This window comes from Paenibacillus allorhizoplanae, from assembly GCF_927798215.1.
In the GTDB taxonomy this organism is placed as follows: domain Bacteria; phylum Bacillota; class Bacilli; order Paenibacillales; family NBRC-103111; genus Paenibacillus_E; species Paenibacillus_E allorhizoplanae.
Window position 1 is genome coordinate 1 of sequence record NZ_CAKMMW010000027.1, and the last position, 57,671, is coordinate 57,671.

General features: G+C 44.6%; 40 protein-coding genes and 4 pseudogenes. 13 read left to right on the forward strand and 31 right to left on the reverse strand.

Translation table 11 applies throughout. The features are described from left to right. Positions 1-146: 146 nt before the first annotated feature. Genes L6I86_RS29790 through L6I86_RS35990 form a run of 3 tightly spaced genes read right to left on the reverse strand, consistent with a single transcriptional unit; the run spans position 147 to position 1,364 of the window. Complete coding sequence (locus tag L6I86_RS29790) at positions 147-968, reverse strand: purine-nucleoside phosphorylase (RefSeq protein WP_236292113.1); 822 nt, start codon at positions 966-968, stop codon at positions 147-149. 25 nt (positions 969-993) lie between these two features. Next, the gene (locus L6I86_RS29795) at positions 994-1,143 is read right to left on the reverse strand and encodes a hypothetical protein (RefSeq protein WP_420851949.1); all 150 of its coding nucleotides are present in this window, start codon (positions 1,141-1,143) and stop codon (positions 994-996) included. Then, positions 1,131-1,364: a hypothetical protein gene (locus L6I86_RS35990; protein WP_420851950.1), complete on the reverse strand. Its 234-nt coding sequence runs from the start codon at positions 1,362-1,364 to the stop codon at positions 1,131-1,133. The genes L6I86_RS29795 and L6I86_RS35990 overlap by 13 nt, the downstream gene beginning before the upstream one ends. 88 nt (positions 1,365-1,452) lie before the next feature. Here L6I86_RS35990 and L6I86_RS29800 point away from each other — a divergent pair, with 88 nt between their 5' ends. The 5 genes from L6I86_RS29800 to L6I86_RS29820 all read left to right on the forward strand — a co-directional run bounded on the left by L6I86_RS29800 (position 1,453) and on the right by L6I86_RS29820 (position 7,532). Further along, positions 1,453-2,169, forward strand: coding sequence for a Crp/Fnr family transcriptional regulator (locus L6I86_RS29800; RefSeq protein ID WP_236292114.1), 717 nt, complete (start codon positions 1,453-1,455; stop codon positions 2,167-2,169). Positions 2,170-2,464: 295 nt separating this feature from the next. Further along, positions 2,465-3,850 carry an MFS transporter gene (locus L6I86_RS29805; protein WP_236292231.1) on the forward strand — a complete coding sequence of 462 codons (1,386 nt, stop codon included), beginning with the start codon at positions 2,465-2,467 and terminating at the stop codon, positions 3,848-3,850. 141 nt (positions 3,851-3,991) lie between these two features. Beyond that, positions 3,992-5,323: a spore germination protein gene (locus L6I86_RS29810; protein WP_236292116.1), complete on the forward strand. Its 1,332-nt coding sequence runs from the start codon at positions 3,992-3,994 to the stop codon at positions 5,321-5,323. After that, the gene (locus L6I86_RS29815) at positions 5,320-6,429 is read left to right on the forward strand and encodes a GerAB/ArcD/ProY family transporter (RefSeq protein ID WP_236292117.1); all 1,110 of its coding nucleotides are present in this window, start codon (positions 5,320-5,322) and stop codon (positions 6,427-6,429) included. The genes L6I86_RS29810 and L6I86_RS29815 overlap by 4 nt, the downstream gene beginning before the upstream one ends. Then, on the forward strand, positions 6,426-7,532 hold the full coding sequence (locus L6I86_RS29820; RefSeq protein WP_236292118.1) for a Ger(x)C family spore germination protein: 1,107 nt from the start codon (positions 6,426-6,428) through the stop codon (positions 7,530-7,532). The genes L6I86_RS29815 and L6I86_RS29820 overlap by 4 nt, the downstream gene beginning before the upstream one ends. 159 nt (positions 7,533-7,691) lie before the next feature. On the opposite strand, the gene L6I86_RS29825 is transcribed toward L6I86_RS29820, so the two are convergent. Continuing rightward, on the reverse strand, positions 7,692-8,960 hold the full coding sequence (locus L6I86_RS29825) for an amidohydrolase family protein (RefSeq protein WP_236292119.1): 1,269 nt from the start codon (positions 8,958-8,960) through the stop codon (positions 7,692-7,694). A 177-nt stretch (positions 8,961-9,137) separates the two neighbouring features. Between L6I86_RS29825 and L6I86_RS29830 the strand changes: the two genes are divergently transcribed. Next, complete coding sequence (locus tag L6I86_RS29830; RefSeq protein WP_338113457.1) at positions 9,138-9,569, forward strand: MarR family winged helix-turn-helix transcriptional regulator; 432 nt, start codon at positions 9,138-9,140, stop codon at positions 9,567-9,569. 343 nt (positions 9,570-9,912) lie between these two features. On the opposite strand, the gene L6I86_RS35995 is transcribed toward L6I86_RS29830, so the two are convergent. Further along, positions 9,913-10,095 carry a metalloprotease family protein gene (locus L6I86_RS35995; RefSeq protein WP_420851952.1) on the reverse strand — a complete coding sequence of 61 codons (183 nt, stop codon included), beginning with the start codon at positions 10,093-10,095 and terminating at the stop codon, positions 9,913-9,915. A gap of 803 nt (positions 10,096-10,898) precedes the next feature. Further along, the gene (locus L6I86_RS29840) at positions 10,899-11,378 is read right to left on the reverse strand and encodes a hypothetical protein (RefSeq protein ID WP_236292120.1); all 480 of its coding nucleotides are present in this window, start codon (positions 11,376-11,378) and stop codon (positions 10,899-10,901) included. A 287-nt stretch (positions 11,379-11,665) separates the two neighbouring features. On the opposite strand from L6I86_RS29840, the gene L6I86_RS35740 reads away from it, so the two are divergent. Together L6I86_RS35740 and L6I86_RS29845 are read left to right on the forward strand one after the other, a co-directional pair. Further along, a complete protein-coding gene (locus L6I86_RS35740) occupies positions 11,666-11,788 on the forward strand; it encodes a hypothetical protein (protein WP_276574910.1) in 123 nt (40 codons plus the stop codon). A gap of 9 nt (positions 11,789-11,797) precedes the next feature. Beyond that, positions 11,798-12,367 (forward strand): hypothetical protein, encoded by a 570-nt coding sequence (locus L6I86_RS29845; protein WP_236292121.1) that lies wholly within the window; start codon positions 11,798-11,800, stop codon positions 12,365-12,367. A 607-nt stretch (positions 12,368-12,974) separates the two neighbouring features. Here L6I86_RS29845 and L6I86_RS29855 read toward each other — a convergent pair. Next, positions 12,975-14,117, reverse strand: coding sequence for an aldose epimerase family protein (locus tag L6I86_RS29855; protein ID WP_276574915.1), 1,143 nt, complete (start codon positions 14,115-14,117; stop codon positions 12,975-12,977). Continuing rightward, positions 14,091-14,813: pseudogene (locus L6I86_RS29860) on the reverse strand (ThuA domain-containing protein); the annotation flags it as partial. The pseudogene L6I86_RS29860 and the gene L6I86_RS29855, both read right to left, overlap by 27 nt. A 120-nt stretch (positions 14,814-14,933) precedes the next feature. Between L6I86_RS29860 and L6I86_RS29865 the strand changes: the two are divergent. The 5 genes from L6I86_RS29865 to L6I86_RS29885 all read left to right on the forward strand — a co-directional run bounded on the left by L6I86_RS29865 (position 14,934) and on the right by L6I86_RS29885 (position 21,122). Then, positions 14,934-16,601, forward strand: coding sequence for a GMC oxidoreductase (locus L6I86_RS29865; RefSeq protein ID WP_338113458.1), 1,668 nt, complete (start codon positions 14,934-14,936; stop codon positions 16,599-16,601). A gap of 338 nt (positions 16,602-16,939) precedes the next feature. Further along, the gene (locus tag L6I86_RS29870; RefSeq protein ID WP_338113459.1) at positions 16,940-18,520 is read left to right on the forward strand and encodes a spore germination protein; all 1,581 of its coding nucleotides are present in this window, start codon (positions 16,940-16,942) and stop codon (positions 18,518-18,520) included. A gap of 49 nt (positions 18,521-18,569) precedes the next feature. After that, positions 18,570-19,739, forward strand: coding sequence for a Ger(x)C family spore germination protein (locus tag L6I86_RS29875; protein WP_236292122.1), 1,170 nt, complete (start codon positions 18,570-18,572; stop codon positions 19,737-19,739). Between the two features lie 14 nt (positions 19,740-19,753). Further along, the gene (locus L6I86_RS29880) at positions 19,754-19,996 is read left to right on the forward strand and encodes a hypothetical protein (protein ID WP_236292124.1); all 243 of its coding nucleotides are present in this window, start codon (positions 19,754-19,756) and stop codon (positions 19,994-19,996) included. Positions 19,997-20,027: 31 nt separating this feature from the next. Continuing rightward, positions 20,028-21,122, forward strand: a complete 1,095-nt coding sequence (locus tag L6I86_RS29885; RefSeq protein ID WP_236292126.1) for a GerAB/ArcD/ProY family transporter — start codon at positions 20,028-20,030, stop codon at positions 21,120-21,122. A 202-nt stretch (positions 21,123-21,324) separates the two neighbouring features. Here the strand turns inward: L6I86_RS29885 and L6I86_RS29890 are convergent, their stop codons facing one another. The 23 genes and pseudogenes from L6I86_RS29890 to L6I86_RS30000 form a co-directional block, all read right to left on the reverse strand. Then, the gene (locus L6I86_RS29890; RefSeq protein ID WP_236292128.1) at positions 21,325-21,489 is read right to left on the reverse strand and encodes a hypothetical protein; all 165 of its coding nucleotides are present in this window, start codon (positions 21,487-21,489) and stop codon (positions 21,325-21,327) included. Positions 21,490-21,680: 191 nt separating this feature from the next. Continuing rightward, entirely contained in the window at positions 21,681-23,369 is a 1,689-nt protein-coding gene (locus L6I86_RS29895; RefSeq protein ID WP_420851951.1) for a GMC oxidoreductase, read from the reverse strand. Positions 23,370-23,558: 189 nt separating this feature from the next. Further along, a pseudogene (locus L6I86_RS29900) lies at positions 23,559-23,825 on the reverse strand (DDE-type integrase/transposase/recombinase); the annotation flags it as partial. Beyond that, a pseudogene (locus L6I86_RS29905) lies at positions 23,825-23,947 on the reverse strand (sigma factor); the annotation flags it as partial. The pseudogenes L6I86_RS29905 and L6I86_RS29900, both read right to left, overlap by 1 nt. A gap of 122 nt (positions 23,948-24,069) precedes the next feature. Further along, positions 24,070-27,597, reverse strand: coding sequence for a carbohydrate-binding domain-containing protein (locus L6I86_RS29910; protein WP_236292132.1), 3,528 nt, complete (start codon positions 27,595-27,597; stop codon positions 24,070-24,072). A 195-nt stretch (positions 27,598-27,792) separates the two neighbouring features. Next, entirely contained in the window at positions 27,793-29,478 is a 1,686-nt protein-coding gene (locus L6I86_RS29915) for an extracellular solute-binding protein (RefSeq protein ID WP_236292134.1), read from the reverse strand. Positions 29,479-29,603: 125 nt separating this feature from the next. Next, positions 29,604-30,479 (reverse strand): carbohydrate ABC transporter permease, encoded by an 876-nt coding sequence (locus tag L6I86_RS29920; protein ID WP_236292136.1) that lies wholly within the window; start codon positions 30,477-30,479, stop codon positions 29,604-29,606. 15 nt (positions 30,480-30,494) lie between these two features. After that, a complete protein-coding gene (locus tag L6I86_RS29925; RefSeq protein WP_082595219.1) occupies positions 30,495-31,385 on the reverse strand; it encodes an ABC transporter permease in 891 nt (296 codons plus the stop codon). 235 nt (positions 31,386-31,620) lie between these two features. After that, positions 31,621-33,876, reverse strand: coding sequence for a helix-turn-helix domain-containing protein (locus tag L6I86_RS29930; protein WP_236292139.1), 2,256 nt, complete (start codon positions 33,874-33,876; stop codon positions 31,621-31,623). A gap of 34 nt (positions 33,877-33,910) precedes the next feature. Beyond that, positions 33,911-35,086, reverse strand: a complete 1,176-nt coding sequence (locus tag L6I86_RS29935) for an alpha-L-rhamnosidase-related protein (protein WP_236292141.1) — start codon at positions 35,084-35,086, stop codon at positions 33,911-33,913. Continuing rightward, positions 34,989-35,726 carry a family 78 glycoside hydrolase catalytic domain gene (locus L6I86_RS29940; RefSeq protein WP_236292142.1) on the reverse strand — a complete coding sequence of 246 codons (738 nt, stop codon included), beginning with the start codon at positions 35,724-35,726 and terminating at the stop codon, positions 34,989-34,991. Before L6I86_RS29940 ends, L6I86_RS29935 begins: the two co-directional genes overlap by 98 nt. Positions 35,727-36,006: 280 nt before the next feature. Next, entirely contained in the window at positions 36,007-36,174 is a 168-nt protein-coding gene (locus tag L6I86_RS29945) for a hypothetical protein (protein ID WP_236292150.1), read from the reverse strand. Positions 36,175-36,205: 31 nt separating this feature from the next. Continuing rightward, positions 36,206-37,149: pseudogene (locus L6I86_RS29950) on the reverse strand (aldo/keto reductase). A 481-nt stretch (positions 37,150-37,630) separates the two neighbouring features. Then, a complete protein-coding gene (locus L6I86_RS29955; RefSeq protein ID WP_276574911.1) occupies positions 37,631-38,302 on the reverse strand; it encodes an ABC transporter ATP-binding protein in 672 nt (223 codons plus the stop codon). A 56-nt stretch (positions 38,303-38,358) separates the two neighbouring features. After that, positions 38,359-38,901, reverse strand: coding sequence for an RNA polymerase sporulation sigma factor SigK (gene sigK, locus L6I86_RS29960; protein WP_338113460.1), 543 nt, complete (start codon positions 38,899-38,901; stop codon positions 38,359-38,361). A 255-nt stretch (positions 38,902-39,156) separates the two neighbouring features. After that, positions 39,157-45,417, reverse strand: a complete 6,261-nt coding sequence (locus tag L6I86_RS29965; protein ID WP_236292152.1) for an alpha-amylase family glycosyl hydrolase — start codon at positions 45,415-45,417, stop codon at positions 39,157-39,159. Positions 45,418-45,768: 351 nt separating this feature from the next. Then, entirely contained in the window at positions 45,769-49,704 is a 3,936-nt protein-coding gene (locus tag L6I86_RS29970) for a discoidin domain-containing protein (protein ID WP_236292154.1), read from the reverse strand. 237 nt (positions 49,705-49,941) lie between these two features. Continuing rightward, positions 49,942-51,165, reverse strand: coding sequence for a glycoside hydrolase family 130 protein (locus tag L6I86_RS29975; protein ID WP_236292155.1), 1,224 nt, complete (start codon positions 51,163-51,165; stop codon positions 49,942-49,944). A 62-nt stretch (positions 51,166-51,227) separates the two neighbouring features. Then, on the reverse strand, positions 51,228-52,103 hold the full coding sequence (locus L6I86_RS29980; RefSeq protein ID WP_236292157.1) for a carbohydrate ABC transporter permease: 876 nt from the start codon (positions 52,101-52,103) through the stop codon (positions 51,228-51,230). 20 nt (positions 52,104-52,123) lie between these two features. Beyond that, a complete protein-coding gene (locus tag L6I86_RS29985) occupies positions 52,124-53,080 on the reverse strand; it encodes an ABC transporter permease (RefSeq protein ID WP_236292159.1) in 957 nt (318 codons plus the stop codon). 151 nt (positions 53,081-53,231) lie between these two features. Next, positions 53,232-54,749: an extracellular solute-binding protein gene (locus L6I86_RS29990; protein WP_236292161.1), complete on the reverse strand. Its 1,518-nt coding sequence runs from the start codon at positions 54,747-54,749 to the stop codon at positions 53,232-53,234. Positions 54,750-54,962: 213 nt separating this feature from the next. After that, on the reverse strand, positions 54,963-57,179 hold the full coding sequence (locus tag L6I86_RS29995; protein WP_236292162.1) for an AraC family transcriptional regulator: 2,217 nt from the start codon (positions 57,177-57,179) through the stop codon (positions 54,963-54,965). Positions 57,180-57,358: 179 nt separating this feature from the next. Next, positions 57,359-57,658, reverse strand: a complete 300-nt coding sequence (locus tag L6I86_RS30000) for a hypothetical protein (protein ID WP_236292163.1) — start codon at positions 57,656-57,658, stop codon at positions 57,359-57,361. Positions 57,659-57,671: the final 13 nt, after the last annotated feature.

Genomic DNA, 57,671 nt, shown 5'->3' on the forward strand with positions numbered 1-57,671 from the left:
CCGCAGCGTCCCAATTTGATGGCGATATTCCGGCATAACTTTACTTCGTCGTCTACTACCAGAATTCGATGTGTCATTCAGATTCCTCCCATCCCCGTAATCAAGGGATAAACTCCCCCTCCTCCTCGTAGTCCGGTTCTCCTTTTCTATAACGCTTCGATAATACCGAGAACCAATTTCAAAAATTTCGGTTTCACTTTCTCAGCAGCTTCCATCACTTCATTATGGGATAACGCCTGCTCTATTAAGCCTGCCGCTTTGTTCGTAATGCATGAAATGCCAAGCACTTCAATACCAGCATGTTTGGCAACAATGACTTCCGGAACCGTCGACATGCCAACTGCATCGGCTCCTAACGCCCTCGCCATACGAACTTCAGCAGGCGTTTCGTAAGTAGGACCTAAATTGCCCATGTATACACCCTCGCGGAAGGTGAAGCTGATCTCGTTTGCAACCTTGTGAGCCAGTGCAATCAAGCGCTTGCTATAGGGCTGGCTCATGTCCGGGAAACGAGGACCTAGCTCTTTATCGTTAGGGCCGATAAGCGGGTTCGTTCCCATGTTATTAATATGGTCGGACATGAGCATCAGATCACCGACCTCGAAATCCTTATTCACTCCGCCTGCTGCGTTAGTGACGATAAGTTGATTTACGCCAATCGCTTTCAAGACGCGTACCGGAAACGTCACAAAATTGGCATCATATCCTTCATATAAATGAAATCGCCCTTTCATCATAACAACGGGTTTCCCCTTTATTTTCCCTGCAACCAATTCTCCCGCATGCCCCTCCACCGTAGAGACCGGAAAGTGCGGAATGGTATGGTACGGGATGACTGTTGCTTCTTCGACCAGATCGGCAATAATACCCAACCCGGAACCGAGGATCAACCCAATTTGCGGCTGAAATCCAATCATATTCTCAATATGCGAAGCGGCCTCCTGAATTTTCTGCTTAACATTATTCATGTGTTTTTAACCTCTCTCTTCAACGTTAATTATTGATCATTAAAAGACTCAAAAAGCTTTCCCCAATGTCTGTCTTGGGGACATCGAAATTTTCAGCAATGGTTGCAGCAAGATCGGCATAAGTGTTTCTTATACCAATTGACGAGAGCTTAGGGTTGTAGATCAAAATGGGCACATATTCGCGAGTATGATCCGTTCAGGTAAATATTGATCAAACTCTTCTAGACAAGCCGCATACCCCTGTGGATCGCGGCGATTTGGCAATTTGATCTCAGGAACTTGCTGACATATGTGATCAAGCGTATGACTTCCTTGGTCATCGAAGTTGGCTGCATCTGGCAATTCGCCAATGCCTACACTATCGAGGACAATCACACTAATACGTTCGAAAATCATATCGTTTCTGCCTCCAGTCTTGAATGCTGGTATAAATTTACCTCTGAACTAAAATACTAAAGAAATAGAATGAAAGGATCTAAAACCGATGATCACTAACCTCTCTGATATTACGATTTTCTCAGGTCTTCCTAAGGATTCCTTATCGCATATCGAATCTTTATTGAAGGAGCGTCAATTTAAAAAGAACCATGTACTCATGTTTGAAAATGATCTTAGTCAAGAAGTTTACTTAATTCGATCAGGGAAGCTGAAAGTGTATCGCATAAGCGAGGATAGAGAAATTATTCTTAAAGTTGCTACCCCTGGTGAAATCTTAGGTGAGTCCGAAGCATTATCCAATCATAATTATCGACTTAGTACTGTTGAAGCTTTGGAGAATGTTTCAGCTTGGCAAATAGAAAAGCAAGATTTTCTTCGAATTGTGGAGCAATATCCTTCTGTTCTAAAAAATGCTTATACGATCCTGATTGAGCGAATTCGAATACTCAATCGATTAATTCGCTATTTGTCGTTTTATGATGTTCGAACAAGAACAGCAAATTTAATCACGGATCTGTACTATAACTTTGGGAAGCAGGAAGATAGCATTTTTAAAATAGATCTAAAGATAAATCAGTCTTTCCTGGCTAATATGATCGGAGTTACTAGAGAATCCATATCCAAGACCCTGTCAGATTTTCAAGATGAGGAAATTCTCGATATTCGGAATAAATATTTTTATATCTTAAATAAGAGTAAACTTGAATCGATCTGCAAGAACACTGAAGAGATTCCAGAGCTTAGAATATGGGACAACCAGTAGACATGTCTTGAATCAATATAACCTTGCAGGTTTAATATTTCAGTTACCGCTTTAACGATTTATCTGTTAACTAGTTCACAAATATGTTGTGAAAGCGATAACTGAATGTGAAATTACATTGTGCTATGCTGTGTTTGTATCGTTATCTTAAGAAATAGTTACAACCATAGAAAGCAATTGACATGAATTTTCATATCGAAGCTAAGACAGAGAAATTGCAGAATCTGTTTTGGGCCTTGTGAAAGCGCTTTCTAAAATCTCAAAAAAGAAACAACAAAAAGGAGAAAATACAGTTATGTCTACTATAACTACAGAAGTGCGCATGAAAAAAGTCCAGGAATTTAATATTAAGAAAGCTGTACCTGTTACCTTACTTTTATTTCTACTATGCTTAATTATTGATAATTCGTTTAAAATCGTTTCTGTTGATATGGCAAAGGATTTCCATATTTCAGCGACAGCAGTCAGCTGGCAATCAACCCTAACTGGCCTTGTGATTGGAATCGGGGCAGTGGTTTACGCTGCACTGGCGGATTCCATTAGTATCCGAAAACTTTTTATCGCTGGGATCATTTTGATATGTACCGGTTCAGTCTTGGGGTATTTGTTTCAACATTCGTATTTGCTCGTTGTGATCTCACGAATTATCCAAACGACAGGTCTAGCATCAGCTGAAACATTGTATGTTATCTTTATATCCAAACATATGCCTGCCAATGAACAAAAGAAATTTCTAGGATTAAGTACTAGCGGATTTGCTCTATCTCAGCTTATTGGTACATTGACTGGCGGTTACGTTTCTACGTATTTCCATTGGACATCTCTATTTTTAATTTCTTTAGTAACTCTTTTCACCATACCTTTTATTTTAAAGTATCTTCCTAAGGAAGAAGGGAAAAACAGTCATGTCGATGTACTAGGATTCTTCCTTGTAGGAACCTTTTCAGCAGCCCTACTCCTGTATATTACCGATTTCAATTGGATCTATCTGATTTTATTTCTTGTTGCAGTTACATTATTCCTTGTTTTTATCAGTAAAAACTCAAAAGCGTTTATTGGTATATCATTCTTCAAAAATGTTCAGTTTATCTCCTTGCTTGGGGTTGCCTTTGTCATTTATTCTGTACAGTTAGCCTATATCTTCTTATTTCCATTCTTGCTTGAAAAGGTATTTGGCTTGAAGCTAGATACTATTTCACTATTAATGATTCCTGGCTTTATCGGAGCTACGATCGTCGGGGCTCTTTCCGGAAAAATTGCGAAACATCTGGGAAGCAAGCAATGCATTACAATGTCGATGTCTTGTATTGTGGTAAGCTTATTATTAGGCGCACTCTTTATACAAACTTCGGTTTTTATATTCGTGATCTCCATGGTGTTATTCTCTAGCTCATTTGCATTCATGTACGCACCATTAATTGATTCTTGTATTCGTACGATTGAAAAAGAAAAAACAGGAACAGCTGTCGGATTTTATAATTTGACACTTAGTATCGGAATGTCAATCGGAATTGCCTATACTGCAGCAATGATGGACCATTCCTCACTGGGAACAAGCTTCCTAGGAATTACAAACAATTTGAATGCGTCCATGTATAGTAATATCCTATTCATTCTCGTACTCATTTCCCTTCTGAGTTTATCTTTGTACTGGGTATTGGTAGGACGAAAAGCGAAGTAATATCACCTTGTTTTGCAAGCATAATAAAAACCCTCCCAAGTTTTTTGATTCTAGTCTCGCTAGAAATTGGAGGGTTTACCTCCTCCCAATGAATGAATTCCTAAATTCTGGTCATTATAAGCCAAGAAGGAGGGGGAAATATTGCCAACCGTTGATATCGCTTTAATTCAAGAAGCCCTATGTCATACCGACGATTTTATCATTCGAGAACTGAATATGGGCGAAGATAAAGCCGTGCTTCTGTATTTGGAAACGATGTGCGACAAGGCAAAAATTGAACTTAGCCTTCTGAAGCAGTTACAGCGTGAGTCCAATGATGGGCAAGTGGCGATGCGCATGGAAGAACTGCTGACCGCCACCAAAGTAAAGCCCTGCCTCTCGGTGCAAGATGCTGTTGACGCTCTGCTCGAAGGCAGCGCCATAATCTGCAGCGAAGCAGCGGGGCACTGCTACAGCTTCGATGTCAGTCAGCAAAACAGCCGCTCTCCAGAGGAGCCAGTGAATGAGCGCTCCTTAGCGGGCAATCGAGACGGTTTCGTTGAGCATTTGCAGACAAATCTGAATCTGGTTCGTAAACATCTGTCCACTGGTGAACTCAGAGTGCGTTATTTCAAGCTGGGCACGAACGCCAAGCGTCTAGTCGCCATGGTATGGTTGGATGGAACAGCCGATACGGGGATTGTAAATATTGCAACTAACCGTATATCATCCATGTCATCATCACACGACTTGCACCCCGGCCTAATTCGGAAGCAGCTGCGGGAAAGCAAGTATTCCATCTTTCCGCAAACCCTCAGCACAGAACGCGTCGATTTCGCGGCAGCTCTGCTGGCCCGCGGAAGAATCTGCGTGCTTTGCGACCGAAGTAGTGCATGCCTTATCCTGCCCGTTTCTTATTATACGTTCATGTTGGCTGCAGACGACCTCATACAAGGTACTTTTCCCTCGTTATTAATGAGGATGGTCAGAGTACTTGGATTGCTGTTCGGCCTAATTCTGCCAAGTCTTTATATCACGATTGTCGGCTTCAATTATGAAGTCCTTCCGTTCTCGATGGTTAACACCATCAAGAGCTCCCTGGAAAACGTGCCCTACCCCCCGATATTTGAAGTTTTTCTCATGATTATGATTTTCCAGCTCATTGCTGAGGCCACTCTCCGTCTTCCCTCGACGCTTGCTCAGATGACGGGTATCGTCGGCGGTATCACCATCAGTGAGTCACTCGTCCAAATTGGTTTCGTGTCCAACATCCTTATTGTTATCATCGCGCTTACGACGATCGGGAAGTTTGCGATTCCATCGACGGAGTTACGCTCCTCAACGACGATGATACAGTTCGCACTTATTATCGGGGCAACAATCTTGGGCTTTTACGGTATGATGTTCGTATTTGTCATCATCCTCATCCACTTCCTTGCCCTGGAACCCTACGGCGTCCCGTACTGTTTAACGGTCAGGAGCGTCAAACGATGAAGACCGTGAATATGCCCATCGGTCCCGTTCAGTTGTTCTGCCTGTTGTTCCAATCGCAATTCGGTCTTGGGGTCTTATCTCTCCCGCATGCGGTTAACGCCAATGCCGGGCCAGACGGCTGGATTGCCTGCTTGTTCGGCGGCCTTTTGAATACCATTCTATTGATCCTGGTCTGGATGCTTAGCCAGCACGACAGGAGCAAAACCGTGTTCCAGATGCTATTACAGCGGCTCGGCCCGTACTTAGGACGCTTATTCATTCTGGCATTTGCCGTCTATTCGTTTACCATATGCTATGAAGCCCTTGCAAGTTGGATTTTTATAACGCATTTATGGGCTTATGAGAAAATTCCAGCTTGGATGCTAGCACTGCTGCTCATAGGCGGATGTACCTATCTCGTTTCCAAACCGCCACGTGTTTTCGCCCGCTTCGCCGTGTTCGCCACGGCGTTCGTTCCATTGTTCATCGCGCTGATCTGCTATACGCTCAAGGATGCTGATTTGCACAATGTGATGCCTCTATTTTCTTCTGGCTTAGTAAAAATCGGCTATAGCACTTGGCAAAGTATGATGTCGTTTATAGGCTTAGAAATTCTTCTGGTTCTTTCGCCTTGTATTCAGATGCCATCTAAATCCATCTTGCGCATTGCGATTTTCTGCAATATCACGATCACAGCCATCTATATGCTCTGCGTGTTCGCTTCGATGGCTATCTTCAATTCTGAAGTGATTAGTTTCATTCGACATCCGCTGCTTTTTCAGTTCAAAACGATATCGTTTAAGCTCATCGAGCGAACGGATATCATCGTGCTGGCTGTTTGGATCCTGTTTATTATCACTACATTATCTACTTATCTGTTACTGTTTGTCTCCTCGGTGACTGCCATCGCAAGTCCCAAAAAGGGAATCAAACTTCCGACGCTGCTCGTTTGTGCGCTTGTCTTGATCTTGCTTGGCCAACGAGAGCTCGATGTTTCGCAATTATCCCGCTTCCAAAACTTCGTCTCCCTTTATGTACCGGCAGCGGCAATCGGGATCCCAGCAATGATGTTGATGATGATTTACCTTAAAAGATGGCTATCAGGGGGGAAAGGAGTTCGAACATGAAGCCGCACATAGGGAGCTTGCTCCTGGTTCTCCTCCTTCCAGGGTTGACCGGGTGCTGGGACCAACGCGAATTGAAGGAAATACGGATCGAGGATGCAGAAGCCTTCGACTTGCTCGAAAACGGCAAGATTCTGTTTTCTATATCCGTTCCGACCATTAAGTTAAAGAAACAAGCCCAATCCGAAGTCGCTGTGCCAATCCTTGGCGCTGAAGGAAGGACGATCAACGAAGCTTACGCGGAAATTAAGAAAACGGCTTCCCAAAATTTGGATTTTGGGAAAACACGCCTCATACTCATCAACAAACGATTGGCACAAAAAAGTTTGTATCCCGCGCTAGAGTCGTATTACCGAGAAGCACATAGTCCGATCAATGTCAAAATGGCGATCGTGGATGATTCCGCAAGCAAGTTACTTCACTTGAAAGCGAAGGATCGCTTGATGGTAAGTGAGTATGTTTACGAATTGCTACAGAGTGGCGAAGACAACGGTCTGATTCCGAAAGCCTCTCCTTTTTTAATTTATTCGATGTTTACAAACCACGGTACAGACGCTACGATTCCGATCGTCAATCCAATTGGCGTAGATCGGGCTAAAATATCGGGGCTCGCGCTATTCCACAACAAGCAGATGACCGGCGAGCTTGACAGCAATGCCTCCATGAGCCTCATTATGCTATCGAAATCCAAACCTGATTACTTTACCATCACTGAGAAGGACAATTCTTCCAACATGATTGTTTCGCTGTTCATGAACCGAGACGGCAACCGTAAAATTGCCGTCTCAAACGACAAAGACTCCTTAAGGGCGGTTATAAGTGCCGACTTTACTTGTGACCTAGTAGAAGTGCCCGATAATATTCACTTCGATGATGAAATGCTGAAGAAACTCGGCTCGCAATTGGAGCAAAAGTTGAGCGAAAGGGCGAAGGAAGTCATTAAGGAGCTACAACATGCCAATTGCGATGCCTTAGGTATTGGGTTGGAAGTAAAAGCGCATCATTATCACTATTGGAAAGCAATTCAATGGGACAAGGTCTATCCCGGAATGTCCATCGAACCCAAAATCACCATAAACATCGTCAAAAGAGGCCTTTTGGAGTAAGGCAAAACCGCATAATGATAACGGCTTGCTACGCAATGCATGTTGAGACCTGCGATATCACTAAACTCCCTCGGAGAGCAATTCGTTAGCTGACTCCGCAAAAACGGGTGTTACGATGGGCGTATAACAACACAAACATCAAGAAATATTCCATTATTTCTATGTTTGCCTACCATTGTGCCATACTTCACGGATCGATAGCGTATCTGCAATACTCGTCGTTGGATCTCCATCGACTAATATCAGGTCCGCCTTTGCCCCCAGTACGATACGACCGCGATCATCCAGACCGAAACGGCGAGCAGTTACGGAAGTAGCGGAACGAAGGGCCTCTGTAGGCGTAAAACCCGCTTCTACTAAGAGCTGCATCTCATGGTGTACGCTGGCACCATGGGCAAGCCCACCTAACGTTGGCACCGGAACGGATACATCCGTACCCACAAGGATATCTACACCTGCGCGATGAAGATCCATTACATTCCGAAAGTTATCTTCCATACTGCCTTGCGGATAGGTATTGAAGCTGGCACTGAGAGTATCGATCCAATCTGGACTTAACTTGGAGCTTACGCGCGGGTCCCTCGCCAATTCCACAGCGGCCTTACCTATAATCGAACTATTTAAGACGAGACATGGCGTAACGAAAACACCAGACTCTGCAATTCTTCTCACCAAGTCCGGGGTGGTTTCAGGGCGATCAATGAATAAGTGAGCGAGTCCATCAACCCCGACTTCAATCGCTTTCTGAGAAGCTTCGGCGGTTAACACATGGGCAATTACTAGCTTGTTATGTCGGTGAGCTTCCTCTACGGCTGTTCTCAGAATATCTTGACTTAAGACAGGCAATCCAGGTGCCGCTAACACAGCCCCTTCCTCAATCATAATTTTGATATAATCGGCACCCTGCCTGACTTGTTCACTCACGAAAGCTAGTGCTTCATCCGGATTCGTTACCGTAGGTGCTTCCCCATGATCATGTGCATGAGCAGCCAACATGGCGTTTCGATCTTCCTCGCTCATTTTTTCTAGCTCTTTACGTACGAACTCCGGAATTTCCCCGTCTCCTGGCATGAGTTCATCAGGATGTCCCCCAGGAGCTGTGACCCCCATTCCAGCAGAACGCACATCAGCGATATCCTCTATTCCTTTCAATTGGGTCTCGCGGCCTTGTTTCGTAAACCCGCCCATCATTTCCAATTCGGTCGTAATGCCGAATTTCAGAGCATCCCGCAAGCCTTCTACGGAAGTGTGAACGTGTGCGTCGATCAGCCCCGGTAACAATGTCCCGCCTTCTGCATCGATAATAACTGCATGTTCCGGTATTTCACCGCCAACCGAAATGATCTTATCACCTTCAATCAGGATTGTAGATGCCCCGATAACTTCCTCCCCATCAAAAATACGTGCGTTAGTGATCGCTGTAATCATTGCGTTTCCTCCCATTTATTAGATATATGTTTATTGGTTGAAATATAACAGTTAGAACTCTAATTGTCAATGATCAAACAAAAAGAATTCTAATATTAAGAAGTTGACAATTTGTATTACGAAAACTAAGATGTTCTTATTATTAGAATCCTAACTGTAGGAAGGAAGCCACACAGAATGTCGAAGCAATCTCTGTTTACCCCCTACTCGGATTTGATCCGAGATATCGGAATGAAAATCAGGAGCATGGCGAATACCCGACTATCAGAGTTGGGACTGAACTCTCAGCAAGGGCAGATGATGGGATATATTTTTGAAAAACAGGACAACGGCGTAATCCAGAAGGATTTGGCCGATCACTTTAACCGTAAAGGTGCTACCATTACCAGCATGCTTCAAGGGTTGGAGAAAAAGGGTTACATCAAACGGGTAATTCCAGAAGATAATGAACGACAGAAAAAAATATATTTATTAAAGAAGGGAACCGATCTCGTTGAAGAATTCAATGAAATATTCACGGAAGTTGAAAGAAGCATTACCCAGGGTCTCACCAAAGAAGAAACCGATACTTTCATGAAGTTATTAATTAAAGTTAAAGCGACTCTATAACAGCCATTCAAGCGAGTGGATTACGAGTTCTTTCACCTGCCATCAAATAAGCGACGGAAACTAAGTGAGGATAATAAGTTTATTTCAAAACTCGTAATTGGGCAGCCGGTGTCCTGTTTCAACATGACCAGCGTAAATAATAACTCATTCCAAATCCTAGTATTGTATTAAATGCTTCAAAAGGTTTCATTGAATTAGACAATGTTGGATTAATAAATGAATCCAAGTTAATGCTGAAAACTTAAATGAAAACAGGGAGCAGCTGCCAAGGCAGTCTGCTCCCTGTTTATTGTCCTATCGTTCTCCCGTTAGGGTAATGAATAGACTTATTCATGCCTCAATACTATTGCAAGCGGTAATAGCCTCTGCAAAATACTGAGTTCTTCGGTTTAATAGCAATTAAAAACGAATTAATGATATCTGAGACAGAAATCAAAGAGTTTATCCAACTCATAAATAAAAGGATTGACTTGATATCTTCCGATACAAAAAAAGATACAATGACAGGCACTACCGATAATGCAATGAAAGGCAAGCTCATAAAGTACCAAAATCTCGGTTTGGATAGAATTGCATTAGTATGTAGCTAGAAAAATATACCGCTAAACGTTAAACTAATGTCACCTTTTTTGTTAATTACAATAATGTGAAGGGTTTCGTGAATGATGAAGACAAAGATGCCTATTAAGATAAGAGCGAATGTATTGATATGCGGGAGCCATCCTCCAAAACAATATGCAATCATAAATGTAATGACTTGGAGTAGATAAACAAACTTCATATAGTGCTGCCGCCGTGGATGATTAGGGTATCCTGTTACCACGCATACTGCCCGTTAGCGGAGTGTAGGGCTACCACGGCGGCAGCCTTTCAGATGTTTAACTATCGTTGCCAGGAATAATCAACCTTTTGACGATTCTTCCACTTTTGCGGAGCTCAAGTGGGACGGCATTCGTTTGATTGTTTCTAACATGGATGAAATGCATTTATATACGAAGAACACGAATGCAACGGCTAAATATCCAGAGCTGAACAATCCGCCGTATCTTGTACCACCGCGGCAATGAATGTGACTGGGCTGCCTTTAGAAAAACGTAAGCAGTTGCCAACATGGCCCTGAAGGAATATTTATTAAAAAGAAGAACTCGAAATATGCGTACAAAAGCGGAGAGAGCAAGGATCATGTTTATGTTCAACCTGTCGTGCGTTGCAAAGTGAAATATCGAGATGGGTATAAGTCGGGAGCGATGCAGCTGCCGGTGTTCGAAGAGTTTTTAGATATTAAATGAAAAGAAGTCCCCCTCGGTTTAAGAAGAGAACTTCTACTTTTTATTGAAGATTTTGTATTGTTGTTGCAGATATAGACTGTTCTTGTTGTAAAATTCTTTGTGCTTGTTGAAGCTCTTGCTCTGCTTGTTGTAGTTGTTGTGCACTTGTAGCAGCAAGTTGATGAGCTTGCTGCGCTAATTGATCCGCTTGAATCGCAGTTTCAAGGGCTTGGGTTGCTTGTTGTGTTACTTGCTGAGTTTGTTGTTGAACCTGCTGATTTAATTGTTGAGATTGTTGAATGGTTTGCTGAGCTTCTTGCTCAACTTGTTGAGCTGTTTGATGAGGGTAAATTGTTTTTTGAGTTTGATCTTGAGTTGTTACATTTGAAGTTAAAGCTAGTGCATGAGTAGAAGTCGATGCTTGGTTTGCTGCTTGTGTTACAGCATTTGCTGCTGCTTGTGTTACACTATTAGCTGCGGCTTGAGCTGCTGAGTCAATTACTTGTTTAGTTTTGTCTTGGTTACTATTTTGGTTATACAAATTTATTCGCCTCCTTTGATTGGGTGATGTGCCCTACAATATAATTTATAAAAGAAGCTAAAGTTATACTAAATAACTCAAATAGTTTTTTGAAGAGTTCATTGATTGATGTCAAAGACATGGTGTATAGCGATGATGTGCAGGCAATAGTATTTGATACAGCGATGGAAGCATATTTGTTAATTGATGGGATTTAGTTTTTTGGCACAAAGTGGCTGCTTAAATTTCTCCGTAGATGAGTACAATATTTATGTTTTCAAATTACTCTGATGGGGTGGGAAATATCCATGACTATACGACCAGAAACAAACCAGCAAAAAAAGCAACAAGAAAATCACGCTAAAGACCAAGATGACAATAAACCGAATCAAAATAGCAGCAGAGAAAAAAAGAAACACAAAAATCAGTAATAGGTAAAAATGATAAAAGCCCTCGGGGATACTTTCCCTCAGGGCTTTTCGTTGTCCGATGCTTTCGGTACATTTCATACTAAAGATAAAATAAATGGCCTTCCTGTTCCTGAATACGGAGTTTTTCTATTGCCAAAGCCGCCTCATGTTAAAAGCGGTTTAATTGAACTATCGTTCTGCTTTAGTTTATTTGAATATCCACCTTTTACTGTACTATTAGTATGGGCTTTAACCTCTAATGAAAGTCGTAACTTTATCTCATTCCCGCGCGCAGTATTTTTGAAGTCTAAGAGTATCCTACCAGTAAAGGCCACCTTCGTTGCGGCAGTCCTTAAATCTAAAGAAAAAAGCACCGTGACGGTGCTTAGGGTTGTTAATTCTTTTAAAAGTTATCCAATTGATAAAACTTATGTTAAAGACCTGCCTCAACTCAAATACTGTTTATCGCGGTTCCTATGTTCTCCATTACCTCTTTTGTTCGTTCCATTAGACTTGGCTCAATTGGAACCTTTTCAGTTGCCTTTCCGTCCAGAATTATCGTTGGTTCATCATCATTCATTTCTTTTGGATCCTCAGTAGGGCTAATCGTTTTGTGTCCGCTTTTTTCCATTATTGACTCCTTTGTACTTTCTAGTGTTTAAAAACACGCTTCTATTATTCCGATATCTCAATCCTTTATGCAGTACGGTGACCCTTATCATAGGGAAGCAATAATCAGTGAATGATTTAGCAATTACTGGACAGTTACCTGAAACTGCATGTCTATCTCAGAAGCTATCGTAACATTTCCCTCATCGGTCTGGATGAAGATCTATAGAAATGTAGTCTTCATTTCCATCATGGCCAATGATGTACCAATGTGAAGATATATCCTCGTCTACTGGTTCCCCAACTATGACTGGATTAGAAAAGACAAACTCTTCAGCCCGGACTATTTCACAACTATAATCCTTGTTTTCTATGCCACAATACCAAATATTTTATTGAGCCATTCAACATCAGAGAGGACAGACGAATTATTTTCGGCCTGCCCTTTCCTTATCATATGTAAAGCCTCAATTCCATTTAACGTTTGAACCGCTGTAAGAAACGATTTGAAACCAAGCCGAAGTAAGTTGCTCCATCCCATGACTTCATTATCGATTTCGTTATCATAAATTAGAGTTTTGCACCACAACCATAGCTTCTACTTGCTTGCTCTTGCTGAAAACTTATAGACGGACGTTTGCTTGTAAATCTGACCTGGGAGCAATTCCGTGCTAGGGAAATTGGGATGATTCGGGGAGTCCGGATAATGCTGGGTCTCAAGACAAAACCCGTCATACCGGTTATACGCTATGCCTCCCTTTCCGATTTCACTTCCATCTAGACCGTTCCCTGAATAAAACTGTAAAGCTGGCTGTGTCGTATAGACCTCCATCATCCGGCCCGAATTCGGTTCATAGACACTTGCTGCCTTATCCATAGCCGCACCGCTTGGATTCAGGACATAATTAAAATCATAACCGCCTCTTGCATACCTCATCTGTGGATCTTGGGCGTGGATCCTTGCACCAATTGTTGTCGGGATCCGGAAATCAAGCGGTGTACCGGCAACACTTTGAATGTGCCCAGTCGGGATAAGATCTGGCATAATCGGCGTAAATCGGTCGGCGTGAATCGTAAGCACATGATCAAGAATATTCCCATTCCCCGCGCCTGCTAAGTTGTAATAGTTATGTTGGGACAAATTCACAACGGTCTTCTTATCTGTCATAGCTGAATAATTAATGATTAGCTCATTGTTGTCTGTCAGCGTGTAGGTAAGTTTTACTCCAAGATTACCTGGGAAACCCTCTTCACCATCTTTACTCGTATAGTATAACGCGACTCCAACTGCGTCTTCGTGATAGACTTCCTCTGATGCCCATACCCTTTTATTAAATCCCCTTTTTCCGCCATGAAGCGTATTGGGTGGTTCATTAACGGATAGCCGATAGGTCACGCCATCAAGACTGAATTGGCCATTTGCAATGCGATTTGCATAACGTCCAATAGCCGACCCAAAGTATGGCTTATTCCCGGTTCGCAAGAAATCTTCCAACGTCCCATAACCAATAAGAACATCTTCTAAAACTCCGTGGCGATCAGGTACTTTAAGAGTCAGCATAATACCGCCGTAAGTCATTATTGAGGCTTGCATGCCATGTTTATTAGTTAATGTATAGAGATATATCGGTTCTTCATCAGCGGTTTTCCCGAAATATTGCTTGGATATGGTGCCGAAAGCTGCGTTCGCCTGAATGGGTAAAGGAGGCCCGACTTTATTTATTTTCTCAAGCGGTCGCATGAATCCGTATACAGGCTCTGCTCCATGAGGTGACGCGGCCCAGTTTACTGCATTTGCAATAACCCGCAAAACATATTTGTTATGATAGGTAGGGTACTCTTCGTGTCCTGGTCGGAAGTAAAAGATTTTCCCGAGTCCACGCCTATAGGTACAACCGCTGCGAAATACTTCTCCGCCCTGAAACCAACTGACAAATACAAGCTCCTCAGGGGCTGGGATATCAAAAAACTCTCCATACATCTCTTCCGTTTGCAATTCGATAAATTCGCCAATTCCTGCTGTAATCGGGTGTGAAGGATCGACAACCCATAACCTTTCCCGCTCCGCCATTGTTCTCCACTTCAAATCACATGAAGTCCCCATTAATCTCCGGAAAATTTTCGAACGATGGCCAGAATGAAGTACGATGAGTCCCATGCCTTGCAATACCCTTGCTTGAATTCTATCGACAATCTCATCTGATACCCTATCATGAGCCAGATGCCCCCACCAGATCAATACATCCGTACGGTTAAGCACCTCCGTCGTTAATCCGTGCTCGGGCTGATCCAAGGTTGCCGTTTGAGTTCGAAATCCGTACGGTTCAATACCAGCAGAAATCGCTTGATGTATGCCTTTTGGATAGATGCGAGCTACCCCAGGGTCTGTTCTCTCATGAATAAATTCATTCCATATGGTCACGCGGATCGGTTTCATTTCAAACATCTGCTCACTGCCAATCCTTACTTTCATTGAATAATCCCTCCATATATCATCCGCCATGTCATTAACATAGGTACCCAGAGCATATACGTTATTAAAAAGGAAGTGATTACATTGAGGATCTATATTGCTGATCACAATGATACCCTGGTTACAATTTCTCAAAAACTTCAGGTAGAATTACTGCAAATGATGTCGGTTAATCCACATATCGCAAGTCCCGATATCATTATCACAGGTGAGCGGGTTAACCTTCCTGCCACGAACATGCCTGAATCCGATAACCGCATCTTTGGCGAATTTTGCCCGCCTGTACCCGAGTCGGAATTTCTTCGCGAGTGGATTCCAATCACTTCCGCAGAACAAATGGCTCAAACCGAATACGATGTACTTATTGTGGGAACAGGAGCCGGAGGAGGCGCTGCTCTTTGGCGGTTAGCCGAACAGTGGGGAAACAACGGAAAGAAGATTGGCGTCGTTGAAAGAGGGGACATTTCCCTGCCTACCCATTGCATGAACATCGCGACTATAAACGGTGATAACTTTCGAATATTAAGACCCTATAATATAACTTATCCAATTGGCAAGCGGCTCCCGCAGCTTCCCGGCGCAAAGCTTATTTATACGTTAGGCGGACGAACTTTGCTCTGGGGGGCAATCAGCCCGCGCATGCCAGATCATGTGTTAGCCCGATGGCCGGTTTCCATTCAGGAAATGAATATTTATTACAATATCGCCGAAGAATTGATGAGCGTCACTCGCGCTTATACTAAGGATTCGTCGATTACCCAAAACCTGCTGAATCGTCTTTGGGAAAACGGCTTTGAGAATGCAGATAACATCCCAGTCGCTGCCGATCTGGATCAAACCAGATTTGGTAAAATTCATTCAAATGTTTTTTACAGTACCATCGTTTCTTTGGCAAGAGCATTAGCGCATCGTCCATTTGATTTAGCCGTTAATACCTATGTTACAGAAGTGGTTACGGATCTTGGCAAAGCAGTGGGAGTTCGGGTGATGACCCCGGATAAGAAATCCCATTTCATTAAGGCAAAAACAATCGTATTATCGGCAAGCGCATTACAAACTCCGCGAATATTGCTTAACTCCAAGATTCCGGGAAGGGCAATCGGCCGTTATCTCATTAACCATTCGTACTTGATTGCCACAGCAAGTGTAAATACCCGAGGATTTTCTGAGCCGCTAGGCGTATTGGGAATTATCATTCCGCAGCATATAGGGCGTCCCTATCAGCTTCAACTCCAAGGACCGGAACAATATTTTAACTATCAATATGAACAAAAGCCGATCAAGGATCTGTGGAAAATCAGTTTTTACGGCGCTTCCGGCGAGGTGGAATCACGTTACGAAAACAGAGTTTATGTGGATCCGTTAAGTCGAGATGCATACGGGGTACCGGAAATACAAGTCAATTTCACCTACAGTGAGAAGGATGAAGCGGTTATCCGGCAGATGTCGATCGCCTTACAACAAGCTTCCAGAGCTATGCAGTTGGAGCTGGCAACGACCCAGAACGGTACTCCAGAGATTTGTTTAATGCCGATCGGAACCGATAACCACGAGTCTGGAACATGCCGAATGGGGGATGACCCTCAGACCTCCGCCACGAACAGGTACGGACAAATTCATGGTATATCCGGTCTTTACATAGCAGACGGCAGCGTGCTGCCCTCCATAGGCGCAACGAATACTACTTTGTCCATCGTCGCATTGGCGATTCGTACGGCGGATTACATCATCAAGTCACTTCAAGAGTCATGATCAAAGTCCTTTATACTCAGAGATGCTGGAATAAGAGGAGTCCACGTCCTACAATACGATCCCGCGTTAAGATGGATTCCTCTTTTGATAAGCGATAACGCAATTGCACGTCCAATACCGCTGTCCCCCTCGTAATAATCGCCACTTTATTTAGTCATTTCCCGAATCCGATAGGATTGGGATTTTGATTGCCTCCACTGGCATTAGTTCCCTACAGATTATTCTTCATTGCACGATTGGGTGATAGCCTAAAAATATTTAACAGCAATGTCTTTCCAGCGAATTACTTTCCAGCATTATGGGAAAAATAATACAATCCTTAGGGAAGGATTGGACTTATGAACCTATTCAAAAAGCTTACTCAAATTCGTCATCGCAACAATACGCCTTTGCCTAACTTTATTAATGAACCACTTTCTACAACTAACACTGTGAATCCGTCTCTACTTTCAGATGCAAACCCTGCTGCCATATCTGACCATTTGATGGACAATCTGTTGAAAGTGAAGACGATATTCAATCGCTGCAGCGACATTGTCATTCTGGAGTGGCACTACGGTCCAGAAATGAAGTACGCCGCATTCTCCGTCTATTCGGATTCACTGATTCAAAAAAAAGAGCATAATTTCTTTAAAGAATCGCTCCAGGACTTGGTTACACAAGAAGTTGGCCCAGGAACGATGGTTACTCCGGATGATATTGAGTTCTTTTTCAGCCGTCATGTCGCCTCGGCACAGAGCGCCTCATTAATTGAAGATTTAAATGAGGCAATTAACGAAGTACTACTCGGCAAGCTGATCATCTTCGTTGACCATTGGAACAAAGCCCTATGCTATAATGCGATAGGTCTTGAAACCAGACAAGTCACCGAATCGGTTACCGAACCGGTCGTACAAGGACCTCGCGAAAGCACAGTTGAAAATTTATCTAAAAATTTAGGCATGCTGCGCATTCGGTTAAAGACCCCGAATTTTAAAGTTGAAATGCCGCCAGTCACGGGTCAAACGAAAACAAGAGTTGCTTATGGTTATTTGGAGGGAACCGTTGATCCTGATATGTTAGCCGAATTCCAAAGGAGACTGACCCGTCTTCAGGGCAAGGAGATCTTAGAAACCTCGTATATTGAGGAAGCTATTGAGGATTCGTCATACTCTCCATTTCCTCAATTTCGTTACACTGAAAGACCGGATGTAGCAGTTGCATCCTTACTGGAAGGGAAAATTGTTGTGTTGGTTGAAGGGACGGGTTCCATGCTGATCTGTCCGGGTCTGTTAGTTGAACTGCTGCAATCAAGCGAAGATTATTATCAAAGAACCATCGTTGCAAGTCTTATTCGTTTATTGAGAATTGCAGCCTTATTTATTGCCGTTGGTTTGCCCAGCGTATATATTGCTTTATCCACTTTTCATCCAGAATTAATTCCGACCGTTCTCCTGCTTGCCATAATCAATTCTCGTGAAGGAATTCCATTCCCAGCTGTCTTCGAAGCATTCATTATGGAATTTTTCTTTGAACTGCTGCGGGAGGCTGGAATTCGGCTGCCGCGTCCGGTCGGTTCAGCCGTGAGTATTGTAGGAGCGCTTGTAATTGGAGAAGGGGCCATCAATGCCGGCATCGCATCACCAATTATGGTGATCACCGTTGCCCTAAGCGGAATTGCGTCCTTTGCCGTACCCCAATATAATTTGGCCATAGCACTGCGTATTTTACGGTTTCCTATCATGATATTCGCAGCTACAATGGGCATATTCGGCATATTAATGGCCTTCATGATTATTTGGCTTCACTTGGCAAATTTACGTTCATTAGGCCAGCCTTATCTAAGCTCACTCGCTCCTTTTATACCGAAACATATGAAAGATATATTCATTCGTGCGCCACTCCGTATATTAATGCGCTCACCGCGAAACCCTCATTAAGGCAGCTTTGGAAACAATCCGGCTCGCGAATCAGGAGAGAACAACCATCATGAAAAGGCAGATATGGATATTGTGCATAAGCTTATCGGCACTTTTCGTCTTGACAGGTTGCTGGGATCGAGCCGAGCTTCCTGAGAAAGGGTTTGTTATGGGGATTGCCGTGGATAAAACCGAGAATGGAAAAATTTTATTGACTACACAGGTTTTCAAGCCAACCCAAGGCATTAGTATGGTTGGCGGTAAATCAACCGAATCAGCATATACCAATGTGACCACAGTCGATGCAACGCTTCCAAGAGCCATTCGGGATATCCCTATTAATCTCGGCCGCAAAACACAGTGGAGTCATACCCGTCTGATTATTATCGGAGAAGAACTGGCTCGTGAACAGGAAATATTTAGTTTGCTCGAATTTTTTTATCGGGATCATGAGCCCCGACTGACGGTTTCCATCATGATCGCACAAGGAAGAGCGGACAAATATTTGAACATGAAACCCCTCATTGAAAATACGATTAGCCAACAATTAGTTCAAAGTGAAAAATCATCTGCATCCTCTAGCAGCAAAACAGTAAAAACCAATTTGCTGAAATTAGGTCTGCAAATGAAAAGCGAGGTCGGCAACGCAATAGTTCCCTATCTGTATCTATCCCAAGATGGAAAGACAATCACGAACATTGCTGGAGCTGCCATGCTTAGAAAGGGGAAATTTACAGGTAAAATAGCACCTTCTGACGTAGAAATGTTGCAAATGTTTCTGAACAAATATGAAAGTGGAATGATCGATATCCCCTGCCAGAATCCGTCTAAGCCCCAACAGAATTTAGAAAATATTGAAGTCCTCTCCCTCAAAAGTAAATGGCAGCCTACTGTGATGAACGAGGATTCGCTGAAAGTTCACGTAAAGGTTAACGCAGAAATCGCGATCATGGAATTGAACTGCTCCAAGGTAGAAAAGGTTGATGAAGAAAAGGAGTTTGCAAGAAGAGTGGAGGAGACGATCAAACAACGATTAGAGGGAACCATTGAGTGGTTAAAAAAAAATAAATTCGATGCCATCGGCTTGGGTAATAAAATTTACCGAAAAAATCCTTATTTATGGAAGGAATGGAAACCGACATGGGATGACCGCTTTGCAAACACGGAGTTCGACATCGCGGTTGACGTTACGATCCTAAACAGCGGAACATCCATTGGCAAGCCAGTTTTCAAAAAATAGAAGGGACAAGTAAAATGTCGGTAAAGATATTACTGCTGCTTGTGATTTACGTTGCCATTTGGATAGCGGATAGACAGAAACTTAAAAACCTGGCCAGGCGAGAGTTCTTTGCTTATTCAGCTATGCTGCTGCTTTCACTTTATCTCGGCATTAGTTATGCATTCAGCTTAAAATGGATGTTTTTGGAAGAGGCTGCTGAAGCACTCATTGGCACTCCTGCCCGCCGCATTATTGAATTGCTAACGGTTCCCTCTTAACTAATCGAAATCTGCTGCGGGGGTGCAAGTGTTGAAAGCCAAGGAACAAATTAGTTCATCACAAATGAGTGTCTTGTTTTTTTCATTCATGACAGGTTCTTCCATTGTAAATATCCCGGGACCACTCATCGGCTACGCCAAAAACGGAGCATGGATTTCCCTGTTGCTCTCTATAGCATGCGGCGCATTCTTCCTATCCTGTATACTTTATTTGTACCATAAGTTCCCAGAACTTACATTCATCGAAGCCAGCAGGTCTTTAGTCGGTAAATGGATTACGATTCTTCTAGCAATTCCCTTCATTACGTTTCAATTCCACATGACATCCGGAATTGTCCTGGATATTGGGTTATTTATGAACAGTTCCATGATGCGCCAAACCCCGTTGTCTCTATTTGTATTAATCATATTTGTTATTGTCACTCTGACCGTACGTTCAGGGATAGAATCGATCGTACGAATGCTCTTTCTTCCTATGGCGATGGTTCTCAGTTTCATCATACTCATTATAATATTGTCAAGCAGCAATTACGAGATCGATCATCTGCTCCCTATCCTACCAGAGGGTATCAAGCCAGTCATACTCGGTGCATATTTCTCATACGGCTTCCCCTATGTCGAACTTGTGCTTATGGCCATGCTTCTTCCTTATGTACGTACGGAAGATCGGCCAAATGTAAAGAAAGGCATGTATATTGCCTTGTTTATAAATGGCTTTCTATTAATCGCCGTAACACTCAGCACCATACTCGTGTTCGGTCCAATGGCAGGAGAACGAAAATATTCGATGTTTGAGGTTGCTCGCATCATAGACCTGCTTGATGTCATACAGAGAATTGAGTCCGTTATCGGCATCTCCTTAATCCTGACTTCTTTTATAAAAGCAACTATTACGCTCTTCATACTGAATTTGACGCTTTCAAAATTATTTAAGCTTCGGGACGATCGTATCTTGGTCTTTCCAATTACGTTTGTCTGCTATCTCTATTCTCTGCATCAAATTGATAATGGATCAGCCCATTGGATTTATGCGGTCTCAGTCATACATGCATTTTGGGCCACTTTTGCGTATTTGCTCCCATTGCTAGTCGTTACCGCAGCAGCACTACTAAGGAAAAAAGGTTAAATCACCATTAGTCTGTTACCGTACAATATGCCTGCCTTCATCACAGACCCGGAGAAGGCTATGAGAATCCTTAAAGCGCTTCTTTCAAATCTGTCCAGCTGGATATAAATCTTCCACTAAGCTTACACAAACCTCCAATGGAGGACATCGTTCGATTAAGATGAGGTAAAAGAAGTGCGAAGATAAGGGGCCTTCCCAAAAGTCAAAATGACTTCTGGTACAGCCCCACCTTTTTAACAAATTCGATGACGCCAAGATCCCCGATGTCATAACCTAATGCATTATTCAAAATACCTGGATCCAGCTGGACTGTTTTGCCGGAGACTCCTGTTTCCGTGACGACGCCTTCACCGTCAGGTGTTTTCATTCACGTCAAGCCGTATGCGAACGATTCTGAATAAAAATCAAACATCCTCGCCCGATTCAGATAATCGACTATAAATACAACGAGTCCACCATCGAAGTTGTCCGGATGAGATGTGCTCACTTACAATCGCGCCGTTTGCATGTATGGAATACATCATCCTTTCTTCTTCACCCTGAATGTTCAGCGGCTCTTCATTTCGTTTTCGGCTGTTTGCCCCCCTGTTTGATAATATGATCAGCCGCACGAATGGCGAACGCAACTGTGGTCAGCGTTAGATTTTCGGCCCCAATGTAAGGCAGAACACTGTTGTCGGCCACATAGAGGCCGGAGATTCCGTGGATCTGTCCATATTGATTAGCGACGGAAGTATTGGGATCGTCTCCGATTCGGCATGTGCCTGAATCATGATGCAAATCGCCGAGCGGGGTCAAGCAAATAGGCGGATTGCCGTTCTTACTAATCAGACGTACGCCCGAATCCTTGGCAATGCGCTTTATCCCTTCCGTCATTTGGTCAACGACGTTCTTATCCGTCTCACTCAAGGAGAAGTGAACCTTTATTTCAGGGACGCCGTATTCGTCTATTTTATCCGGATTCAGAGTAACACGATTTTCGTATCTCGGTTCGACTTTACCATAACCAAAGAAGTTGACCGTAGTTTCACCTGTTAATGGTCTTTCAACGCTAACTGGATACCAGTAGAAAGCTTCCGGCCCGGTCATTAGTACAGAGTATGGCTTTTCCGGTTTTTGCGGTATCATAATATTCAAAGGACCCCAAGGGATAGGGAAATCAGTCGTAGATATCACTCCCGTTGCTTGCACAAAAGTTTGATTCGTCAAGTAATGCCCCAACGCTCGGTTCTGAAATCCCGAATTCAGTAGCAAACGAGGTGTCTCAAACGTACTCGCACTCACAACAACTGTTTTGGCTTTTAGGGTATACGCTGTTTTATCTGGGGAAACGACCGTAACTCCTGTGACTCTTCCGTTATCATGAAGTATTTTCGTGGCACGTGCGTTGATCGCCAAATCGAAAGGCCTCTGATTCAGAGCTCTGGCAAGCAGGGAAATAGAACTCGTAAACATGTCCGTATGAGTCTGACCGAAAGATTGGGGTACGATATCAGCCGCAACCGGTAGAGGTGTCGCTTTAGAATAACCGCGGAGCCACAACCGCTCCAATAATATTTCGGTGAAGGACGCCCCTTCTGCAAAGGCTCCCGTGACATTCATAACCTGTTCGGCAATACCGTAGTAGCTCTCCATCTCCTGGACAGGTATAGGCCATTTCGCCAGATCCCATTCATGCAACCGAGGTGTAAACGCATACCAGAATAACGTTCTGCCTCCCAGCGCAAAAAGCTGTCTGGCTCCCGGATATTCGGGTAGAGAACCTGGGAGCGGCTTGGATAAGTAACTAAAATAGGCTACGAGGCGCTCTTGGTTCAACGTCGACAGATTTCTGGCATGCGTCGGGATCACTTGATCTCCCCGTTCAATGATACCAATCCGTTTCTTCTCCTTCTTCCATTGTTCGCACAATCGCCATAGGACAGATCCGCCGCCGGCTCCGGTACCGATGATCAGAACATCATATTCCTGTTCTGCCATCTGAGAGAGAGGCGTGAGGGGAATCCAGTTATTCAGCATTTCTGGCGGTGCGACCGCGCAAGTCGGAATGGAGCCTTTCGAGTCGGCTCTTGAAAGAATTTCATTGTTCATCTCAGTTTCGGAAGGCAGATAGACGGATTTGCCGGTGATGTCCAGATCCGGGTGCACAATGTGCGGATTGAGCAAAACTAGCTCTTCAACGGGTAACCGGTTTTTAATCGCGATAGCACTAAGTGTTTCACGGTTGTTAGAAACCCATATTCTCAACGGCATTCACTCTCCATCCGACCTGTTACTGTACTTCATGTGTTAAAGTGATAAGTACCCTACTTATACTATAATGTGAGATTGGAGCCTTTATGTATGCTTATTACTATTAACAGCTTGAATTTGGGTTGCGGTGCAAGAATTAAAAAAGATAGCAAGTACCTAATAAATTGTAATTCACTATGCCACAATCTCTTGTATGGCTGGTGAATATCCCGGGTTTTTATCCAAAGTGATCACACGAGGTATTTGATTATGTGGCGAGGATAAAGCCTTTGTAAAGAAAAGCTTGGCTGCCGTCATATCACGATTTTCAGATAACATGAAATCAATCGTGTTTCCTTTTGAATCTACTGCTCTGTAAAGATATTTCCACTGTCCTTTAACTTTAATATAGGTTTCGTCCTCATGGACCCATCTCATGATCGTTGTATGGGATATCTTTAAACCCCGCTCGTGCCCTTATTCGGCGAGAACGATTCGATAGCCTTGATCAGTCCAATCGTCCCGATGGAGATCAAGTCTTCCAAATCTTCCCCCGTATTGTCGAATTTTTTGAGGTTGTGGACTCGAAGCAACGTAAATTTGCGTTAAATCACTGATATGGCAAAAAGAGAGCTGCTGCCATATGGCAAGTTGCTCCCTAATTATTTTAACTAACGTGGTTTTTGAAGCCAGGGCAACTCTACCGCACAGTCGTTTAATTCGAATATGGCTCTCTTTCAATATCCACATAGGTCGTGCCAGCGTTAAAATCCGCTGCATAGAACTCTATTTTGCCAATGTCCGAAACAGCGTTTCGAAGTGTCCCTTGAGTCACCTTCTGGACACCATTAATATATAAATCAAATTTATCTGTGCCCGTATATATGACTAATTTCAGATCATACCAAGTGCCAGCTGTAAATGTCTGTATGGTCTGCCAGCCCCCGTTATTGTAAGCCTTGATATTGCCATTATCAAATTGTATGGTTTCGGCCAACGTGGTTCCATCACTACTATACACATAAGGCAAACACCACAGATTCGAGGTGCTATCTCTTCTGACTTTCGCTTCAACCACCACTTCGCCAGCCAGCGGGGCAAACACCTTGGACAAGGACGTCTTAGAGCCTGTCGCGGTACCTGCTTTATTTAGCAAAACACTCTTGTCAGCTGAGCTTGGAACGTCCTGTACGGTTACCGTACCTACGCTTGTGTTTACGTTCCATCCTACAGGCGCTCCTCCTGTGGACATGGAATTAAAGTTACTGGAAGTAGAATATGGCTCTCTTTCAACATCCACATAGGTCGTTCCAGCGTTAAAATCCGCTACATAGAAATCTATTTTGGCAATGTCCGAAACAGCGTTTCTAAGCGTCCCCTGCGTCACCTTCTGGACACCGTTAATATAAAGATCAAATTTATCTGTGTCCGTATTTAGGACTAATTTCAGCGTATACCAAGTGCCTGCCGTAAATGACTGTACGGTCTGCCAGCTTCCGTTGTAGTACGCCTTGATATTGCCATTATCAAATTGTATCGATTCGGCAATCGTGCCATTACTGCTATACACATAAGGCAAACACCACAGATTTGAGGTACTTTCTCTTCTGACTTTTGATTCAACCACCACTGTGCCGCTTAACGGAGCAAACGCCTTGGACAAGGACGTCATGGAGCCCGTCGCGGTACCTGTTTTATTCATCAATACACTCTTATCTGATGAGCTTGGAACGTTCTGTACAGTTACCGTACCTACACTGGTGTTTGCGTTCCAACCTAAAGGCGCTCCTCCTGTGGGCATGTTATTAAAGTTAACAGGACCGCTATTGATTGGCGTCAACAAGATATAGTCTATCGCTCCACCATAATCCGTAGAAGATGCATTTTTGCCTGTCGCGGTAAATCGGACAGGGTGCTTGCCGGCACTTAAGGTCACCGTACCCATATCTAAATCTGCAAAGTTTCCTCCGGTCCCATACTGATCAAATGATGAGCCCTGATTTATTCCGTCAATTGCCATTTGTAAGATTCCACGATTGGTGCCGGTTTTGTAGCCAATCTTCATGTTATAGGTACCTGCTTCGGCAACAGTAAAGTTATTATATTGGACATATTCGCCTACTGCCTTTAAATCAGCTTTGCTCCAATTGCTATTGCTTGCATTCATGCCCGTCAGATATTGATATTCGGCCGTGAGCGCCCGACTATTGCTTATCGTTGCGCCACCATTCAGGTTTTCAACCTCATATATCGTTGAAGCATCGCTAGTAGAAATATCGCCGTGAACTCTAACGACTGAGAAGGAATAAGGCACCAGGGAATAATTGAGTTGATTACCGGTTATACTTGCCGTCGTTGTCCCGAAGTCCACTTCATTCAGATCCGTGCTCTGGCCTAGTCCATCATTCCTGTAATTATCGTCCTTGGCATCCTTGTTACCCGACACTTTGGGCTTCAAGTAGGTAACATCAGCGGATGATGAGATGTTCGTCATTCCGTTCAACGTTATGTTCGGATTAATCGTATTCGCGCTGTTATTGATAAGCTTCAGGATCACATCACCGGTTTCATTGTCCTTGCCTGCAACGACCATAAGGTTGGTGTCACCTGATTGCCTGAAGTTCACATTATAATCCGCCAAGTTTTCCGCCCACATCTTATCTACGTGATGATAATTGCTTTTGAATACATTGGCATTATCAAAATCGATTACTCTTCTCAAATGCGTAAACGCGGACATATCCAGAATATCGCCATTTTTCTCGAATACCGTTTTGTCTTCGGCCATATCCAGCGCATCGTTGATAGTTGCATCTCTTGAATTAGAGCCATATTCGCCAATCATGACCTTTGGATATTCACGATTATAGCTATAAATAAAATCAATCCAACCAAGGCTGCCACGGGTAAAATAATAATGAGCGTCGGTTTCGTAGGCGCCTAATTGAGCGCTGAAATCATACAAGGAATGAGAGTCTCCAGACGTTACAATGAGCTTCAGTGACGGATAGGCTTGATGAACCGCATTATATACTTTTGTAATATCCGCTCTTGCATTCGCGGTGTCATACTCCTCATTTCCCAATCCCAAGTACTCGATATTAAACGGTTCGGGATGGCCCATGGCCGCACGTTTCGCTCCCCAAGTTGACGTAGAACTGCCGTTGGCGAACTCTACAAAGTCCAGCGTATCCTGTACAATCTGGTTCATTGCGGCCGAGTTGGGGTCAAGTGCACTGCTGATATGCGTGACTCCCACCGGTAGTACCGGAACGGCAACCGTGCCTAGATCTTCAATAAACTGAAGCCACTCGAACATGCCAAAACCGTTTGTTATATGTTCCCTGGGGTCCTGAGTAACCCACATGTTGGGATATTCCTTTCGTGTTTCGACAGGTCCCAATTGATCCTTCCAGTTGTATTGATAGGCAGAACTATGAATAATACAGCCGCCCGGGAAACGTATGAATTTAAGATGTAAATCCTCATAAGCTTCGCCCATATCGGTCCTCGCGCCATTCGGACGATTCTTGTAGGTTTGATCTGGGAAAAGAGATATAAAATCTAGATACACATTTCCTGTGCCATTGGCCGTTAATACCAACTTAGCATTGACATCGTTTGTGGTGGACGTAATGCTGCCTGTGTATTTCACCCAATCCCCGGTCAATGAGCTGATCGTATTACTGCCATAACTTGTGCCGGTTGCACCTTCAATAGCCAGCGTTAATGAAGAATTGAAATCGGATCCTTTCTTGGCGAAGAAAGAGTAGTTATAAGTGGTGCTTGCTTTAACGCTCATTCCAAACCAGCCTGCATTGGAGATTCCTACTCCACTTCCAGCTGCAGAAACATTTAAATGCAAATAATGGGTATTTACAGTGTTAAGCGGACTCGTGTTTTCCACTGTGATGGTTCCTGCTCCGCTGCCTCGGTTAACCTGAGTCCATCCGGTTAAAGGCGTATTATAGGGAGCCTTGTCCAGAGAGCCAAACTCGAAGGAGCGGTTAAAGACCTTTTCTGCATAAAGCCCCCCATCCACTGACAGATTTAGATCCTCGGTAAACCCGCCTACCAGAAGCTGCGAAACTTTATTTCCGGTAATGTTAGCGTTTACAGTAACATCTGCAGTAGTTGTAGCCGCATAGGCCGGTTGCACGGTCGCAAACATGCCGATTAATATGGAGGCACTCAGAAACAAGGAGGCACATCTTTTAGCTTGTTTTCTTAAAACAGTAGACATGTCATATTCAACCCCTTCGATTTGTTTATTCCGTTATCCTCGTTCTAGATTGTTCAGAGACATTCGCAAGTCAAGAACAATCGTGCTGCAATCACCACGCCCTAATTCACCTCCACTTATTCATATAAGGATACAATAAAGGCTGAGGACCGCAGATCGAATGGCGGCCCCCATCCTGAATGAAATGAACCTTGCTTATTTCTTCATTTGGTCTTGTTTGGCAATGGTCTCCCATAAATCTTTCATCATGAAACTACTGTCTTTACTGGTTTTATACCAATCGATGATGAAATCATCCATTTGTTTGCCGCCTGCTTTATCCCAAGAAGCCTGAACGTCCTTGTAGGCTTGTTCAACAGAGTATTTATCCCCGCTCAAGACGGATTTCAACCACGTATCGGTAATTTGCTTTTTGACAGTATTAAATGACGTTTGCATATCTTTTGGGAAAGACGGTATTAGCTCTTGCATAGTGATGAAACGATATTTTTTAGTCGAATCGAGATATAAGGACTCGGCTTTGTTGAACATATCCAGTCCTGCTTTTTGTTCTGGAATGTCCGGATTGAATTGATTTTGGATGAACGAACACTTGCCTAGCAGCAAACGGGAATAGGATTGTGCATAGTCGCCCGCCCAACTAATTTCTGCTTTCGTTTTATTCGGATCGATGATTTGCGGACATCCGTTTGCATCCTTCTTATAATGCGTACCTTCCAATCCGAATAGGATACTGGTACCCGTCGAGACACGATTCATAAAGTCGAGATATTTGATCGCTGCAACTGGATCTTTCGTCTTTGCATTAATCGCAGTTGTCATTTGCACTGGACTTTGTACATCCGGAATAAATTCGCCAACTGGACTTTTTGGCAGTGCGATAGGGATGACACTGGCATCTGGGACAGCCTTCTTCAAGGTTTGTATATCCGTTACTGTCGAATCAAACCAACTTCCTACAAACGTTGGATAAATGCCCAGCTTGCCATTCAGAAAGTCTTGTTTGGCTTTTGCCCCATTTTTGTCATTCACAAAGTCTTTATCGATTAGTCCCTCATCAAACAAGCGCTTTTTGAACTCTGTCGCCAATTTCGCATTTTCAAATGCACGGGTCGGTTGATCGTTCACAAGACCGTATTGCTCCACAGGATTTCCGAACATCATATCGATTGCATACTCCGAACGATAACTCAATGCCATTCCGTATGTGTCATTCTTTCCGTTACCGTCAGGGTCTTGCTCCGCAAACGCTTTGGCTACTTTATACAGATCCTCGGTCGTTTTCGGTACGTCGAGTTTTAATTTTTTCAACCAATCTTCACGGACGAAGACCGCATAACTTGGAAATGACTCCAGCACCCGTCCAACCTTGTACATTTTCCCGTCAGGACTGGTCCCGACTTTCTTCAATGCGGGATAATCCTGAAGAATCTTCTTATATTCAACGCTGTTCTTCTCGATCAGGTCGTTTAGCGGCAAAAGCTGCTTCTGATCGATGAGCGGGTTCAGTATATTCGGATCAAACTCGTTAATAATGTCAGGCGCCGAGCCCGATGCAAACAGTACATTGAATTTTTGTGCCGAATCGTTGCGCGGAATTGGCACATATTTGACATTCGCAGGGCCATTCTCGTTTATGAATTTTGTCCAACGATTATCTTCTAATGTGCCTTCTGCAGCAGGAATATTTCCACGGTCATAAACCGATACGGATATATCCCCTTTCTTAGCTGGCGCTGTTGATGCAGTTGGAGTTGATGCAGATGGCGTTGTTGAATTAGCAGAGGAACTCGGCTCTACATTAGATTTCGTACTGCATGCCGTTAGAACAATTGAAGTCGTTAATGCCATCATTAGTGATGTTGCTAACCATTTTTTCATGTTTAATAAACCCCTTTGAATGAAATTTCTTATTCGTTATTTGTTTACTTAAGCTTACCTCATCGGACCTTTGCTTGCCAGATTCTCCTTTGCAGCATCACCTCCTTTATCGCGCTCTGCTTCCCTTAACCTTTCACGGAACCAAGCATGACACCTTTGACAAAGTATTTTTGCAAAAATGGATAAACCACCAGCATCGGGGTAATCATGACGATCACGCCTGCAGCTTTAATACCTTCTTCTACCACATGAACCTGGTCGTCAGGCTGCACCATCATGGTTTGCTGAAGCACGCTTTGGCTTTGAATCATTTGTTGTACGAGAACGGTTAAGTTGTGCTTATCAGTATCGTTGATGTAAATCAGCATACTCATAAAAATATTCCAGTACGCAACACCATAGAAAAGCGTTAATGTCGCGAGAACAGGCATAGAAATGGGCAATACAACTTGAAGTAGAAGCCGTACTTCGCTGCAACCATCCATTCGTGCCGCATCGTCAATTTCAGTCGGGATGTTCTCGAAGTATGTGCGTAGAAGCAACATGTTATAGGTACTTACTAAACCCGGTAACCAAAGCGCCCAATAGGAGTTAACCAACCCTAAATTTTGGATTACCAGGAAAGTAGGGATAATTCCTCCCGTAAAGATCATCGTGAAGATCATCGAAAGCGTAAAGAAGCGTCGTGCATAAAAGTTGGGACGTGATAAGGGATATGCGGCCATAATCGTGGTGACCAAACTTAACGTAACACCTACGAACGTGATCAAAGCACTGTTGCTGAAAGATCGGATGAGCGGTGTTCCCTTGATCAAAACGTTAAACGTTTCCCAGGAGAAGCCGATAGGCCACAGATTTACTTTCCCAGTTTCGATGGCTGATGAACTACTAATGGAAAGCGCAATCAAATGAAGAAGTGGAAACAAGCTAGAGCAGGCAATTAAGGCTAATACGATATAATTTATGATGTAAAAGATTTTATCTCCATTGGATGCACGCATCTCGATTCCTCCTTTCTAAAATAGACCCTGCTGAAAGCGGCGTGCAATCCAATTGACAGAGAGCAGTAGAATTAAAGCAACGACTGATTCAAACATGCCCATTGCTGTAGTTAAGCTAAATTGCGCGCCTTGCAGTCCAACGCGATAAATATACGTGCTGATGACATCCGAAACATCGTTCACCGCAGCATTTTTCAAGACGTAAATGGGGTCAAATCCGACTTCCATCACCCGCCCCATAGAAAGAATAAAGACCAAAATGATAGTCGGCGCAATTCCGGGAATCGTAATATGAATAATCTGTTTCCCTTTATTAGCACCATCCATACTTGCTGATTCGTACAACGACGGGTCGATTGTCGTCATTGCCGCCAAATAGATGATGGCGTTAAACCCCATATCTTTCCATATCCCTGCACTAACAAAGATGGTGATCCATGATTTGATATTGTATAAGAATGGAAATGGTTCAAGTTTAAAAAGGGTCATCAAATGACTTAACCAGCTTCCTTCGATTCCAAAAATACTAAAGACGATTCCACCGACAATAATCCATGAATAAAAGTAAGGTAAATATACAAGTGTTTGAACGATCTTCTTGAACCACATTTTTCTCGCTTCGTTCAAAAGAATAGCTAATAGGATCGGAAATGGAAATCCCACGAATATATTTAGAGAGCTAAGTAGAAGTGTGTTTCGGATAATTTTTAACGAATTTGGGTCACTGAACAGCTTTTGGAACTGTTCAAATCCAACCCAAGGACTGTGAAACACCCCATCAAAAAAGTTATAATCTTTAAAAGCAATGATCAGTCCAGCCATTGGCGCGTATTTGAAAATTAAGTAAAATAAAATGACGGGTATGAACATCAGGAGCAATGGTATATTCTCCCTTAACCTCTTCATGTCGATTCCCCTTCGGTCTATTGCTTTCATATTGTTCCCTCTTTCTTTGTAGTTGCCTGCGATCCAACTGTACAACTGAAAGTAAGGTCGAACAATCGTTCATTTTCCCTCGATCAACAATATTCGCAAATAAAAAAAGAACCGTCATCCCTGGCTTTTTCACCAGTGAATCCGATCCTATTGCCATCCAAATCCTATTCATCAACAAAAATATATCAATCAACAAAATTCATCTTTATGATTTCACTTGAGCAGTCTTTCTAAAGTCTCCTGGTGTTTGACCAACCAGCTTTTTGAATGATCGAATGAACGTGTTCGGATGCAAATATCCGATTCTGACCGTAATCTCTTGTATGGAGTGTTCGGTTTGAACCAGAAGTTCTTTCGCATGTTCTGTACGAATTCGCGTCAAATAATCAATAAAATTCTCACCAATTTCTTCTTTAAACGTACGACTAATACTTTTCAGATGTACATGAAACACTTCGCTTAAATGAAGCAATGATAAATCTGGATTCTGATAATGTTCCTCCATATACAATTTAATTTTGCGAATAAGTATATGGTTGCTGCTCATCTCACGCAACGTCGCCATCGCTTCTGTTGTTTTCGTAAGAACATTTCTTAACATATCCTGTAATTCGTCCACCGTGTCCCAGTCGTCTACTACCTTTTGCAGTTTATCCTTCAAACCGTCTGCTCCCAGTTTTTGCACACCCGCTGGCAGGTCTGTAAACTCCTTATCAAGGAAAAATATCATGTAGCTCATTAGGTTGTCTAATTCCTTACGCACATATAGACCGGCTCGAATACCATCGAAAAGTTGTGCGAAACTAACCTGCCAATCTCCTTCCCCCGTTCGTAATGAAAATGCAATCGCGCGGATATATTCGAGAAGATCGAGTGACTGTTGCTTACTTTCAGGTTTAATCTGCCAATAACAGATCACACGATCCTCACCTAGTGTTGGTTTATATTGAAGTGCTTCCAACGCTTCAACGTAGGCATAATGTACAAGTTCAATACGATCGACTGCTGAACCTATGCCCATTGTAATATTAAAATCAAGGTAGGTCTTCACCCATTGCATCATGTCATTGGCTATATCACTCGCGATCTGCTCGGGCGTACTTTCAGGCGGTACTTTCTGGACCAAGTGCAGCAAAGTCAATTGATCTTTGGACGTCCACTCGGTCCATATGGTTACATTTCGGCCAAATGCGATCTCCTTTACTACGCTACACAAAACGAATTTAAGCAAATTTTGATCATGATCTGAATAAAGATTTGCGAATTTACTATATTTATTAATTTCCAGCACACTAACACATAGCGAGTCAAAATTACTTGGCATTCCGAGGCTCTCCATCTCTTGTTGCCACTCTTCGACCTTCAAGGGACGATTCCCATCCAGCCATTCGAAAAAGAAGTGTTTTCGCTTAAAAACTAAATCTTCCTCGTGCTGCTTCTGATAGGCATTTGACCTTTCCATCAAATTTACCAAGGCCGTATCGATGAACTTAAATTCGTCTTGATTGCCTTTACGGAACAGCTCGGCGCTTTTTTGCTGGGAGAATAATTGGATACGCTGTATGATCGTTTCTACTGGCTTATAGTTCCGCCTGGTAACCACAACAATCCATATCACACCAATACTAAAGAAAATCGCACAAACAAATATCCAATATTTCGATATTGCGGAGACAAGACGAAACAAATTACCATTCGCCACACTGCTGAAAATATCCCATTCGGAATAATCAGAGTGCATCTTCGTCATTAGGGAATCGTTCCCATGAATACCACCATAAATAGGCGTCCCTTCGCGGTCATAAAGGCTGAGATGATTGGAATTTTCCGTCGTCAGTGTTTGAACGAAACGGGCAACCGCTTGAATCTGCACATTAACAACGATAAGTCCGTCATTACCAGAGTTCAATGGGACATATCGCACTAAAGATACAAATTCGGTGGGTTCTCCTTGCTCCGTGTAACCTTTCCGCACATCTGTCCATTGCTGATTTAGTCCGGATTGCTTCAAAGCTTCTACAATCAATTGTTTATCATTAAATGCAGCTAGCTTGGAAACGGAGTAAGGTGTCTGCACCGTATCGTCTGACAGCCTATATAAATAGATCGAGTCGATGAGAGGCATCGTTGCCATAAGACTTTTCACTTTGACAGACGACAAATAGCCTGAATAAAATCGGTCCTCACGTAAAGCAGGATTAAAAAAAGCAGATAGCATATCATCATCGCTTGCGATCTCATTCGTAATCGTGTTATCGATCAACTTCATTTGATTGTCAATGGACTGGAGCACTTGCTTGGTGAAAATTTTATTGGATTCGACCGCGGTTTTTCGAGATAGCTCACTGAAGGCCATCAACAGGATAAACATGAGTAGAGGCACAATAAAAAGAAAAATCGTTACATAGGAAAACAGGAGACGACGAAACCAAGTCTTGTTCAGCGAGATATTTTTCATCATCGTTTACTCTCCTTTTTACAAATATTTATTATGATCAGTGTCTAATCACCCGAACCTGTTGCGGGAAATCCTCTGTCCACTGTCCATGGTTGTTTGCAAGCCGAATCATACCAGATGGGACGCGGACTTCTAGCGTAAAATGCTCCCAGTGTGCCGGAATTTTGGGCGAAAATGAAATCTCTTTCCACCCCGGTTTGGACGGTTTCAGTCCGATGATTTCCTCTATCAGCAAGGGTACCGGAGCGCTTGCCCAAGGGTGACAAAGACTCGTATTCCACTTTTGTTCTTTCCCCCACGCCTCAAAACAAGTCGTAGCGCCTTCTTTCAGCATATTTCCCCAAGAATGTCCTTCTTCGGAGCTCATTAGCTCGTAAATCAACGTATGCTCTCCAACTCTCGCCAAAGCTTTTAGAACAAAATAGGAAAAGTACACGCCGCACGAAAATCTTTTCTCGCGAATTTGATCTACAATCGATGGAACGGATTCCTTCGGAGCCAGATCAAACAGCAAGGGCAGTACATTGGCATGGAGCGAGTGATGTCTGCTTCCCTCCGCATCTGTAAATAAAAGGCAAGTCGGATCATAAAAAACTTCGAGGAAGCGTTTTCTTAACCGCGGAAGATCCTCCTCATAAGAAATACCTAGCAAATCACGTATCTCATTCACTGCTTGGATGCAGCCAAGATAAAACGCATTAACCACGGTATGGCAACCAGGACCTATCGGCTTCGATAGCTCAAAATCGTATTCATCGCGCAGCTCCATCGGCCAATCAACCAAATTCCATTTATCGGTGATTTCGTGTAATAATCCGTCACCTCGATCGTAGGCTTGAAAATGACGGAGCAGTTGCTCCGCATAAGGATACATATCCCGCAAAAAGGTCAGATCTCCGCTGAAACAATAATATTCCAGCAGCTGTAGGGGCCATTGAAGTGAAAAGTCAGCAATCTCCTGCATAAAATTCCCTGGAACTACTGACATGAGACCTGGGCACGTAGAGGAACTAAGTGCAAATTGCTCAATTGCTTTCTTGTACAATCGCAGATCACCGCTGAGGAGCATGTGAGCATGCCCGATCACTGTATTATCGCCTAAGTATTGTCCTTTCTCACGGGTTGGACAGGAGTCTATCGCAATCCCCGGATAGCGTCCAGCGCTCTTGATACGTACAGTTGCAGCGCATGTTAAATCTGACCGTTTGTCCATCCGCTTCCAGTTCTTCCCCGCAGCGGATTTCGATCACCTCACCAGCTACCCCTTCTGCATCCATCGTAAACTGGCCAGTGATTTCCTCTCCAAAATCAATCCAGTAATGGCCGGGAGCCATTCTTACTACGCTATGCGGCTTCTTCTCATAAACCGATAAAACCGGTGTCGGCTGCTCCACGAGCGTATAGTCCGCTTGATCATTCGTGTGGACGGGAAGCCAAGCGGAATCATCAAAGGAAAGCTCATTCCAGCCTTGCTCCGACTTTCTGGCATCGATATGTTCAGCAAATTGAGTCAAATAGCCCAAAGTCTCCCCTTTCATGTATTCTTCTGCGCGTTTAGCTCGCCAAGTCTCATCGGTTTTCACGAGAACACGGTCGCCCGTTGTCAGCTCAGCGATAAGCCCCTGCCTATAATCGCCGCTGTTATATGCCCGATTAACTAGCCCTTGGTAATACACGTGGACAGCGATGACATTGTTCCCCGCTTGGAGAAAGGAACCGACCTCGATCCGATTGTAATAGTAGTGGCTGGCATCGTTTTGAGCTGGTCCCTGAGCAACAAAACGGCCGTTCAGGTACAGCTTGTAGTAGTCGTCTGCTGTGATGTCTATATAAGGATAAGGCTTCCATATCAATAGACGCCAGATTAAAAGTGGTCCTTGTAAGCCAATGATGATGCTGCAAATCCTCGTGATGCATCTCCGATTCAGCTACATTCATCTCTTTGTGAAATAAATCTAATGGTTCCATAGATCTAAATGGGGTATCCGTTATCCAACGTGCTTGCCAATGCTTAGACAAATCTTATCGCTCCCCTAAAGTGAATTTGTATATTTCGTTTAACAGAAGAAAAAAATCATACTTTCCAACTGTACAACTAAAAAGTGGGTAGAACAATAATTCATTTTCCCTCAATCAACAATATTCTCGCATAAATAAAGAAAGAGCGCCTCTGTACGATGGAAGTACGCTACATATGCCAATTCGCTGGATGCGAAGAAGGGCTTCACCCACACCTACTGTCGGTTCCTCTACCTCAACATATATGAATTGCTCGATTTGTTCACATACGATTGCTTTCATATTTTTAAACATCCTGTAATTAAAAGCATTCCTAAATATATGTTTTTTCGTTATATTCTGCTCTCCCGCTAATCCATGAACGATTTTGAATGGGTTCCAAAATTGCAAGTACCTCTTGTAGAAGCTCAGGGTCAAATGGTTCGTCTGTCCATTGAATGTTTTTGCGAATGTTATCCGGATTCGCAGTGCTGACCAACGTTGTAGGTATACGCTCATTTGCCGTCGCAAACTGTATTGCAAGCTTCGCAATGTCAGTCCCTTTCGTCGCACAATGTTCAGCAGTATGCTTACATAATCGCTGAATTTCGGCAGAAGCCGGATGCCAGTCCGCTGCCGGTCTCGTGCTTAGTAGCCCCATAGCTAAAGGTGAAGCATTCACTAAACCCACACCGTGTTGCTCAAGCAGTGGTACCACTTCCAACAAGGATGTATCATTCAGCGCATAATGGCAGTAGGACAAAACGGAATCTATTTCCTTGTGAGCCAGTGCCTTCTCAAAACGGACATCGGTAACCCTGATACCCCAAAATAACGGATTTTTCCAGATTCTTTTAATTCATCTAACGCTGGGAATGCCCCTTCGAGAACTTCATGGAACGGTGCAAACTCTATATCATGTAGGTATAAAATATCGATATAATCCGTTTGAAGCCGCTTCAAACTTTCCTCCACGCTTCGAAGGATCCTCGCTTTTGAAAAATCGAATTCTTCTGCTCCATTTCTTCCTGCCTTCGTTGACAGAATAATGCGATCTCGATCGATTTACCCAATTGCTTTACCTAACACTGTCTCCGCTTTCGTTAGTCCATTATACGGGGACACGTCAATTAAATTAATACCCAAATCAATAGCCTCATGAACCGTTCGTATACAATCTGACTCGTTTGTCTCTCGAAATACTGAGCCAAGCGAGGACGCTCCATAACTTAGAATGGAAACATCCAGTTCGGTTTTGCCTAATCTACGATATTTCATAATTTATAGAACTCCCTTCATCACCTATTTGATATCGCTTCCTTCATTTTAGCATCATTTAAATGTTATAAAATATCGATATCAAGAAAAAACATACGTTTTTTTGATATTAATGATATATTGAAAATGAAGAAATGTTATAACACTTTTTTGAGTATCGCAGAAGTGACATTTACTTTATCGATCACACTAAACTAAAGCAGAGCGACTTGTTTTTCGCTCCTGAAAACATATTCATTAGCAAACGCCTGATGATAAATTTAACATTGACGTACACTGTGATTTACTTCTCTCCATTTATTACAAGTGCCCCCACTATGAATTCCCTTATTTGAATAGCTTAGAGCAAGCTTCAAAATAAGGAGTCTTATGTTTTTTAAAATTCGTACTTATTTCTAAATAATTGGAGTGCTCCTTTAGCAGAGTAAGTAAGATAAATAGCCCTACGTTTTATCGTAGGGCTAGAATCAATATTTTTACACTAATGTACTAACCGCCCATCTCGGAACCGCATTACCCGCTTCGCCTGCTCCGCAACCTGCCGATCATGCGTAATCACAATAATCGTCCGCCCCTGCTCATTTAACCGCCTGAAAATATCCATGATCTCCACACCAGTCTTTGAATCCAGCGCTCCCGTAGGCTCATCCGCCAATATGATTGGTGGATCCCCTGCCAACGTCCGAGCAATCGCAACACGTTGCTGCTGCCCACCAGAAAGCTCCGAAGGAAAGTGCTTCCGGCGATCCAGCAAATCAACCGCTTCCAGCGCTTGCAAGACAAGCGGCTCCCGCTGTTTCCTCGTCAGTCCGCGATAAATCAACGGTAATTCCACATTTTCATAAGCGTTCAATCTCGGTAGCAGGTTGAGATTTTGGAATACAAACCCGATCTTCCGATTTCGAATCTCGGCCAGTTGTGAATCCTTCAGAGAGTGAATCTGTTTCCCGTCTAGCACATACAGACCTTCGTCCGAAACGTCCAAACAGCCGATGATGTTCATCAGCGTGGACTTCCCAGAGCCCGAAGGCCCCATAATGGCGACAAACTCGCCTTGCCTGATGTCCAGCGAAATGTCATCCAATGCTCGGATCGTTTCGCCGCCCATATGATAAAATTTGCTAACATGCTCGATCTGAATCAAGGCTGTCATTGTCTTCGCCCCCCATTATTTGAAGCCAAATAAATGAAGAATACGATCCAATACTCTTACCGCTTCGCCTTATAAAATTCATGATACAGCTTCATCAATGCCCGCTTCTCAATCCGCGACACATACGAGCGCGAAATCCCCAGCTCCTTTGCAATCTCCCGCTGCGTCCTCTCTTCTCCTCCAAGCTCCAATCCAAACCGACCGACAACAACTTCCTTCTCGCGGTCGTCCAAAATCTCCAAATTCCTGTAAATTTTCGACTTTTCGATCTTCAACTGCACCGCATCCACCACATCGTCTGCTTCGCTGCCGAGGATGTCAATCAACGTAATCTCATTCCCCTCTTTGTCCGTTCCAATGGGATCATGCAAGGATACATCTTTCCGCGTTTTCTTCAATGAGCGTAGATGCATCAGGATCTCGTTCTCAATACACCGTGCCGCAAAAGTCGCCAGCTTTGTCCCTTTGTTTGGGGAGAACGACTCGATCGCTTTAATTAATCCGATCGTCCCGATGGAGATCAAATCTTCCAAATCTTCGCCCGTATTGTCGAATTTTTTGAGGTTGTGAACACGAAGCAACGTAAAATAGGCGCTCACCCATAGAGTGAACGCCATTGGATCAATTCAGTTTCAGTTGCACGCGTTTACTATTGATTTCACTTATGATGCTCTCTCTGTTCATGGCCGGTCCAGTCCCCATCGATTAAGAACGATCAAAAAGCGACCGATTAAGGTCGCTTTCCTGAACAATGAGTATGATTCAGGGATGTCCCTTTATTCAAACTGTCCACAACTACGGTTACAGTTCGCATTTCGCTGAAAGGTCTTTTTTTCTCTGAAGATTTTTACATTTTACTTCCCTGAATGCAACAGGTTAAGCAAAACCTGAGCGCATTCGGTGCGGGTGGTGATGCCGACTGGAGCGAACTCACGCTCGCCTCGTCCTTGCATCAGTTTCAGCCCGACCGCTGATTGCACGAAGTTTACAGCCCAAGGCGCAATGCCGGCCGCATCGTCGAAGCCGACAGGGAAGTCTGCTGCTGGGGCGTTTGTGCCCGTATGGACGCCATAGGCACGTACGACCATCGCCGCCATTTCCTGGCGGGTAATCGGAGCGTCAGGTGCGAATGTCGAACTGCCACGACCGCTGACGATGCCATTGCTGTAAGCGGTTGCTACCACCGCCGAGTACCAAGCGCTGCCTGGCACATCAGAAAACGGAAGCGACGCTTCTCCTTTGGCGGACAGGTTCAATGCACGTACGAGCATAGCTGAGAATTCAGCTCGTGTCACTTCACGCTCGGGTGCAAACGCTGCATCGGTGATGCCCTCCACGACATGCTTTGCGGCAAGTTCCCTCACAGCGTTGGCTGCCCAGTGTGCTGCAGGCAGATCATTGAATGATTTGTTGTATTCCAGTACGGCATATTTGCTGAAGTGAAATACTTTTGCCGTCAAACCGCCATTTTCCCAAGTACCGCCAATATACGTGAGCTCTCCTGCATCGCTCACATAATACACGCCGCTCAGTGGAATGTTTGCTCCATCCTGGACGTGGAATGTCAGCGTGACAGGTTGGTCAAATGTCGGCAGTTTTAGCGTTTTTCCGTCTTTCGTTAGAGCTGATAGGGTGAAATCGTACACGGTGCTAACAGGTTTGATGATTGCTCCTGTGCTTGCAGCTCCCTGATTAATCAGCTTTTGAGCGGCTTCGGCTTCTACGTTGTTAACCGCCAGTGAAAGTTGGGCGCCCTCTGAGCTTCCGCCCGGAATCAGTATAGCCAGCGCTTTGAGCAAGCTTGACGGTACTTCGATCGAGATGCCGCCTTGTTTAATCTCCAGTGTCTTGGAGCCCAACAGTTCAGCCGCATTGACCGGAAGCTTCACCTCGCGCTCGCCTGAGCTCAGCTCGATGCCTACTTTTCCGTCCTTGCCGTTCGTTAAAGCAACTTCGTCGATCTGTTTCGTCGTTGAGGGCTTATCAGCCGGAGTTGTTGCCATAGTATCGCCACCGCTTCCTTCATTAGATGGAGCAGAAGAAATGTTCAGCGTGACTTCAGCAGTTTTTCCTCCGAAAGAAGCTGTGATTTTCACTTCCCCTTGCGATTTCGCTGTAACTAGTCCCTCTGGCGTTACGTCCGCGATATTCGTATTGCTGGAAGTGAATTCAACACCTGTCAGACTCTTTTTTGAATCGTCCGAATATTCGCCTAACACCTGAAGTTGGCGTGTATCGCCAACAGTGAGAGCCGTGTTCACTTCACTCCACTGCAGTTGATTCAATACCGGCTCCTGAGCGCTTCCACCCGATGTCCGCGTAATGTCCAGCGTAATTGTCTTCGTAGCCTGACCTGCGCGTCCCTTATCTTCATACCAAGGAAGGAGCAGCGTTTCCGGTGTCGGTTCTATATGCAGTTCGAAATGATTCGATCCCGGTGCCAACGGAATGGCATCCAGTTCCACATTACCTGCGGCATCCATGCTGTTCTGAGGAATCGGCTGCCCGTTAATGGAGAAGTTGACGCCGTAAGGCACGACTCCTTTCAGCTTGAAGCTGCTTTCTTCCGTCGAATACGCAACGTTGCTGCCGTAAGTGATACGCGGCATGGTCAGAATCATCGGCATGTCGACCCAGCGCAGCACGTAATCGTTCACGACCATCTGATTGCCGCCATCATTTTTAATCGTCAGCTTCATATTGGTAACGGTCGAACTGTAAGCCCAGTTGCCGTAATCGGCCGTATCGCCCGTAGTCCGCGTGTGCGACGTGAAAGCTTCCGTCTCCCAAGTCCCGCGGGTATATTTGTATTCGATGGATTTGCCGGCCATCATTTTGAAGCTGTATTCCACCACGCCCCGATCGGTTGCACCGCTAGGTACATGAAGTTTCGTCGAGCTGGCATTCCAGCCGTTAAAGCTACCGGCAATGTTGATATCGTCGCTCGTCGGTGTGTAATCCGGCAAATGCAAGCGCATCAGCACATCCACCATCACAAGCTTCGGCGTTACGGACTGCTTTTCCGAAAATGCGCGGTTATAGGATTGGTCGAATGCCGCCACCTGATACGTGTAAAGCACGTCGTTGCTCACGGCATAATCCGTGTAATCGGTGGCCGTAGCGGCAAGCGTAGCGATTTTCTGATAAGTCACATCAGTAACCGATTGACGGTACACGTCGAAGCCCGCGATGCTGCTGTCCGATGCCGTCCATTTCAAATACGAACGGTTCGATTCGACCGCGATAGAATTAAGGGCCGGTGCGGCAGGTGCCGTTGTATCGTTCGGGTCCCCATATACTTCAAGAGTGACAGTATCGGATTGGGTATAATGCTCCCCGTTGTCCGTCGAAACTTTGGCAAAATAGTTGTAAACGCCAGCTTCCGTCGGCTCAAAAGATCCCCAGTACATCTTGCTGCCTGACTGGTCACTGTCATAGCGAAATTTCGTATCCTGAGCGGCAGCCGGGTCGGTACCCTCTTTATAGAAGCCAAGTCTCGCCAACAGATTCGGCGCTTCCTTGCCGGCTAAAGCGGCATCGTCCGTTAGTCCCGGAATATTCACGTTCACCGTGATTCGTCCTGTCGCTTTACCTACACCTGCATAAACGTTATCCGTTACTGTGCTTGGAGTTCCCAGAGATGCAATCTGGAATGCCGGCGTTGCAGCGACCATGTCGCTGAAGAAACTTTCGCCTGAGCCGATGCGTGCCGTAACGGCATAGTAATATTTCGTTCCGTTTACCACATTGACATCAAGATGGTTGAGGTCGGCGGTGGATCCGACAACCTGTACGGCTCCACCTTCAATGGCAGCACGGTAAATCTGATAGGATTCCGCTCCGCTCACACTGTTCCAGGAAAGCATTACTTTCCCCTTGTCACCTTGCGCCTGCACGCCAGTTACCTGCGGTACCGCCTGCAGTTCATCATCCGAAACCATCATAAAACCGGTTAATGCCGGGACAGTCAGAGAGATTTTACCCGAAGCGACAACAGCCTTGGTACTTCCGTAGAGTTGATCGGTCAAAGCGAGCCCATCCGGCAGGAACCCGGCCACATCCACTTCGATCGACTGAGGGTTCGCTCCCCGGTTCACGACGAGCAGGGCTCCGCGGGAATCGTTTTTACGCGCATAAGCGATAACGTTTCCTTGTGAATAGACGGCTTTGAGGTCGCCGGTCCGGAACACGGCATTGTCTCCGCGGACTTTAGCCGCTTTTTGGTAGACACTCAAAAGATTCTGGTAATCGCCTGTACCGCTAAACGTACCGTCCCCATTCGCTACAACCCGTTCCCACGGGAAAAACCGCCGGGAATCTGGATCTTTCGTACCTGTCAAGCCTACTTCATCCCCATAGTAAATCGTAGGAGCACCAGGGTAGCCCATTTGGAAAATGGCCGTCAGTTCCTGGAGCTTTTTCGCATTCGTGCTTGCCTCAGGTGCGATGACGAGATGCTCTTCCTCCCACTCCGGATGGTCGTATTTCGTAATGGAACGTGTCGTATCATGGGAATCCACGAGATTCATCAGTGCTTCCCAAGCTTCTTTCGGGTAATCTTCGCGGATTGATTCCAGCGACTGATTGAACGTATCGGCATTGCCGCCCGAAAGGAAGCTTTGCAGAGCCCCGCGGAACCGGTAGTTCATGACCGAGTCAAACTGGTCTCCTAGCAGAAATTTCGTGGCAACGCCCCACTCTTCGCCGATAATAACAGGCTCATCGATCACCGTGCCGTTCACATTCGTGCGGCCTGCGGCCGATTTAACTGCTTCGCGGAACTTGCCCCATGTGCCTGCAGACACATCCGGCGCCACGTCCAACCGCCATCCGCTTGTTCCCATCCACAACCAGCGTTGGGAGTTCGCAAACTGCATGGCTTTTTGCGCATCCGTCTCGGTTAATCCGGTCAGGCTATGCCCAATAACATTGTCCCGGTAATGGATATTGTTCCACTCGTGCTGCCCGGGAAGGAACAAGGTATCAGTCGGCAAATACACCGTGGGTGCTGTTTGCGGGTCTTTAGCATCCATCACCGGCAGCGAATCATATCCCCACCAGGCATCATATTTGTAATGCAGATTATCGTCGTCGCGGTCTTTCACCTTATCATTCGTCACTGTAAACCAGGAGACATACCTGAAATCGTCTGGCCACTTGTAATTCTGGCCCGTCATCGGGTTGATCTGGCTCGTGAACAAGGCGCGAACATCGGCTTCGGCCTGCTCTTGCGTAATGGAAGCCGCGTTCATCTTATCGTAAACGGCTGCCCAATACTCGTAAGCACCTATCTCCGGATATTTGTCATACCGGTCAAAATAAATCGAATCGTCACCTACGTGGTTAAACACACCATCGTTAATCACTTTGATTCCAGCAGTACGGGCTGCTTTCGTGAAGTTCTCGAATACTTGATCTGAGGCTTCCCGAGTTTTAACGTAATCCAAACCGGAAGCAGGATCCCCCGACGTATTATAAACTGGCTGTCCGAACATCGGATCCAGATGCTTGTAATCCGTTGCATCATATTTGTGATTGGACGCCGCCCATGAAACAGGATTCAAGTAAACCGCCGTAATGCCCAGCGATTTCAAATAGCCAAGCTTCTGTTCAATCCCTTGAACGTCGCCGCCGTAAAATTCATTCGTCCAAGCCCCATCCGTTTTCGCATTCGGGTAATACGGTTTGTTCTCCGGCTTGGTCCGGTCCGGATTCTCCGGCACGATGGAAGTCCCGCCCCAAACCTGAGCCGGCGTCGGATCATTCGGCACGCCACCGTCAAAATACTGGAGCTGCTGGCCATTCTTGCTTGTACCATATTTCGGATCGATGACACCGCGCGCGCCATCTACCGTCTTGGCCCGATTGTTATCCTTCGATCCGTCAAAAAACCTGTCCGGAAATATCTGATACACAACTGCATTTTTCATCCAATCGGGTGTCTTGTAATCCGGCGCATAAACCGTCAAATCATAAGGAACGGCGCCTTCATCCGCTACCGATCCCGAACCGCCCCGGCTGCTATCGTCTCCGTATTCTGCTTTCGACGAACCGTCGACAACAATGAATTTATAGCCCCAAATCCCAACCTTGCCTGCAAAATCAGCTGCCGGCACCGTAACTTCCCAATATTCCTTGTCGGCTACGGCTGTCACTTTCTTCATCAGGTAGGCATTGGACGAGCCATCGGGAGCGGTCAATTCCGCCTTTGCCGTCTGCAGGTCGCCCTTTGCCGCCGCCATACGCAGCGTGACATCCTGTCCGCCCGCCGGAATGGCGCCGAACGGCTTTTTGTACGTTACCGAACGGCTGTCAAAAAAGAGGCTATCCTTCTTGATTTGACCGTCAAAAGCACCGTCTTTTGCAACGTAATCATGGGTAAGCGCTTTCGGTTGGGCTGAATTATCAAAGGTAAAAGTGACATCAGCCTCGTCTACCGTCGCAATCTTCACATTTGCTCCGGTTGCCGTTCCGTAATTCGGCGCATCCCAATTTTGACCGAAAACGATTTTAGCTTCATAGCTGCCGACCGGAATATGGCGCTGCAGCTTATACACCGTGTTATTAAAACGATAATCGACGAACATCTGGTTCGCTCCGTCCGGTGACCATTCGGCTTCTCCGAACAAAGGTTGAATGCTGCCTACAAGTCGTGGCTGCTCGTTCGAACCGAGCGCCGGCATGTACTGCTGGATCCCTGCCACTCCGGGGAGTGAAATCCGCGCTTGGCCTATCTCATCGTTCACATAAAAATTTACCTTCGTCGTTTCTCCCAAGCCGAAGGAAAAGTTATTGCTGTTGTTTGAGTAACCGTCCCAGGAGCCGCTTTTAACGATCTTAAATTCATAAGATCCGGCAGGAAGCTCTTTGGTAAAAGCATAAAATTCACCCACCAAGTGCTTCATCCGAGTATCCGTCGAAGCGTTGTCCCAGCCTTGAAAGCTTCCTACAACGACCCATTTGCTTTTGCCCCCAGGCTGCTCCGTAATTTGATCCGCTGCCGCAAGTACGCGAGTTGAACCTGCGAACAGTCCGGTAAAAAGCTGAACGATCAGTAGAAGTGCGGATAGCGCAGACAAAAGCTGCGTACCTCGTTTTCGATGCCATAAACCCATCGTTATTTATCCTCCTTATGATGTTTAATAATTAAAGCGCTTTCTTCAAAACATCATAGCATGCAGCCTCTACCCGCGTGGGTGTAAAATATTGACGACCTACTCGTATCTATGTGACTTGTTTTATGAAGAAAACGGGTTGTGTTGCAAAGCTCTAAATTAATGGAAGCAATATGAATCGGCGATCATTTTACTAACTGTGAGATAGTATTTGATTCAGTGGAAGTATTTATATAGAGCCGTTGATTCTATGGGGAAACCATGCTGGCATCAGCTCCATTATTGTAAAAGTCCAACGATAAATGGCCCCCACAATTAGAGTGAGAGCCATTGTTTATCAGATCATCCTTGTCATTGGTACTTCGGAACGGTTATCGTCAATATTACTGTTTTCTCGTTGCCTGCATAATCCGTAGCGACGTAAGTAATGGTGTATCCCCGTCCTCCTCCGCTTCCGGATCGCTCAGCCCTCAAATCAAACATATAATCCGGTGTGTCAAAGTCTGCATTTTGAATATCCTGCGAGGTGTCTCCGTCACCAAGACCATCATCCGGTTCGTTGGAGGTGATGGATTTTAAAACAATGGACTGAATGCCGGAAATCGGGTCTATTGTGCCGTAAGTGCCTGCCGTTACGGTCACCATTTTATGATTAGCCGGCCACAGCTCGTTCTTATTCTGATTCATTTGTATTTCCGGTGCTGTTTTATCTACTTTCACGAATACACTTTTTAGCTCTTCCGTGTTTCCTGCATTATCCTTGCTTTGATACTCTATCGTATTCGTTCCTTCAGCGGAAACATCGATGGCGCCATCATAGATTAGCCATTGGCCGCCATTGATCCGATATAGAACTTTATGGATACCGGATAACGGATCCGACGCATTTAAGGTTAAATTCACATCCGAATGATACCATCCGTTGGCATTGGCCGGAGGTAATCCAACTGTAGTGACCGGAGCCGTCTTATCTATGTTGATAGACACGCTCTTCGGGGATTCGGGGTTTCCGGCCTTATCGACGCTCATATACTCCAGAACGGTATTACCCTCAGCGGAAACAGTAATTAGATTCGAATACGGTTGCCACTGCCCGTCATTATTCCGGTATTGCGTGTTTTCGACACCGGATTGATCGTCAGTTGCCTCTAGCGATACCATTACATCCATATTCTTCCAGCCAGAAGGCGCATCATCTGTAGTAACCGGTGGAATCTCATCTTGCGCAGCTCCAGGCTGCTCATATACCTCAAATTCCCACAGTGAATAACCGTAACCGGTACCTCTTTTTATACCCAGCATCCTTACATACCTTGCGCTAGTTGCCGAAAAAGAGATATCGTCTATGCCTCCATTGCCTATATTGGTATTGTATACATCGGTCCAGTCTACAGCATTGTCCGACACCTGAATCTTATATTCTTTACCGTATGCTGTCTCCCAGTTAAGTCTAACCCTGCTTACAGTCTTCATTGAGCCGAGATCCGTATAGATCCACTCATTGTCGGTATAGTTCGATCCCCATCTCGTAGTTGTCCTCCCATCGACTGCATTCCCGGCAACTAAAGCAGCCGTTTTGGATGAGCTAGCCGTAACCGGTCTGTCCAAGGCGAGGTTAATCCCGTAAGCATGAACATTTTCCAACCCAGCATTGACGGTCTTCATGATATTTACCATATCTGTATAGGGCTGATCCTGTTGGTTTACTAAGCCTATATTGAAATTCTCACCGTCTTTACGCCATGTAACCGCTTGATCGAAGTACGAAAACCAGCCTGAGCCAATAAATAACGGATGTGAAGTTTCGCTTTCCACGAAAGACTTGTAGGCCATACCTCTATCCGCAATACTAGCCACACTTGTAGCCCCATTTACGGGTGACAACCCACGCTGGGTAGTACTAAATGTATATTCCAGATTCAATAATGGTTTTCCGAAAGCTTCATATCTGGAAATCCAACTTGGATCGTTCGTGTAATTGTCCACTGAAAATGCATCTACAAACTCCATTGCCGCTGAATCCCATTCCAGACTGGTCCGCCAGGTGGGAACTACAGACGAACCTAGGAACAGATGGTTTGTATCATGTCTTTTGATAATATTTTTGACCGTTGAGAAATAGGTTCTGGACGCTAGCTTGATATATTCCGATACATCCGCAGCAGGCACCTTGGTTATATTGATCGAAATATTCTTTAACTCGTCAAACGATACCGCGCTCGTACCTAAAAGCTGGTTGACGGCAGTAATATCATTGTTGTACCTTGGTGCAAGAAAATTCACGAAAGCGCTTTTAGCCGCAGACGACGAATTATATGTCAGTACATCTTTTACAATATCGGTTGTCCATCCGGCCTCATTATCGTAAGTATAACCGATTAGCCACGGGTCATTCTTCGCTTTATCAAGCTGAGGGGTCAATGCGGTTTCTATAATGGCTTCACTCTGCGGGTCAAAAACATCGTAAGTCCATTGAATCCTTTTTAAGCTGCCGGGGTCTTGCAGGACATTAATGTACGGAAAAGTTATATTTTGGGGTCTGGTCCACTTACTAAAGGCATTAAAGCCCCAATCTATCAAACGTTTCTTTGTGATATCTTCCCATTTCGACTCATAGTTGCTGCCGTATTTTTTCATAATATTGGCGACAACGAAGCTTATTCTTTCGCCATTAGAATCGTTTACATAGGCAGGAGCATAAGCGACTGGATCGGGAAGTTCCTCAAACACCCCTCTTGGGGTACCGTCAGCCTTTTTAAGCGACGTCCCGTATCCCCACTCCCATATACTTGTGGCATCCACGCCTTTTAGAATAAATTTATTCCCGTCCGGAGAAATAAACCACCATTTGTTATCGATTTGCTGAAGTCTGAAATAACCGCTGCTTGTATAACTTCCTCCACTTTTAATCCCGCCGTACTGATCGAATTTTGCAAGATCAAGTGAAACATTTGACAGTGCATTCGCCTCATTCGTATATTCCAGCTGCAGTTGCTCATCGGATGTTACCTTTCCAGGCCAGGTTTCATAAACCCACTGCCCATACTTGTCTGCCATTAAGCCGTCTTTTTTCAGTTCGAGAGCCATTTGCCCCGCAGTAAGCGCAGGTCCGGGATTCACGCCTTCCTGTCCGGTCCCTTTATAAATTTGAACTTCGGTGAGGGGGATATGCTGAAAGGCATGAGGACGCTTAATATCGATGACAATAAATCTGGCCGTCTTGTTCGACATCGGTATGTTGACCGAATAATTCCAGGTTGAGCTTGGGCTCGTTGAGACTATTCCAGGTGTTCTGATGTGTTTGTCAGCAATATAATAATAATCCGTTACAGCCTCAGGACGGTATTTTACCGTAAACTCTTTAAATCCCCAAGCCGAATTGGGTGAATTCAGAATGACGTTTATACGGTCAAGCGGGTAGTCCTTCAGCAGGTCAAATACCACTTGTATAGTTCCTGGGGCAGTCGCGCTCCCCGTCCATCCTGCATACGTTGTCGTTAATCCGTCAAGCAGCACGCCATTGGTTGAGGATATGAGCCCGGTAGCTCCTTTGTCTGGACTATTGCCTCCATTCGGGGCAACGCTAAAGTAATAATTTCCGGTTTTCAGCAAATTTTCTTCCAATAAGCTGTCTTTGTTCAGTTCGAGGGCCATTTGCTCCGCAGTCAGCGCAGGTGCGGGATTCACGCCTTCCTGTCCGGTCCCTTTATAAATTTGAACTTCGGTGATAGGGATATGCTGAAAGTCATGAGGTCTCTTTATATCGATGATAATAAATCTGGCCGTCTTGTTCGACATCGGTATGTTGACCGCATAGTTCCAGGTTGAGCTTGGGCTCGTTGAGGTTATTCCTGGTGTTCTGGTGTGTTTGTCAGCGATATAGTAATACTCCGAAGCCTCCGGACGGTATTTTACCGTAAACTCTTTGAATCCCCAAAACGAATTGGGTGAGTTCAGCACGACGTTAATACTGTCCAACGGGTAATCCTTCAACAGGTCAAATACGACCTGTACGCTCCCTGGGGTACCCGTGCCGGTCCCCATGAATCCGGTATACGTTGCGGTTGATCCGTCAAGCAGCACGCCACCCGCTGAGGATATCAATCCGGTTACCCCCTTGTCTGGTGAACTGCCCCCATTCGGGGCTACGCTGTAGGAATAATTGCCGGTTTTAAGCAGCGTGCCTGCCCCATGAACATCTCCGGCAGGGATAAACGTTGCTGCCATGATGAGTGCCAGAAATACTGTCAAAACACGGGTTGGATACCATTTACGCCATTTCCCCATCATTTTTAACCTCCTCTTTCTTCCTTCAAGTTTTTAGGAATTCGCTTACAAACGAAAAAACTTACTTCGAAAGCATCTGTTTAGTCTTCTTTATGAAAAATTGATTTTGATGTTGCATATCGACCACCTCCTCTCGTTCTAACCAGAAATATAAGCGCTTACATAATATTGGGATCAATCGGCACATCATCGATATCCTCGATTTCTTGCGCCGATTCAATACTTTACTCGTCTGTATTACTCTTCCATCTTCCGGCCTTCAGCGTCAAATTGCTTAACATACGCAACCAGCTCAGAGAAATTCACCCAAGAAATACCCACCTTTTGATCTGCAGCGCCATAAGACATAATCAGATCATCTCCTGCAATAATTCCACCTGTTGTAAACAAGCAGGGCGTAGGATAATCGCTCGGTATTTCCCAAGCCTGTTGAGCGTACATTAAACGCTCAGAGCATCGATGCGTCACAACCGGGAAGTCGTTATCCTGCTCGCGTACAATCAGGAAGGATTGTGTATACCCAAAGTGGATATCTTTCTTACCATGATAAGAAACGAGCCATTCGTTAGCTGAAATCTTGAGCGGCGCCCAGCTTGCTCCGATCCGGTTGTCCTCCCAGTGGAATTGGCTGGTTGCCAGAAGTCGGTGGGTTACCCGGTCCGTTGCGAAGTCCTCCAAATTCTCCGCTGCAGCAAGGTAGATCGATGGTTTCTTTACTTGAGATCCTTGCGGGAATAATGCAGGTTTCATCGGACGGTGGAGCATCACATATTGCATTTTCCCATCAATTCGCATCTTATCGGGGAACAGGAATACATCGCGGTTATCGCTTACATGGCCTTCCGTCAATGGGCATACATAGATAAAAGCTTCTTCATAACGGCTTGCTTTCAGCTTATCCAAATCCAGCTTATACAGGACGGTTACGGTATTGTTGGTACGCGCTGCAACGCTGAATGCATCATCACCTTCTTGCACCCACTCCGGCACATAGTCGTTGCGTGTATCCACCGAAGGCTCCTGATCAATGAGCCAATACGGACCCGGCGGAAACATACGGCATGCCACGGAAAGATACAGCTCCCCTTCCACTGGAAATATGCGCGGATCCTCGATGCAGCCGTTGGAATAATCGCGCACCTGATTACCGTGTATATCTGTAATGTAGATGTCTTCGAACCCCTCATTCAGAGCAGGAGCAAGTGCTGGCCTGGAAAAGTCGGCATCCCACGTCTTGCCTAGGTCGCTGCTTGCTGCGTACCCCAGAAAGATCGGATATGGGTCGTGCTTACCTTCCTTGTGCTTTTGAGACCATGGACCCGTAGCCCGAAAGAGCATATGCAGCTTATCAGAAGCCGGTTCTTTTACAATAGCTGGGTTTAGCACCATTTTGCTTGCCCACTCACAACCAGGAACCGGTTCGAGTACCGGATGCGGGGAATATCGGAAATGCGGCTTCATGAAAATGTTCCTCCTATTTTTGAGATAATGAAATCCACAGACTACAATGTAAGTGATCAAAACTATCCCTTGACCGCGCCAATCGTTAAGCCTTTGATGAAATAGCGCTGTAGGAATGGATACAAGAAGATGATCGGCCCGATCGTAATACATACCGTCGAAAGCTGAACTCCTGACGCGGAAACCGCAATGTTAACATTCGCATTTAAATAATCCAGATTCTGCGCATTGGACACGATTCTTCTTAACATCATCTGCAGCGGATGATTCTCCGGATTATCAATAAACAACAGCGCATTAAACCAGTCATTCCAGTACGAAAGCGAATAGAACAGGGTGATGGTTGCAATGACAGGCATCGAGACCGGCCAAATAATTCGGAAGAAGATATACATCTCATGCGCCCCATCCATCGTCGCCGCCTCATTCAATTCAAACGGAAGCGTCCGGAAATAGGAGGTCATCAAGAATGCGTTGAAAACGGAGAACATATGCGGCAAGATCAACGCCAATAACGAGTCCCGCAAATTCAGCCAGTTGGAGATGAGCAAATAATAGCCGACCAAACCGGGTGCAAACAGCAGCGTTAAATAAATATAAAAGGAAAGGAAATTCCGGTATTTCACCTTCAGATGTGAGGCGACATAGGAAAACATGGAAGTCATGAGCACAGCCCCGACGGTACCAACCACAGTAACGAATATGGAAACAAAGCCGCTTCGGTACACTTGACTGCCTTTAAATAAGAAAAGATAGGAATCAAGTGTAAATTCCGTAGGGAACATTTGGAAGCCTTTAACAATCTGATGCTCCGCTGTGAACGACCCGATATACACAAGCCAGAAGGGAATAAGGCAAATCAGGGCAAAAAAACCTATGAATACATATGCCACGGCGGACACGGTCCATTGAGATGCATCTCGTTGTTTCACTATCATACTTAAGCTCAAGCTCCTCTCTAGAATAACTTTGAGTCATTATCAACTCGGCGGACAATCCAATTGAAGAAAAGAATGGTGATAAAGCCCATGGCCGACTGGAATAATGCTATTGCCGCAGCATTGCTGTAGCTGTTCATATTCGAGAAATCCCTCAAGGATCGGTACGTATAAGTATCAATGACATCCGTAGCCTTGTAGAGCAGAGAATTGTCTCCTATAATGCCATAAATCAAGCCAAAATCACCGTAGAAGATCCGCCCCAAAGCGAGAAGCGTAAGTACGATAATGGTCGGCCGCAACAACGGCAAGGTAATGTGCCAGATCTGCTGCCAGCGCTTGGCGCCGTCAATTCGCGCGCTTTCATAGTATTCTTCGGAGAAGCCGGTTATGGTCGCAAGGTAAATGATCGAACCCCACCCGGCGCCTTTCCACACGAATATGATCGTCAGCAACATAGGCCAGACCGAAGGGGTCTGAAACCAATCAACCGGCTGAAAGCCAACGTCCTTCAGCAGCTGATTGATCATGCCGTCCTGCCCGTTAAAGAAATTAAGGACCATTAGGTTAACGACGATAATGGAAATAAAATGCGGCAAGATCACGAGTGACTGGGTCACCTTCTTGAAGAATACATGTCTGATTTCATTCATCAGCAGCGCAATTAATAAAGAGCTCACTGTACCTGCCGTAATGAACAGAAGGTTCAATAATACTGTGTTTAAAGTAACCGCCAACCAATCCGGACCCGTGAAAAAAAACATGAGATTGTCGAGTCCCACCCATCTGCTCCCCCAGATACCTTTAACAGGTATAAACTGCTTGAAGGCCAATACATGAGCTGACATCGGTAAATAAGAAAAAATAAAAACGTACACAATTACGGGAAGCGCCATAGCATACAGCCACTTGTTCTTCCTGAGTTCCAGTATCATAATGCTCACCTTTCCTTTCGTATGTGACTGTATCTTACTCATTCGTGGAGCTGGCGTATAGTCTTGCTTTTATCAATGAGTTTGAACTGTAACATCCCATGGAGGTTTGAATTCTATCACACACGGAAGTCCGGAGTTTACTAAAATGAAAAGCCGGCGGACCTTGGTCAAGGTCGCCGGCTTTTAGGGCAGTTTACTTCTTTTTACTGGCTAAGTACACATCCAGTTGTTTTTGATACTCGACTTGGACTTTCTTGACATTAGCATAAGCCTTATCCTTAAACTTCGCTAAACCCTCTTTCGGTTCAATTAGACCCAATACAATCGGATCATACAACTCTTTACCCACATTGCTCAATTGTGCAATTTCATTGGATACCGGGCTTGGATCGAAAGTAAATCCGGCAAGAATATCTGTTGTAAAATTGTTAGGATCCCGCTGCCACTTGTTCAACTTGATAACATCTTCAGGCAAGCTGGCATCGATCCGATCTAACTTGGAGTTCCAGCCCCACGCGAAAGGAATACCGGCATAAGGGCTTTCTTTGATGGGTTTGAAAAGGCCCTCGCCCGAATCTTCCCAGTTCTTACCCTTTATTCCGTAGGCAAGCAAGTCGTAATTATCCTTCTGGTTTAACCAATTGACGAATTGAATGGCGCGTTCTTTGTTTTTGCTGACTACCGGGACGGCAATGAAGTTTCCTGCTTTGAAAGTTGAGGACATCTTCATACTGGGATCATACAAACTGAATGCTTCTGCGGAAGCTCCCGGAACTGACTTTTCCAGAGAAGTTCGGGTGCTAAGAGCTACACCGAAATCATTGAAGGTTGATACAGCTGCTTTTCCTTTAGCAAATTCCGCATTTTTGAGAATGAGGGCATCTTTGGCAAGAATCATATCCTGGTAGAATTTATGATTTTGTTCGAAATTTTTCATGATCATCGGGTCCATATTATCAAAGATATTATAGGCCTTTCCATCATTGCCTTTGGTATACAACCCAGGATAATTCGAGATGGCGGCAAGATTGGCTTTCGGATCCAGCATACTTGCCATCTTCAAACCCGTATGTTCGGTGCCGTTCGGAATATACGGGGTGATATCCGGAGCCTTCTCTTTCACAGCGTACATAAATTTGACCAGATCATCGTAGCTCTTGATCGGAGCAATGCCCAGCTTCTCCCGGATGTCCTTGCGTATAACAAACGTCCACGGACGAATGAAATTCACTTCAAGCGGTACCGCGTACAATTTACCGTTCACTTTGTTGGCTTCTAGCAGTTGCGCAGAGCGGTTGCTCTTAATCTCAGGTCCATACTTATCAATGAATGAGTCTAATGGTTCGTAGAGCCCAGCTGCAATATTCTGATACGGATTATTGTCCCAAATCAGATCGTAATCTTCCGCGGAGGACAATGCGACTTGGCGTTTCTGAAGGACATCTGCCCATGGAATAAACACCACGTTCAGCTTCACATTAAGTGAACCGGTAAGACGATTCTCCATCTCGCCCTTCACTTCACTCCAATTGGCCGGCGGATCTCCCGGGAACATGATTTTCAATGTAACCGGATCTAATTTGGCCACCGTGGAAGCTGCTGGTTTGCCGGTTGGGGAAGTTGCCGCCTCCTTCGAACCGCAAGCGGCCAATGTTCCTGCCAGTATTAGCGATGTCACCAATAATAAGGTACTTTTACTTCTTAACTTCACTGTTTAACCCCTCCTGTTTTATGATCAACCGAGCAACGACATAACCATCGTACGCATTTTGGTTTCGTATATCCGGTGTGCTCGGTTCGTACTAGATCATACCCGGATTGCTCAGCTTCCGTACAGTCCGGTATCTATCAATCAGTATGAAATGTGATAAAGAGGGGAGTATCAATTGCCCAACAATCCGAGTACGAATTTCAATGCTCTACATCATGTTTTTCCCATGCGGTATTGGTTTGGCGTCATCCCGGTCGCTCGCTTGAATGCCGCAAAGAAGGTGCTCTTGGTTTGAAATCCGGACTGTTCCGTTATATCTGCAACGGTCCAATCGGTCGTTGTAAGCAGCTTGATGACATGCTCGATCCGTTGGTCTGTAATATAATCGGATAATGAGCAATTAAACTGATCCTTGAATATTTGTCTGGCATAGTTCACAGACATGGATACATGCGCGGCAATGTCATCCACGGAAAGCATCGGATTGTGAAGATGATTGCGTACATATTCGATCATCTCCGCAGCGACCTCATCCTTTCGGCTCGAGGCATTCTTCTTGCGGTTCTGTTCTATGGTCTGCAGCATCACCTGGTACAGCCACGCTTTCACTTCACCTAAGGTGGCGAATTGTTCCAGAAAAGAATGGATACTCTTCATCCCTTGAAATGTTTTATAGTTTTTGAAGCTTTTCATGATGGAATAAATGATGTGAGTCAACTGCAGTTTGCATTCCTGATAGCTAAGTTCCTGCATATGCAAGGTGAGGTGATCCAAATAACCTTCAAGTGCTTTATCATTCTTAAGCTGAACAGATTGAATAACCTGTTTCAGCAATGCTTCATCGAGATCACTGTCTTTGCCTCGTTCATATCGCTCCAAATCATCAGAAGTGAACACCCTATCCTCATGATTAATGAATCCCATTAACGTCAGTTCGTAAAGCTGGTTATAGATAATCTGCAGATTCTCCTCAACATCAAGCACGGAACTGATAGCTGCATGCACTTCCAGCTTAAGCCATCGACTGATCTGAACCTTAACGTCATCCATCGCTCCTATTGCTAGTGCCATTTCTTCCTCTGAAGTAGACAAAGAAATGAGTGCCACAATGTGATCAGAGCCGAAATCGACTGTTTCCGCAACAAACCCGTGATTCGAAAGAACTTCGACCATAATATTCCCTAATGCAAAACGCAATAATTTGCGCGAAGCAAAGTCAAACTGTTCTTCGAAGCGTCCGTACGATTCCAGACGAATGACCGCCATACGGAATGATCCCGTTTCGAGAATTTGCGTTTGGTTCCTAATAAACTCTTCAATTGGTTTGGATGACTTCGAATTAAGAATCCATTGACGCAAGAAATCATCCTTCACCAGAGCTTTGCTGCTCTTGATCGATGAATCCAATTGTTCGATCTTCTCAACAAGCGAATGGAAACCGGAATGAATCCATGCCATTTCATTGCCGGCATTTGATGCTTGTAGGATAGCATGTTCCTTGCCTAGCTTGCTTCTTATTTGAGAGACCAAGTCGCTAAGAGGCTTTAAGCTGCGGTATGATTGCCAAAACAAATATAACAGCAATGCTAACAGCAGAAAGATCGAAGAACCAATAATTTGGATACGAATCTTAGCAACCTTTGCTTGCCATAAAGAGATCGGCGCCATGTGATATATATTCCATCCTTCTACAGGAAACCGTTCTGACTGAATGGACCATGTTTCATTGCCAAAATTCCATTTCCAGCCCTGGTCTGCTGCCGATTTATCTATTTCCATTAGCGCTTGGGTTAACGCAGGGTCCGTATTCCCCAGGATGAACTCTTTATTTTTGCCTTCAATATAAATTTTATTGGGATCATCTGCTGAAATCTGCAGCATGTTCTCATTCAACAATGGTTTACTGAACAGAATTGCAACAAATCCCTGAAAGTTCTGATTAGGTCCGGATGCTGGTACGACAAGTGCAAGAAACGATTCTCCTCCCACTTCATGGTTAACATACTGCAAATACGGCGTTTTTTGATTCTTAATGTAGTCCAACATCGTTTGGTCATAAAAATCCTTTGTCGTATAGATGCTCGATTCAGAAGTGTAGATTTGATCAATATTAAAGTTAATTAAATAAATGCCTCGAATGAAAGGCTCACTGCTCATAAATCCCCTTACACTTGTCGCTGCTTTATCCAATGTCAAAGGGGAATACTCGTCCTTCCCCATGTTTATCCAGAGCGCAATGCTTTGATCCGAATAGATTCTTAGCGCAAACTGGCGTAATTTTTGCAGGGTAAATTCCGAGGTTTTAACGATTTGATTAATTTTCACCTGATTGGACTTGTCCGTTTCATCCATCGCGCTTTTAGCGAACTGTTGGCTGAGGAACACGGTAAATACTAGGGTAAGCAAGCTCACTGCAATGCAGGAATACATAAATATGTTTAAATACATCTTCTTCGGCTTTATCCGGCTCCACATGGCATACCCTACCCTTCTTTCTCAATATATCACACGAAAACAATATGACAGGATTCCTGCTTTGTCCAGTATGAATCTTAACAAAGAAGTGTGAATTTTATTACATGAGCAGAGTCATCTTTGTTTAAATCATTCTACCAAATCCCCTCATTTTCTGCTGTTGGGAGACAAATACAAGTTTTGAAGTAATTATTAATGGTCTCTTCCATGCGTTTCCTAAGGACGAAGAAAGAATAGAATAACTTCTTCAACTTATTTGCTAATATGCCAACATTCCTTACAGCTCGTTCTTTATCTAAATTATGAGGTCCCGATTTTTCAATTGCATTATCAATAGCATTTAAAAAATCAAACCAGTCTTGATCAGAAAAAACGTGTCTTAAAAAATCGGTTTGATCTACAAACTGATCACCACATGTACATTGGATCTTCATTAGAATTCCTCAT

Excerpts from the sequence above, each read along its gene's own strand:
- L6I86_RS29790 (WP_236292113.1), bottom strand. The coding sequence starts at position 968 with ATGAATAATGTTAAGCAGAAAATTCAGGAGGCCGCTTCGCATATTGAG.
- L6I86_RS35990 (WP_420851950.1), bottom strand. The coding sequence starts at position 1,364 with ATGATTTTCGAACGTATTAGTGTGATTGTCCTCGATAGTGTAGGCATT.
- L6I86_RS29800 (WP_236292114.1), top strand. The coding sequence starts at position 1,453 with ATGATCACTAACCTCTCTGATATTACGATTTTCTCAGGTCTTCCTAAG.
- L6I86_RS29805 (WP_236292231.1), top strand. The coding sequence starts at position 2,465 with ATGTCTACTATAACTACAGAAGTGCGCATGAAAAAAGTCCAGGAATTT.
- L6I86_RS29815 (WP_236292117.1), top strand. The coding sequence starts at position 5,320 with ATGAAGACCGTGAATATGCCCATCGGTCCCGTTCAGTTGTTCTGCCTG.
- L6I86_RS29820 (WP_236292118.1), top strand. The coding sequence starts at position 6,426 with ATGAAGCCGCACATAGGGAGCTTGCTCCTGGTTCTCCTCCTTCCAGGG.
- L6I86_RS29825 (WP_236292119.1), bottom strand. The coding sequence starts at position 8,960 with ATGATTACAGCGATCACTAACGCACGTATTTTTGATGGGGAGGAAGTT.
- L6I86_RS29830 (WP_338113457.1), top strand. The coding sequence starts at position 9,138 with ATGTCGAAGCAATCTCTGTTTACCCCCTACTCGGATTTGATCCGAGAT.
- L6I86_RS35740 (WP_276574910.1), top strand. The coding sequence starts at position 11,666 with ATGACTATACGACCAGAAACAAACCAGCAAAAAAAGCAACAAGAAAAT.
- L6I86_RS29845 (WP_236292121.1), top strand. The coding sequence starts at position 11,798 with ATGATAAAAGCCCTCGGGGATACTTTCCCTCAGGGCTTTTCGTTGTCC.
- L6I86_RS29855 (WP_276574915.1), bottom strand. The coding sequence starts at position 14,117 with ATGCGACCGCTTGAGAAAATAAATAAAGTCGGGCCTCCTTTACCCATT.
- L6I86_RS29870 (WP_338113459.1), top strand. The coding sequence starts at position 16,940 with ATGAACCTATTCAAAAAGCTTACTCAAATTCGTCATCGCAACAATACG.
- L6I86_RS29875 (WP_236292122.1), top strand. The coding sequence starts at position 18,570 with ATGAAAAGGCAGATATGGATATTGTGCATAAGCTTATCGGCACTTTTC.
- L6I86_RS29880 (WP_236292124.1), top strand. The coding sequence starts at position 19,754 with ATGTCGGTAAAGATATTACTGCTGCTTGTGATTTACGTTGCCATTTGG.
- L6I86_RS29890 (WP_236292128.1), bottom strand. The coding sequence starts at position 21,489 with ATGAAAACACCTGACGGTGAAGGCGTCGTCACGGAAACAGGAGTCTCC.
- L6I86_RS29910 (WP_236292132.1), bottom strand. The coding sequence starts at position 27,597 with ATGTCTACTGTTTTAAGAAAACAAGCTAAAAGATGTGCCTCCTTGTTT.
- L6I86_RS29915 (WP_236292134.1), bottom strand. The coding sequence starts at position 29,478 with ATGAAAAAATGGTTAGCAACATCACTAATGATGGCATTAACGACTTCA.
- L6I86_RS29920 (WP_236292136.1), bottom strand. The coding sequence starts at position 30,479 with ATGCGTGCATCCAATGGAGATAAAATCTTTTACATCATAAATTATATC.
- L6I86_RS29925 (WP_082595219.1), bottom strand. The coding sequence starts at position 31,385 with ATGAAGAGGTTAAGGGAGAATATACCATTGCTCCTGATGTTCATACCC.
- L6I86_RS29930 (WP_236292139.1), bottom strand. The coding sequence starts at position 33,876 with ATGATGAAAAATATCTCGCTGAACAAGACTTGGTTTCGTCGTCTCCTG.
- L6I86_RS29935 (WP_236292141.1), bottom strand. The coding sequence starts at position 35,086 with ATGGACAAACGGTCAGATTTAACATGCGCTGCAACTGTACGTATCAAG.
- L6I86_RS29945 (WP_236292150.1), bottom strand. The coding sequence starts at position 36,174 with ATGAAAGCAATCGTATGTGAACAAATCGAGCAATTCATATATGTTGAG.
- L6I86_RS29955 (WP_276574911.1), bottom strand. The coding sequence starts at position 38,302 with ATGACAGCCTTGATTCAGATCGAGCATGTTAGCAAATTTTATCATATG.
- L6I86_RS29965 (WP_236292152.1), bottom strand. The coding sequence starts at position 45,417 with ATGGGTTTATGGCATCGAAAACGAGGTACGCAGCTTTTGTCTGCGCTA.
- L6I86_RS29970 (WP_236292154.1), bottom strand. The coding sequence starts at position 49,704 with ATGGGGAAATGGCGTAAATGGTATCCAACCCGTGTTTTGACAGTATTT.
- L6I86_RS29975 (WP_236292155.1), bottom strand. The coding sequence starts at position 51,165 with ATGAAGCCGCATTTCCGATATTCCCCGCATCCGGTACTCGAACCGGTT.
- L6I86_RS29980 (WP_236292157.1), bottom strand. The coding sequence starts at position 52,103 with ATGATAGTGAAACAACGAGATGCATCTCAATGGACCGTGTCCGCCGTG.
- L6I86_RS29985 (WP_236292159.1), bottom strand. The coding sequence starts at position 53,080 with ATGAGTAAGATACAGTCACATACGAAAGGAAAGGTGAGCATTATGATA.
- L6I86_RS29995 (WP_236292162.1), bottom strand. The coding sequence starts at position 57,179 with ATGTATTCCTGCATTGCAGTGAGCTTGCTTACCCTAGTATTTACCGTG.
- L6I86_RS30000 (WP_236292163.1), bottom strand. The coding sequence starts at position 57,658 with ATGAAGATCCAATGTACATGTGGTGATCAGTTTGTAGATCAAACCGAT.